This window comes from Arthrobacter sp. BG3, from assembly GCF_056680185.1.
The window spans coordinates 401,603-459,037 of sequence record NZ_CM155270.1; the positions used below are offsets into that span (position 1 = coordinate 401,603).

Below are 57,435 nucleotides of genomic sequence, written 5' to 3' on the forward strand. Positions count from 1 at the left end.
TGAGCTCGTCTGGCCGATGCCGCTTCCCGAAGAGCTGCGCCCCAGCCTCGACTCGCAGGTCGCGGACCTCGCCAACATCGGCGAACGCCACGGCGGCATGATGACGGCGGCCGTCTTCCTGCGCGAATTCGTCGGCAAGGGCAAAGACGGCGAACAGATCCCCTGGGCACACATCGACATCGCCGGCCCGTCCTTCAACAACGGCAGCCCCTACGGCTACAACCACAAACAGGGCACCGGATGCACCGTGCGCACCCTCGTGGCCTACGTCGAGGACATCCTGGCCAAAACCGCCTAGGCCTCGCCGCCCAGACGTCTGCGCGGCCTTGCGGCCGGGGCTGATACCCCGGACACAAGGCCGCGTGACACTGGACACAAGCGCTCCACAAACGCCACGGCAAGGTGGAGCATGTATTAGTGGTTCGCTAAGGTGAACTCCGGTAGTCACAAATGAAAGGGAATAATCCTGCTGGCATGATCACGGCAGGGAAGTTCCAAGACCAGATGATGCGTACTCTCGCGTCATCGTTCACGCGAGGGAGCGTTTTAGTGGCCGATCAGGCAACTGCGCAAGAATTCGACATCCTGGTACTCGGCGGCGGCAGCGGCGGCTACGCAACTGCCCTGCGTGCCGTTCAGCTCGGCCTCACCGTCGGCCTGATCGAAAAGGGCAAGCTGGGCGGCACCTGCCTGCACAACGGCTGTATCCCCACCAAGGCGCTGCTGCACTCGGCAGAACTGGCCGACCACGCCCGCGACTCTGCGAAGTACGGCGTCAACGTCACCCTGGACAGCATCGACATCACCGCCGTCAACGCCTACAAGGACGGCATCATCGCGGGCAAGTTCAAGGGCCTGCAGGGACTTATCAAGGGCAAAAAGGGCATCACCGTCATCGAGGGTGAAGGCAAGCTCCAGGGCACCGACACCGTCGTTGTGAACGGCACCGCGTACAAGGGCAAGAACATTGTCCTCGCGACCGGCTCGTACTCCCGCTCGCTGCCGGGCCTGGAAATCGGCGGCAAGGTCATCACCTCCGACGAAGCCCTCACCATGGATTTCATCCCCAAGAGCGCGATCATCCTGGGCGGCGGCGTCATCGGCGTCGAATTCGCCTCAGTCTGGAAGTCCTTCGGCGTCGACGTCACCATCATCGAGGGCCTGCCGTCGCTGGTCCCGAACGAGGACGCGACGATCGTCAAGGCCTTCGAGCGCGCCTTCAAGAAGCGCGGCATCAAGTTCTCCACCGGCACCTTCTTCCAGGGCGTTGAGCAGAACGCCGACGGCGTCAAGGTCACCCTGGTGGACGGCAAGACCTTCGAAGCCGACCTCATGCTCGTGGCCGTCGGCCGTGGCCCGGTCACGGCAAACCTCGGTTACGAAGAGGCCGGCGTGACCATCGACCGCGGCTTCGTCATCACCAACGAGCGCCTGCACACCGGCGTCGGCAACGTCTACGCCGTGGGCGACATCGTCCCCGGCGTCCAGCTCGCGCACCGCGGCTACCAGCAGGGCATCTTCGTCGCCGAGGAAATCGCCGGCCTGAAGCCCGTCGTCGTCGAGGACGTCAACATCCCCAAGGTCACCTACTCCGAGCCCGAAATCGCCACGGTGGGCTACACGGAAAAGGCCGCCAAGGCCAAGTTCGGTGACGACCAGATCCAGACCCAGGAATACAACCTCGCCGGCAACGGCAAGAGCTCCATCCTGGGCACGTCCGGCCTGGTCAAGCTGGTCCGCCAGAAGGACGGCCCCGTCGTCGGCGTGCACATGATCGGCGCCCGCATGGGCGAGCAGATCGGCGAAGCCCAGCTGATCGTGAACTGGGAAGCCTACCCGGAAGACGTGGCCCAGCTGGTCCACGCGCACCCGACCCAGAACGAGTCCCTGGGCGAGGCCCACCTGGCTCTGGCCGGCAAGGCCCTTCACGGCTAACAGTTCCGCCCGCACCACCGCAAGATCTCCGTGCTTAGTGCACCCGGCCACAAATGCCGGGTGCACTAAGCTCGACCAAGGCAGCAATCATCCGCACTAAAGATCAATAAGGAGAACGGGGACGACATGTCTGAATCCGTTAACTTGCCCGCCCTCGGTGAGAGTGTCACCGAAGGAACCGTCACCCGCTGGCTCAAGCAGGTAGGTGACCGGGTAGAGGTGGACGAGCCGCTGCTCGAGGTTTCCACCGACAAAGTAGACACCGAGATCCCCTCTCCGATCGCCGGCGTGATCGAGGAAATCCTCGTCGCCGAAGACGAGACTGCCGAAGTTGGCGCGCCCCTCGTGCGCATCGGCGACGGCTCCGGTTCCGCTGGCTCAGCCGAAGCCCCCGCCGCCGAGGCACCGGCCGAGGAAGCACCGGCCGCCGAATCGCCGTCGGCCGCCGAAGCACCGGCCCCCGCCGCTGAGGTTCCCGCCGCCGCGGCGCCGGCTGCCGAAGCTGCCGCTCCCGCCGGCGAAGGCCACGAGGTAACGCTCCCGGCCCTGGGCGAGAGCGTCACCGAAGGCACCGTCACCCGCTGGCTCAAGAGCATCGGCGACACCGTCGAGGTCGACGAGCCGCTGCTCGAGGTTTCCACCGACAAGGTCGATACCGAGATCCCGTCCCCGGTCGCCGGCGTCCTGCAGGAAATCCGCGTCGCCGAGGATGAAACGGCCGAGGTCGGCTCTGTCCTCGCCGTGATCGGTTCCGGTGCCGCTGCCCCCGCTGCGGCTCCCGCCGCTGAGGCTCCGAAGGAAGCAGCAGCACCGAAGCAGGAAGCCCCCAAGGAAGCTGCTCCGGTTGAAGCTCCCAGGCAGGAGGCACCCGCTGCCCCCGCCCCGGCCCCGGCCGCTCCCGCCAAGGAAGCTGCCCCGGCCGCTGCCGCAGCTCCGGCCGCCCCCGCCAAGGAAGCTGGCCCGGCCGTTTCGGCTGCAGAGTCCGGCTACGTCACCCCGCTGGTCCGCAAGCTTGCCAACCAGCAGGGCGTGGACATCAGCTCCCTGACCGGCACCGGCGTCGGTGGCCGCATCCGCAAGCAGGACGTGCTGGCAGCAGCGGAAGCCAAGGCAGCCCCGGCTCCCGCGGCAGCCGCACCGTCCGCAGCACCGGCTGCTGCTCCGGCCGCGCGCCCCTCCGCTGACCAGTCCTCGCTGCGCGGCACCGTGCAGAAGGCCCCGCGGATCCGCCAGGTCATTGCCCGCCGCATGCGCGAGTCGCTGGACATCTCCACCCAGCTGACGCAGGTGCACGAGGTCGACATGACCAAGGTCGTGAAGCTGCGAGCCAAGGCCAAGAACTCCTTCCAGGCCCAGAACGGCTCCAAGCTGACCTTCCTGCCCTTCATCGCCAAGGCTGTTGCCGAAGCCCTGAAGCAGCACCCGAAGGTCAACGCCTCCTACGACGAGGACAAGCAGGAGATCACCTACCACAACGCCGAGCACCTGGCGATTGCGGTGGACACGGACAAGGGCCTGCTGGTTCCGGTTATTGCCGACGCCGGCAACCTGAACCTTGCCGGTCTGGCCGGCAAGATCGCCGACGTCGCGGACCGCACCCGCAACGGCAAGATCGGACCGGACGAGCTCTCCGGCGGAACCTTCAGCATCACCAACATCGGTTCCGTGGGCGCGCTGTTCGACACCCCGATCATCAACCAGCCGCAGGTGGCCATCCTCGGCACCGGCGCGATCGTCAAGCGGGCCGTCGTGGTTTCCGACGGGAACGGCGATGACTCGCTGGCCATCCGTTCGATGATGTACCTCTCCCTGACGTACGATCACCGGCTGGTCGACGGCGCCGACGCGGGACGCTTCCTGCAGACGCTGAAGGCACGCCTTGAGGAAGGCGCCTTCGAGGCCGACCTGGGGCTCTAGGAGCTGTACCCCGCCTGACCTCAGGCAACTGCAGGGCACCTTCCCGCAAGGGAGGGTGCCCTGCGGTGTTTACCGACAGTTTGTCGCTAAGCTGAAGCCATGGACATTCTCAAATATCTTCTGGTCTTCCTGCACATCCTCGGCGCAGCCGCGATCGTCGGTGGCTGGTTCGCCACCTTCAAGAAGCCCACGGTCCTGCCGGTGCAGCTGTACGGCGCCATTGCGCAGCTGGTCACCGGGCTGGCACTCGTAGGGATCGCGGGCGCCACCCACGATCCGCTGAACTACGGCAAGATCGCCGTCAAACTGGTGATCGCCATCGTTGTGCTGGTCGCCGCTGTCATCGGGTACCGCAAGGCGACGTCCGGCGCGGGCGTCCCCAAGGGCCTGGCACACGCCGTCGGCGGGATGGGACTTATCAACATCGCAGTCGCCACCCTCTGGCAGTAGTCCACTAGTCCATTAGTCCGCTAGTCCCGTAGTCCGACGACGGCGACGCACCCCGCATGGGGAGCGTCGCCGTCGTCGTCCAAAGGATGGTCACAATCCACTGACAGCGGACACCCGTGCGGCGGCAGCGCTAAATCCCTAGGATGGGAAACGGCATGATCCGGCGGATCGCCGGGTCTGTGGATTTCAACGAACTTGAGGAGTGGACATGGCAGCAACACGCACCGCACACACTGTTTGGAATGGCGACCTGATGACGGGCGCCGGCAACACCACCCTGGACAGCTCCGGGCTGGGCAACTTCGATGTGACCTGGAAGGCGCGCGCTGAGGCTTCCGAGGGCAAGACCAGCCCCGAAGAGCTCATCGCCGCCGCCCATTCGGCCTGCTTCTCGATGGCCTTCAGCCTCGCCGTCGCCCAGGCCGGCCACACGCCCGAGGAAGTGAACACGAAGGCTGATGTCACCTTTGTGCCCGGCACCGGCATCACGGACAGCCACCTGACCGTCAGCGCGCGGATTCCGGGAATCACGGAAGACGAATTCCAGCGTATCGCCGAGGAGGCCAAGGTGGGCTGCCCCGTTTCGGCCGCACTCGCCGGCATCAAGATCACGCTGGACGCCACCCTGGCCTCCTAGCTCCTGACGCGGCTCCTGACGCGCCGAAGGCGAAGGCCCCCGTTCCCTGCAGGGAACGGGGGCCTTTGATTTGGGCGGGGCGCGCCGGCGGGTGCTGGGGCCTAGACGCCGGGCCGGCGGGCCGGCAGCGGGGCGGGCCGCACGAGTCGGTAGCCCTCGCGCAGCGGCGGACGGTCCGTGGGCAGCTCCTGGATCATTTCCTTGAGCGCACCGATGCCGTATTCCAGCTGCGGGTCGGTGCCCGCGGCGTAGGCGTGCGGCGGAAAGGTGACTTCGATGTCCGGTGCGACGCCGAAGTTCTCGACACCCCATCCGACCCCGCCGGAGAACCAGGTGGCGTAGCGCGGCTGGGTAACGCCGGTGCCGTCCGCGAGGGCAAAGCGGTTGTCAATGCCAACCACGCCGCCCCAGGTCCGGGTGCCGATGACCGGGCCGATCCCCCGCAGCTTGGAGACCTGGGTGATGATGTCGCCGTCGGAGCCGGCGAATTCGTCGGTCAGGATGATGACCGGACCGCGCGGCGCATGGTGCGGGTAGGTCCGCGGCCGCTCCCCGCGCGGCATGCTCCAGCCGGTGACCTTGCGGCCGATGAGTTCCGCGACGAGCTGGGAGGTGTGTCCACCGCGGTTGCGGCGGACGTCGACGATCAGTCCGTCGAGGGCCGTTTCGGTGTCGAGGTCGCGGTGCAGCTGGGCCCAGCCGTGCGCCATCATGTCGGGGATATGCAGGTAGCCGAAGTTTCCCTGCGAGGCCTGCCGGACCGTCCGGCGGTTGGCGGCGACCCATTCCTGGTACCGCAGCCGCTCCTCGTCCCGGACCGGGACCACGGCGACGCGGCGCTGCTTGCCGGCCTGGTTTCCGTGCCCGGCGCCGTTGCGGAGGGTGAGCTCGACGGCGCGTCCCGCGGCGCCCACCAGCTGCATGGCCGGGGTGCGCGCTTCGGTGAGTTCGACGCCGTCGATCGCCAGCAACAAGTCTCCCGGTTTGGCGTCAGCGCCCGGGCGGGTCAGCGGCGAGGTGGCGAGCGGGTCGGAGGATTCCCCCGCGAGGATCCGGGTGATCTCCCAGCCCTCGCCGGTGAAGGCGAGATCCACGCCGAGGCGGCCCTGGCCGTTGCTGCCGTTCTCGGTGACAGCAAAAGGACGGACGTAGGCATGTGAGGTGCCGAGTTCGCCGTGGAGCTCCCACAGCAGGTCCACGAGGTCGTCGTGCGAGCCGAGCCGGTCCACGATCGGACGGTAGCGCGCGTGCACCGAGTCCCAGTCCTGCCCGGCCATGTCTTCGGTCCAGAAGAAGTCGCGCTGGAGCCGCCACGCTTCATCGAAGGCCTGCCCCCAGACGCTGAGCGGATCGAGCTGCACGCGGATGCGGCTGAGGTCGACCTTGACGAGCTGGCCGGCCTCCTCGTCAGCCTTGGCGTTGGCGGGCGAGACCCGGATCTGCTTGTCCTGCAGGACCACAACCTTCTCGCCGTCGCCGGAGAGCCGGTAGCTGTCCAGGGCGTCCACGATGGTGGTGGCCTTGCGCCGGGCCAGGTCGAAACGGACCAGGCACGGTGCCGCATTCTTGTCCTCGAGGTTGGCGCGGCCCTCGCCGGTGACGCCGAAGAGTTCGCTGTCGAGCCAGAGCAGGGCTCCGGCGGTCGCGGTCAGGTCGGAGTAGTTGCCCTGCGGCACCGGCACGCTGATGACCCGGTGGGCCAGTCCGACGGCGTCGACCCGGACCGCAGGAACCTGGTCCGCGTCGGCGTTGTCCGCCGGCTTCGCGGCCTCGGGGGATTCCTGCAGGTCCACGCTCGGGCCGAAGGGCGAGGGCGTGTCCGCGGCGAGGGCCACGAGGTAGGGCTTGATCGGGCTCGGGAAGGACAGGTCGAAGGAGTGTCCGTCGTAGACCGGGTCGAAGCTGCGGTTGGAGAGGAACGCGAGGTACTTGCCGTCGGGGGTGAACGACGGCGATTCGTCGCGGAAGCGTCCGTCGGTGACGTCGATGATGGTGCGCGTCCCGTCCGCTGCGGCGCCGGCGTCGTCGTCGACGTTGGTGAGGCGCAGCCGGCTGCGGGAGCCGAAGGAGGTGACCGGCTCGGACCAGCCCAGCCAGGCCGAGTCCGGGGACCAGCTGAAGCCTTCGATGCTGCCTTCGCCGATGCTGCTCACGAGCGACAGGGCGCCCGTGCGGGTGTCGGCCAGGTAGATGTCCCCGAAGGCGGTGCCCACAGCGAGCCAGTGGCCGTCCGGGCTGGCCTCGATGGCGCTGGCCCGGGTCGGCTTCGGGAATTCGATCCGGGTGAGCTGAGGGGACCGTCCCAGCGGCGCCGGGGCGGGTGCTTCCGCCGGGCCGGCGGTGTCGGCGGCGTCCGCGGCGTCCGCAGTTCCCGCAGTCTGGCGGGCCGTTGTGGCGGCCGGTGCCGGGACCGCGGGTGCCGGGACCGCAGTGATGGCGTCCGGCCGGGTGAGCGCCGCCGCCGAGACGGGGCTGGGCAGGGGTGTGCCGGCGTCGGAACCCTCCTGCGGCGTCGCGGCTTTCTGCGCCGCAGGGTCGGCCGCCTGCCCCTCGGACGGGCTTCCGCCCGGCTGGTGCCCGGCTGGGGTGGTTCCGGAGTCCGGGGTTCCGAAGTCCAGGGGTGCGGCGATCGATTTCAGATACAGGGCTTCGACGCCGTCACGGTCGGCCACGTAGGCGATCCGCCCCTCGCCGAAGGGGCGGGGCAGGCGGGCGCGGACACCCGGGGTGGCCTCCAGGACCCGCGAGGGTCCGTCCTTGTGCCGCAGCCAGTGCAGCGTGCCGTGGGCTTCCACCGCGCTGGAACCGCCGGTGCGGTCCGGAACCACGTCGCCCAGGTGCTTGGACGGCTTCAGCGGCGCGGCGCGGCGGGCCTGGGACGCGGACCCCAGCGAAATCTCGAGTTTGACGGCGTCCGAGCCGAGGTTCGGCAGGAGCCACAGCTCACCGGCCGATTCGAAAATGATGCGCTGGCCGTCGGTCGCGGCGTGCCGGACGTAAAAGTCCTCGTGGTCCGTGTGGCGGCGCAGATCCGAGCCGTTGGGCAGCACGGAGTAGAGGTTGCCGAACCCCTCGTGGTCGGAGAGGAAGGCGATCCGGCCGTCGATCCACATCGGGTCGGTCAGGTTGCCGTCCAGCGCGGCGGCGAGGCGTTCGAATTCGCCGTTTCCGTCGGCGTCGATCCAAAGCTTGCCGGCGGCGCCGCCGCGGTAGCGCTTCCACCATGCCGGCTCGCGGGAGAGCACGCTCGCAAGGACCACGGGGCGTTCGTCGCCGACGACCGGCCCAAAGGCGACCGATTCCACCGGGCCCAGCGGGAGTTCGGTGGCCCAGCCGCCCGTGACGGGCAGGCTGTAGGCATGGGTATGGCGGCTGTCAGCCTGGCGGAAGGCGCTCGTGACCAGCACGTCGCCGTCGGGGGTGAAGCCCTTGACCTTGGTGGTGGCGTGGCCGAAGTAGCTCAGCTGGCGGTAGCCGCCGCCGTCGACGTCCGCGGTGACAACTTCCGGGGCCGTTCCTTGGACCACCGTCCACACCAGCCGCTTGCCGTCCGGCGTGAAGCGCGGGTTGCGGGCAGGCAGCTGAAGCGAGGACACGCGCCAGGCGCGGCCCCCGCCCAGGGGCGCGATCCACACGTCGTTCTCGGCCACGAAAGTGACCACATCACCGTGCAGATGCGGGAAACGGAAGTAACTCGAAGAGGTCATCGTTAGATCATAGTCAAGGACGCCGGCCCGCCCGGGAGGTGTCCCCGTCGTGCCGGGCATGGTGAGATGGATCATGCGAATCATTGTTGCCGGGGCCTCAGGGCTGATCGGAACCGCCATTTCCCGCTCCCTGCGCCACTCCGGGCACGACGTCGGCACGCTGGTCAGACGGCCGCCCGCCGCACCGTCCGAGTTCCAGTGGAACCCCGCGGAGGGCAGCATCGACGAGACCGCGCTGAAGGGGGCCGACGCCGTCATCAACCTCTCCGGCGCCGGCATCGGCGACCGGCCCTGGACCCGGTCCCGCATCAACGAACTCCGCAACTCGCGGCTGGGGGCGACCCGGACGCTGACGGCGGCAATGGGGCGACTGGACACTCCGCCGGCGGTCTTCCTGAGCCAGTCGGGCTCCGGCTACTACGGCAACGCCGGCGCGGGGATGCTCCGGGAAAATGCCCCGGCGGGCAGCGGCGTGCTCGCCGGGATCTGCGTCGACTGGGAAGCCGCCGCGCACGAGGCTCCGGCCGGCGTCCGGGTGGTCACTCCGCGCACCGGCGTCGTGCTGAGCCGTTCGGGGGGCGCCCTGGGACGGCTCATGCCGCTGCTGCGCCTGGGCGTGGGCGGACCGCTGGGCAACGGCCGGCAGTACTGGCCGTGGATCACGCTCCCCGACGTAGCCGGCGCCTTTAACTTCCTGCTCAACAACCCACTATCCGGGCCCGTGAACCTCTGCGCCCCGGAAGCCGCGGACGTCAACTCGCTGGTCGCGCAACTGGCCGCGGCCCTGCACCGGCCGGCAGTGCTGCGCGTCCCCGCGCCGGTGCTTCGCCTGGTGATGGGCAAACTCGCCGAGGAGTTGCTGCTCGCCAGCCAGCGGATGGAACCGGCCGTCCTGAGCGGAGCCGGCTTTGAATGGCAGCACCCCTCGCTCGCCGAGGCCGCCGCCTGGGTGGCAGGCCGTGACCCTGAGGACTGAGGAGCTGCGGTCCTGAAGGAGGCACGGTTCCGGGGACTGCGGTCCTGAAAGAGCCGCAACGCCGTCAGCCCCCGGTGGGGCCGTCGGCACCGTTCCCGGCATCGGTGCCGGACCCGTCACCGGCGTCGGCACCGGTACCGGACCCGTCACCGGCGTCGGCGTCGGCCGGTAGGATGTCCCGGATCCGCCAGCGGCCCTCCACCGGCGCCAGCACCAGCCTCAGCTGCTGTGCCGGCACGGCAGCAGCATCGGCCACCACGGTTCCGGTGGCATCGCGCTCCTGGTAGGCGGAGGTAGCCGCCGTGACGGCCACGACTGCCAGCGGCCGGCCGTTCTCCCCGGCAGCCGACACCTCGGTGAGGACGGCAGAGAAGCCGGCCAGCACGCGGCCGGACTCCGTGAGCGCGGCGCTGATCCGTCCGTCCGCCACGGCAGCTGAGGACTCCGGGACGTTCACCTGCTCCAGCAGCCGGAAATCCCCCGAGCTGAACGCCAACGAGCGCAGCCGGGCCAGCCCGAGGACCGCTACCTCCGGGTCCGGCGACGTGAGCTGGGCCTGGACCTCCGGCGGAACGACGGCGGCACCCAGGGCGGGCGTGCCGGGGGCGTGGGCGGAGTTGTGGCCGGCCTCCAGGTTTTCGACGTTTGGGAACGGCATGGGGAGCCGGGCACCGGCCAATGCCCACACGACGACGAGGACACCGCCAAACGCCAGACCCACAGCCGTGGCCCGGTAGCCGCGGGGGCCCGGAGGTTTCGGCCCCACGGGTTTCGGACCGGCCTTGCCGCGGCCTCGAAACACCCCACGGGCAGCGTGGCGCGCTTCGGTTCTCCCGGCAGTCAACCCCGCAGTGAGCCCGGCCAACCCCGCAGTGAGCCCGGCGGGTGGGCCGGTGCGTGGCCCGGAACGTGGAGGCAACTTGGAGGGCACGGGCCCGGCCGAGCGGGTCCTCTGGAAGCGGCGCGGCAGGGACCGGAGCAGTTCGGCCCGCCGCTCGCGTGCCGTGCCGGGCAGGGAGCGGCGGGTCAGCAGCTGGGGAATGACGGTGTGGTGGACCGAGACCGAAAGGTCCACCGGCGCGGCCGCGGCGCTGCGGTGGACGGCGGCCGCCAGCTCGGCGGAGGAGGGTCGGAGCCTCCGGTCCCCATGAAGTCCGGCTTCCAGCGCCGCGGTCAGTGCTGCCGGAACCCCCGGAACCAGAAGGGGCAGCGGAGGCCGCTGCGCACCCGGCTCGGGGGCGTGTCCTGTCAGGCAGAACCAGCCCAGCGCCGCGAGCGAATAGACGTCCCGGTCCGGTTGCAGTCCGGCCCGGACGGGGTCCACCGGCGCCGGGTCACGGAAGCCTTCGGTCCCGGCCCCGGACACCGATCTGGCGTCAGCCACCATGCGGGCCACACCAAGATCGGCCAGCAGCGGTTTTCCGTGCGCCGTGAACAACACATTGCCGGGTGAGACATCTCCGTGGGTGAAGCCCTGGCTGTGCAGATACGCAAGGGCCTGGGCGATGGGCGTCAGAACCGTCACCGTCTCCCCCGGCCCGAGGGTCCCCCTGCCGGCCACGAGCTGGCCCAACGAGCCCCCCGCTGCGTAATCCATGATCAAACCGAGGCGTCCGCCCGAGGAACCGTCGCCGCGTTCGCCACCGCCGTCGTTGTCATTGCCGTCGCCATCACCGCCGTCGCCGCCAGGGATGCCGGGCCGGGGACCGCTGCGCACACGCAGCACTCCCAGGGCTCGCACCAGATGCTCGTGCTCTAATACGGACAGGATCCTCATTTCGCGCCGGATTGATTCCTGCGCGTCCTCTGGATCGGAGCCAGTGCCGGGGCCTGGGCAAAACGACTTCAGCGCGAACTCGCGTCCGGTCGACCGTTCCGTCACCAGCCACACGGACGCGCTGGCGCCGCGGCCCAAGCAGCGGCCGACGTCGTATCCGGGAACCTCGGGTGCCACAACGCCCCCCGCTTCGTAATCTTCCATAGCCAAGGAATAGCGGATCCGTCGGAATCCTGCAGAAGTTATCCACAGGGCGGTGAGAGCTTCGCCACAGAATCAGCCGCTGGGACACCCGGGGTCTAAGCTGGATGGCATGACTCTTGAGTTCTCCCAGCTGGGTCTCGCCCCGGAATTCGTTGAATATACACACGGCTGGGACATCCAGCGCGAACTCCATCAGAGGGTCCTCGCCGGTACTGCCCCCAGTACGGTCCTCCTGCTGGAACACGCCGCCGTTTACACGGCCGGCAAGCGCACCGAAGAGCATGAACGCCCCTTTGACGGCACTCCCGTGGTCCCGGTGGACCGCGGCGGCAAGCTCACCTGGCACGGCCCGGGACAGCTGGTTGGCTACCCCATCATCAAGCTCAGGAACAAAGCCGGCATCCGCGACTACGTGGAGCGGATTGAGGCAGTGATCATCGCGGTCCTCGCCGACTACGGCATCGAGGCCGTCCGAATCAAGGGCCGCGCCGGCGTCTGGATCGACCAGGACGAGAAGGGCCCTGCGCGCAAGATCGCCGCGATCGGCATCCGTGTGCATGAGGGCGTCACGATGCACGGCTTCGCGATCAACTGCAACAACGACCTCGCGCCGTACGGCCAGATCATCGCCTGCGGTATTACCGACGCCGGCGTCACCACCATCTCGCAGGAGACGGGCCGGGACGTCGCGCCCGCCGACCTCGTGTCGCGGATCATCGAAGAACTGCGCAACAATGAAGAAGCGCTAGTTGCAACCCATGAAGGAGCTCTACTGTGACCCTGGCACCAGAAGGCCGGAAAATGCTGCGGATCGAGCAGCGCAATGCGGCCACCCCGGTGGAACGCAAGCCGGAATGGATCAAGGCCAAGGTCCAGATGGGCCCCGAGTACGTCCAGCTCAAAAACCTCGTCAAAAAAGAGGGCCTCCACACCGTCTGTGAAGAGGCCGGCTGCCCCAACATCTTCGAATGCTGGGAAGACAAGGAAGCCACCTTCCTGATCGGCGGCTCCGAATGCACCCGGCGCTGCGACTTCTGCCAGATCGACACCGGCAAACCCTCCCCCGTGGACGTCTTCGAACCGACCAAGGTCGCCCGCTCGGTCCAGGCGATGCAGCTGCGCTACGCCACCGTCACCGGCGTGGCCCGCGACGACCTCGCCGACGAGGGCGTCTGGCTCTACGCCGAAACGGTCCGCAAGATCCACGAACTGAACCCCGGCACGGGCGTCGAGCTCCTGATCCCGGACTTCTCCGGAAAACCCGAACACATCGAAGCGATCTGCGAGTCCAAACCCGAGGTCTTCGCCCACAACGTCGAGACCGTCCCGCGGATCTTCAAGCGCATCCGCCCCGCCTTCCGCTACGACCGCTCCCTGGACGTCATCACCCAGGGCCGCAAACTCGGCATGGTCACCAAATCCAACCTGATCCTGGGCATGGGCGAGACCCGCGGGGAAATCTCCGAAGCCCTCCAGGACCTCCACGACGCCGGCTGCGACCTGATCACCATCACCCAGTACCTGCGCCCCTCCGAACGCCACCTCCCCGTGGACCGCTGGGTCAAACCCCAGGAATTCGTGGACCTGCAGCACGAAGCCGACGAAATCGGCTTCCTCGGCGTCATGTCCGGACCCCTGGTGCGGTCCTCCTACCGCGCCGGCCGGCTCTGGGCCACCGCGATGCGCAAGAAAGGCTGGGACATCCCGGCCCACCTCGCCCACATCGAGTCCTCCGGCACCACCCGCCAGGAAGCCAGCTCACTCCTCGCCGCGCACTCCTGAACCAGTTGTAACGATCGCGGCGAAGGGCCGACACCGGAGGAATCCGGCGTCCGGCCCTTCGCCGTCGATCACGTAGAATTAAGGCACTATGGCGAATTCCCCTGATTCCAGCAAGTCCACTCCGGCTTCTGATGCCCCGAAGCGTGGCCTCTTTTCCCGTAAGCCCAAGGTGGCCAAGGTCAAGAAGCCCAGCCGTCTGAAGCAGATTGGCGAGGTCTTCCAGATGACCCGCCAGCACGATCCGATGGTCACGTGGCTCATGCTGCTGGCGTTCGTTGGCGTCGTCGCTGTCAGCTTCGTCGTCGGATTCCTGCTGGACAACTGGATCACCGGCCTGATCATCGGCATCCCGCTGGGCCTCCTGGCGGCAACCCTGATCCTGTCCCGCCGTGCCGAGCGTGCCGCATTCGCGCGGATTGAAAACCAGCCCGGCGCCTCGGGCGCTGCGCTGGGGACACTCAAGAGCGGCTGGATCGTCGAAGAGCAGCCCGTCGCCGTGAACCCCCGGACCCAGGACGCGGTGTTCCGTGCCATCGGCCGTCCCGGTGTTGTCCTCGTCAGCGAGGGCCCCAGCAGCCGGGTCAAGCCGCTGCTCGACGCCGAACGCAAGCGCCTCGCCCGAATCCTTCCCAACGTCACCATCCACGTGATTGAGAGCGGCCGCGGCGAAGGCCAGGTGCCGATCAGCCAGATCGCCAAAAAGATGACGAAACTGAAGAGCGAACTGACCAAGCTTGAGGTCAGCACGGTCTCCAAACGCATTTCCTCGCTCGGAAGCCGCCTGCCCATTCCCAAGGGCATCGATCCCTACAAGGCCCGCCCGGACCGCAAGGCAGCCCGCGGACGCTAGGCCACACACGCCAGACCACAGGGACGCCCCGGTAACCGCCTTTCGAGGCCGGCAGCCGGGGCGTTTCCTTTGCCCAAAGCATCCCCTACGTCCCGTCGGGACAGAACACGGAGACTCCACCATGAAACTGCCCTCCACGCCTACCGTGATCCGAATCTTCAAGGTGCTGGCTGTCGCCGAAGCTTTCAGCTGGGCCGCCCTGCTGGTGGGTATGTTCCTCAAATGGGTCACCAGGACCACGGAACTCGGGGTGGAGATCGCGGGCCCGATTCACGGCGCGTTCTTCATCGGCTACGGGCTATCAGCATTGGCCTTGTGGGGTCTGCAGCGCTGGCCGTTCCGGGTGGCCTTGTTCGCAGGGCTTTCCGCGGTCTTCCCGTTCGCCACGGTCTGGTTCGAGCGCTGGGCCGGCCGTCACGGCCACCTGACGGTCAAGGCCGGACAGGATTCTTCCCGGTCGGCACAGGAGCCCGCCAACGAAACGGCCGGCGTCTAAGCCCGACCGGTCCATTCGAGGGTCCGGCCGGCGGGACGGCGGACCACGCGAACCGCGGCGGCGGCCAGTTGACGCAAATGGCCGCTACGAGCACCGCGCCCGCGTCCATTTGACGCAAATGGCCGCTATAAGTGGCGGCTTAGCGGCCAGCCCTGGCAAATGGGCGCTACGAGCACCGCGCCCGCCAACGAAACGGCCGGCGTCTAAGCCCGACCGGTCCATTCGAGGGTCCGGCCGGCGGGACGGCGGACCACGCGAACCGCGGCTTAGCGCCCCGCCCTGGCAAATGGGCGCTACGAGCACCGCGTCCCCGTCCATTTGACGCAAACGGCCGCTGTAAGTGGCGGCTTAGCGGCCAGTCCTGGCAAATGGCCGCCACGAGCACCGCGCCCGCCACCCAGTTGACGCAAACGGCCGCTATAAAACGGCCGCTGTAAGTGGCGGCTTAGCGGCCAGTCCTGGCAAATGGGCGAGCCCGGACGGAGCCATCGAGCGGCCGGAGGCGGGATGGGGCCGAGGCTACATCCGGACGAGGACCGTGTTCATGGCCTTGTCGTGCAGTCCGCGGTGGTCGGGATCGAAGATGACGGCTGGAATCACCAGGCACAGCAGGAGGCTGCGGACCAGTGCCGGGACGGGTCCGGCGGGGCCGCCGCCGAGCCGGATGACGTGGATCCCCACGATGCGGTGGCCGATGCTGTAACCAAGCGTGCCGACCAGCAGCGCCTGCTCGACGGCGAACACGGCAAGGGTGGCCCAGGAATCCCCTGCGAACGCGTAGTTGCTGATCAGCAGCGCGATTGCCCAGTCAATGCAGATGGCGGCGATGCGCCGCCCGGCCCGGGCAATGGACCCGGGCCCGGACTCGGGCAGGCCAAGCCTCTCCCCCGGATACTTCGAGATGCCGGATGTGTCCGGCCCGCTGAGCCATGAGCCTATGTCTTTGCGATCAACCACCATCCAAGACTATCGGCAATGGACGCTTTCCCGGACTGTTCAGAGTGTGGACGCCCGGAGGCCACACTCTGGTCACGGATAGGCCACGTTGTGGACAGCGACTACCGTTTACCTGTCAGGGCATTCTGTAACCTGCCGGAAACAAAGCGGACACCATGGGGAAATCCCGTGTCCTTAGGGTGGTAACAGTTGCTAGCGGCATAGGAGCGGGTAGACGTTTGCGTTTTTCCCGCTGCCGGACTGCGCTGGACCACACGGCCTGACGGCCGAATCTTTCACATGCATAAGGAGCATAGATGTTCAAGACTGCGGACGAAGTCCTCAAGTTCATCAAAGACGAAGACGTAAAATTCGTCGATATTCGCTTCACCGACCTCCCTGGCGTTCAGCAGCACTTCAACGTGCCCGCCAAGAGCGTTGACGCGGACTTCTTCGTCAACGGCCAGCTCTTCGACGGATCTTCGATCCGCGGCTTCCAGGGCATCGCCGAGTCGGACATGCAGCTCATCCCGGACGTTACTACCGCGTTCCTCGACACGTTCCGCATTGAGAAGACCCTCGCGTTGAACTTCTCGATCGTGAACCCGCGCACCGGTGACCCCTACCACCGAGACCCCCGCGGCGTAGCAGAGAAGGCAGAGGCCTACCTGGCCTCCACCGGCATCGCCGACACTGCATTCTTTGCACCCGAGGCCGAGTTCTTCGTCTTCGACAACGTGCAGTACCAGTCCTCCCCGCAGGGCAGCTTCTACAAGATCGACTCCGAGGAAGCACACTGGAACACCGGGCGCGAGGAAGAGGGTGGCAACCTCGGCTACAAGACCCCGATCAAGGGCGGCTACTTCCCGGTCTCCCCCACCGACAAGCAGGCCGACCTCCGCGACGCCATGTGCATCGCCCTGGACGAAGCCGGCCTTGAGGTCGAGCGCAGCCACCACGAGGTCGGTTCCGCCGGCCAGGCTGAGATCAACTACAAGTTCACCACCCTGACCCACGCGGCTGATGACCTGCAGAAGTTCAAGTACGTCATCAAGAACACCGCCGACGCCTGGGGCAAGTCGGTCACCTTCATGCCGAAGCCGGTCTTCGGTGACAACGGCTCGGGGATGCACTGCCACCAGTCACTGTGGAACGGCGGCGAGCCGCTGTTCTACGACGAAAAGGGCTATGCAGGCCTCTCGGACATGGCCCGCTGGTACATCGGCGGCCTGCTGAAGCACTCCTCAGCCGTGCTGGCCTTCACCAACCCGACGGTGAACTCCTACCGCCGCCTGGTCAAGGGCTTCGAAGCTCCGGTCAACATGGTCTACTCGCAGGGCAACCGCTCCGCCGGTATCCGTATCCCGATCACGGGCTCCAACCCGAAGGCCAAGCGCATCGAGTTCCGCGCTCCGGACCCCTCCTCCAACCCGTACCTGGCCTTCGCTGCCCAGCTGATGGCCGGCATTGACGGCATCCGCAACCGCATCGAACCGCCGGCTCCGATCGACAAGGACCTCTACGAGCTCCCCGCCGAGGAAGCCAAGGACATCCCCAAGGCTCCCGGCACGCTCGAAGAGGCCCTGGACGCCCTGGCCGAGGACAACGAGTTCCTCCAGGCCGGCGGCGTCTTCACCCAGGACCTGATCGACACCTGGATCGAGTACAAGTACGAGAACGAGATCCGTCCGCTCTCACTGCGCCCGAACCCGTACGAGTTCGAGCTGTACTACGGCGTCTAACTAGCGGCTTTCCGCAAGAGACTGCACGGCGGCGGCCCCCACCACCCGGTGGGGGCCGCTGGCATTTAAACCATCACCGAAACAGTTGCTTCCCCGGCGGAGTCCGCGCCCGCAGCACCGGCGCCGGCCGCATCGGCGGGCCCGTCGCCATCCGCGTCCGGACCGGCTGCCGCCCCGGCAGCGGCGTCCGCCGCCAACCCGTGCAACCCGCTGCCGGTGTTCTTCACGGCCGCGGGCATCCTGACAGCCAGCCTCGTCTGGGCCATCCGTCCGCTGCGCGCCCCGGTGGCACGGGCTGCGGGTCGAAAGGCCCCCTAGGTCCCGCGGGGGCCAGTCACCGGATCAGAACGGCCGGTAGAGCATCCGCTGCGGGCCCGCACCGCCGCCAAGGTACCGGCCCCGGTCCTGGAAGCCGGCCTTGCGGTACGCGGCCCGTCCGGCCGGGTTCTCCTCGTTGACCGAAAGCACGACGCCGGCCTGGCCGCCGCCGAGGGCAGCCGTCAGTTTCGCCGCCTCGCGGACCGCAGCGTCCGCTGCCAGCGTGCCCAGGCCCCTGCCCTGCTGCCGGCGGTCGATCAGGAAGCCACGGAGCAGCCAGACCGAGTCGTCGTCGTCCCAGCCAGCCAGGGTGGCGGCTCCGGACTGCAGCGTCAGGACCCCGGCTGCGGATCCGTTGGAGTCAATCGCGAAGGGGTGCCGGGAATCCTCCTCCAGCGCGATGAGCATCATGCGGAGCGGCTCACCGACAAACCTCCGCTGGTCTTCGGTGACCTCGAGCTCGGCGATCTCGCCAAGCTTGATGGCGCGGGCGTCGTCGTCGAGGTCCTTCAGCGGCATCAGCCACACGTTTTCAGGCATGACAGAAGCGTACCCAAGCCGCCGGGGTGCCACCGCCGCCGGATCCGCCGCTCAGCTCAGAGCGCTGCGTCCTTCGGCGGCCCTGCGGGGTCCATCCAGAAGACTTCCCACAGGTGGCCGTCCGGGTCCTGGAAGCTGTGGGTATACATGAAGCCGTAGTCCTGGGCTTCCTGGGACGGTGCGCCGCCCGAGGTGAGCGCCTTCCGGACGAGTTCGTCGACCGCCTCGCGGCTGTCCAGGGAAAAGGACATGATGGACTCGGCAGCACCTGCGGTATCCGCAACAGCCTTGGATGTGAACGTTTTGAAGTACGCCTCGACGAGCAGCATCACGAACGCGTCGTCATTAACGATCATGCAGGTGGCGTTCTCATCGGTGAAGTCGGGATTAAAAGAGAAACCCAGAGCGGTGAAAAACTCCACCGTCTTGTCGAGGTCCTTGACGGGGAGGTTCACAAAGAGTTGTCTGGCCATGCCGCTAAAATAGCACCGCGCCTGCGGGGTGTCAGCCCCCGGGAGCTCTCACACCCGCCCCCGGCGGCAGCAATGCAAGTCGGTCACTGGCCGTAGAAGACCCGGTCGAACACGCTCCGGGCCCGCCGGCTCAGCCTCAGATAGTCCTCCTCGAGCTCGGCGGCGTTGCCCTGCCCGTAGCCGCACCAGCGCGCCACCGCCTCCAGGTCGCGGCGGGAGGACGGCAGCACGTCGGAGGCACGCCCGGTCCAGATCACGTTGGCCGATCTGATCCGGCTCGCCAGGCGCCAGGCCCGCAGCAGGATCACCGCGTCCCCGGCTTCAAGCAGCCCGACGGCGGCCGCAGCCTCGAGCGCCTCCACCGTGGAGGTGGTCCGCAGCTCGGGGTGCTTTACGGCGTGCTGCAGCTGGAGCAGCTGGGCCAGCCATTCGACATCACTCAGTCCGCCGCGTCCGAGCTTCAGGTGCCGGGCCGGATCCGCGCCGCGGGGCAGCCGTTCCGCCTCGACCCGCGCCTTCACCCGGCGGACTTCCCGCACGTCCTGCTCGGAGAGGGACTCAGGGTAGCGGACGGTGTCGATCAGCGCCACGAAGTCGGCCGCCAGCTCATCGTCACCGGCCATCGGGCGGGCACGCAGCAGCGCCTGCGCCTCCCAGACGAGCGACCACCGGCGGTAATACTCGGCGTAGGAATCCAGCGACCGCACCATGGGCCCGCTCTTGCCCTCGGGACGGAGGTCAGCGTCAACCATCAGGACGCGTTCGGCGAGGATGGCGGGCTTCAGCGGCTGCGTGAGCAGGCTGGAGAGCCGGCTCACGATCTGTAGGGCCTGCTGCTGGGCCTCGTCGTCCGGGACTCCGGGAAGGCCGCGGTGGACGTAAATAACGTCGGCGTCCGAGCCGTAGCCAATCTCCCGGCCGCCCTGCCGTCCCATCGCGACCACCAGCACATGCGTCATGAGCGGCTCCTCGGCCGTGACCATCGTTTCCGCGACGCGCAGGGCCCCCAGGACCGCCGCCCGGTCCGTGTCGGCCAGCGCCGCGCCCACCTGGTCCTGGTCCAGCAGTCCCGCGCTGTCCGCGATGGCAATCCGCAGGATCTCCCGGCGCCGGATCAACCGGATCAGGCGCATCGCGCTTTCCGGCTCGGCATGCCGGGACATCTTGGAGGCGATCTCGAGCCACTGCGCCTCGAAGGTCAACGGCACCAGTTCCTTGTCCGAGCCGAGCCAGGCAACGGATTCGGGCGAGACCTCCAGCAGGTCGGCGATCAGCCGGGAGTTGGACAGCACGTGGCAGAGCCGCTCGGCAGCCGCCGTCGAATCCCGCAGCATGCCGAGATACCAGTGGGTGGTGCCGAGCGCCTCGCTGACCCGTCGGAAGGCCAGCAGGCCGCCGTCGGGGTCCACACCCTCCGCGAGCCAGCCGAGCAGGATCGGCAGGAGCTGGCGCTGGAGCGCGGCGCGCCGGCTGACCCCGCCGGTGAGCGCTTCGATGTGGCGCATTGCGCCGCTGGGATCGAGGTAGCCCAGGGCGGCGAGGCGCCCCTGCGCGGCTTCCGGGCTGAGCTTGGCTTCCTCGCTGCTCAGCGCCGCCGCGGTATTGAGCAGCGGGCGGTAGAAGATGCGTTCGTGCAGCTCGCGGACGGAGCGTTTGGTCTTGCGCCAGGCCGCAACCAGGGCGTCAGGTTTGGGCCGTTCGCTGGAGAAGGGTCCGAGCACGGCTTTGGCGAGGGCCCGCAGCGAGGCTTCCTTGACCGGCATGAGGTGGGTGCGGCGCAGCTGGAAGAGCTGGATCCGGTGCTCGAGGAGCCGGAGGTAGCGGTAGTCACGGTCGAACTCGGCGGCGTCGGAACGGCCGATATAACCGCCGGCGGACAGGGCCGCGATGGCCGAGGTGGTGTCGCGGCAGCGCAGGGTCTCGTCGGACTTGCCATGCACCAGCTGCAGCAGCTGGACGGTGAATTCGACGTCTCGCAGGCCGCCACGGCCCAGCTTGATCTGCCGCTGCTCCTCGTCGGCGGGGATGTGTTCGGTGACGCGGCGGCGCATGGACCGGACGGACTCCACGAAGCCTTCCCGGCCGGCGGAGGACCAGATCAGCGGTGCGACGGCGGCTTCGTAACGGGCGCCGAGCTCGGTGTCCCCGGCGATGGTCCGGGCCTTCAGCAGGGCCTGGAACTCCCAGCTCTCGGCCCAGCGCGCGTAGTAGCTCTGGTGCGAGGCCAGGGTCCTGACCAGCGGCCCGGACTTGCCTTCCGGACGCAGGTTGGCGTCAACTTCCCACAGCCCGGGTTCGCGGCCGACTGACATGATGGCGCGGGAAATACCGGAGGCCAGGGCCGTACCGATCGTGTTGGCGCGCGAGTCGTCGAGCTCACCGGACTCGATCACGTAGATGACGTCGACGTCGGAAATGTAGTTGAGTTCGCGGGCCCCGCATTTGCCCATGCCGATGACGGCCAGCCCGACGTCGGCCACCTCGGTGGCGCTGAAATGTTCGGCAGCTTCGGCCCGGGAAACGGCCAGGGCAGCCTCGATCGCGGCGCCGGCCAGGTCCGCCAGTTCGGCCCCGGCGGCAGGCATAAAGTCCAGCGGGTCCGCGGCGCAGAGATCTTTGACGGCGAGCTCGACGAGGCCGCGCCGGTACTCGGTGCGGAGCGCCACGTAGGCTTCCTGCCCGGTCAGCGCCGCGACCGGGCGGGCGGATTTCGGATCGGCCCGCACGGAATGGAGCAGCCGGGCGCGCAACTGCGCGGCGTCCGCGGCCCGTGGTTCCGGGCTGGCAGTTACCTCAAAGGCATCAAGATGCTCCGGGTGGCGGATCAGGAACTCACCCAGCGCCTCGGAGGCGCCCAGCACCCGGAACATGGGTTCGCTGCGTTCCGGGTCCGCGACCGCCAGCTTCCGCAGGTCCGGGTGCTTTTCGATCAGCCGGACCAGAGACTGCAGTGCCGTGTCCGGGTTGGCGGCCAGCTGCAGCCCGGCGAAGAGGAGGTCCTGGTCCAGGCCCTCCAGCTCCGGGGCGGCAAGCCACCGCTCGCCGTTTTCCAGGTCGCTGAAACCGGCGGCGATGAGGCGTCGTGCCAGGCTCACCCGGGCCGCCTAAAGAATGCCGAGGTTGCGCTGCAGCTCGTAGGGCGTGACCTGCAGTCGGTAGTCCTGCCACTCGGCACGCTTGTTGCGCAGGAAGTGTTCGAACACCTGCTCACCGAGGATCTGCGGCATGAGCTCGGAGTCCTCCATCGAGCGGATGGCGTCGTGCAGGCTGGCCGGCAGCGGGTCGTGGCCCATGGCGCGGCGCTCGGCCGAGCTCAGCGACCAGATGTCGTCCTCGGCAGCAGGGGGGAGCTGGTAACCCTCCTCGATGCCCTTGAGCCCGGCGCCCAGCAGCACGGCGTAGGCGAGGTAGGGGTTGGCCGCCGAGTCGATGCCGCGGTATTCGATCCGCGCGGACTGGCCCTTGCCGGGCTTGTACAGCGGGACGCGGACCAGCGCGGAGCGGTTGTTGTGGCCCCAGCTGAGGTAGCTGGGCGCCTCTCCCCCGCCCCAGAGCCGCTTGTAGGAGTTCACGAACTGGTTGGTCACCGCGGTGAACTCCGGAGCGTGCTTGAGGATGCCGGCGATGAACTGCCGGGCCGTCTCGGAGAGCTGGAACTCCGCGCCCGCCTCGTAGAAAGCATTCGTGTCGCCTTCGAAGAGCGAGAAGTGGGTATGCATGCCGGAACCCGGGTGGGCTGTGAACGGCTTCGGCATGAAGGTCGCATAGGTGCCCTGCTGGAGCGCGACCTCCTTGATCACCGTGCGGAACGTCATGATGTTGTCCGCGGTCTGCAGGGCATCCGCGTAGCGCAGGTCGATCTCGTTCTGGCCCGGGCCGGCCTCGTGGTGGCTGAACTCGACCGAGATGCCGACTGATTCCAGCATGGTCACGGCCGTGCGGCGGAAGTCCTGTGCCACCCCGCCCGGAACATGGTCGAAGTAGCCGCCCTCGTCCACGGGAATGGGGGAACCGTCCGGGCCCGGCTGCTGGGACTTGAGCAGGTAGAACTCGATCTCGGGGTGGGTGTAGCAGGTGAAACCCATGTCCGCGGCCTTGGCCAGGTTGCGCTTGAGGACGTTGCGGGGATCAGCCGCGGAGGGTTCGCCGTCGGGAGTCAGGATGTCGCAGAACATCCGCGATGTCGCCTCCGTCTCACCGCGCCACGGCAGGATCTGGAAAGTGGCGGGGTCCGGCTGGGCCAGCATGTCGGACTCGAAAACGCGGGCGAGGCCCTCAATGGAGGAGCCGTCAAAGCCCAGTCCCTCCTCGAACGCGCCTTCCACCTCGGCCGGGGCCAACGCCACGGACTTCAGCGAACCCACGACGTCGGTGAACCACAGCCGCACGAACCGCACGTCGCGCTCTTCGATCGTCCGCAGGACAAACTCTTGCTGGCGGTCCATACTGGCCTCTTTCCGGTTCTTTCGTCCGTGCCCCAGGCCCGTCGCGCATGGGTCCCGCAGCTGCTCACGATTCACTTTACTAATCATTGCCACCGATTGCTGAAGCGGCTGCCCCGCGTAACACAGCATTAACACGAGGAACCCGTAATTCGCGGCCCAGGGCGGCCGCCGGGACGACCGGCTGGTGCTGGTGTGATGTGATTCACGCGCCCACAGTCTGGAGCCCGGTAGCTTGGACACGCCGTGCCGCACTACGCTCGTGCCATGGCCACAAGCACCAGCCCCGATTCCAGCATGCCCGCAGAGCTAACCGCCCCCTATGGCAACGGCCCGGCGGCATCCGCCGCAGGCCAGCCGACGGCTGCGGCCACAAGCCCTGCCGCCGCGCCGGCGTCGGCCCCTGGCCCGGACGCCGGCACCAGGAAGCCGGTGGCGAAGATCCGCACCCACCACCTGCATCAGGCGAAGCTCAACGGTGAGCGCTTCGCCATGCTGACCGCCTATGACCAGTACACGGCGGAAATCTTCGACCAGGCCGGCATCGAGGTCCTCCTCGTGGGCGACTCCGCCTCCAACAACGTCTTCGGCAACGAAACCAGCCTGCCCGTCACCGTGGACGAACTGCTCCCGCTGTGCCGCGCCGTCACCCGCTCGGCCAAGCGCGCCCTCGTTGTGGCGGACCTGCCATTCGGCAGCTACGAGGTCTCCGCCCAGCAGGCGGTGGCCACCGGCGTCCGCTTCCTGAAGGAAGGGCTCGCCCACGCCGTCAAGATCGAGGGCGGAAAATTCTATGCAGAGACTGTCCGGGCGATGGTCCAGGCCGGCATCCCGGTGATGGCGCACATCGGATTCACCCCGCAAAGCGAGCACGCCCTCGGCGGCTACCGGGTCCAGGGTCGCGGCGATGACGCCCAGCGGCTGGTCGATGATGCCGTCGCGCTGGCCGACGCCGGTGCGTTCTGCGTCCTGATGGAGATGGTTCCGGCGTCGACGGCGGCTGCCGTGGACGCCGCCGTCGAGGTCCCCACCATCGGCATCGGCGCCGGCAACGCGACCACCGGCCAGGTGCTGGTGTGGCAGGACATGGCGGGGCTCCGCGGTGGCAAGATGGCCAAATTCGTCAAGCAGTACGCGGACCTGCGCACCTCACTCAGCGACGCAGCGAAGGCCTACGGCGAGGACGTGCGCTCCGGCCAGTTCCCCGGCCCCGAGCACTCCTTCTAGGACTGCCTCGGCCTGCTATTCCTGGCCACCGCTGCGGCCCGCTCGTCCTGGCACCGCTGCGGCCCGCTCTTCCCGGCGACTTCCGCGGCATTCTCGTCCTGGCCGCTCCCGCGGGTTTTCGGGGCCACCTCATCCTTTACGAACGATGCGATGACCCGCGAGTCCGGGCAGGCTGGCCATTGAGGGCCTGCATCGGGCCCCGGCAGATGTTCCGCCGTCCCAGCCTGATTCGTGCGTGAAGCGATTGGCCGGACACCAGCGGACACTAGTGGAGGAGTAGCCATGAACTCAATTTCGACTGACTTCTGGGACGTCCTGCTGTGGAGTTTCTGGTTCTTCATCTGGATCTCCGCGCTCATGGTGTGGTTCCGCTGCCTGTTTGACATGTTCGGCGACAGCACCCTGAGCGGCTGGGGCAAGGCCGGCTGGGCAATATTGCTGGTCTTCCTGCCCTGGATCGGAGCACTCATCTACCTGATCGCCCGGGGCCGCAGCATGGCCGACCGGCAGATGGCGGAAGTGGCCCGGCAGCAGGCCGCCCAGCAGGAGTACATCCAGCAGGTCGCAGGCAAGTCGGCCAGCCCGGCAAGCCAGATCGCCGATGCCAAGGCCCTGCTCGACTCCGGAGCCATCAGCCAGACCGAGTTTGAGTCCCTCAAGACAAAGGCCATGGCCTGAGCTGAGTAGACGGGCTGTGCCCGCGGAATCCGGCGCCCGTGCTTTCCCGCTGACGATTGACAGCCCGCCCGGGGGCTGTCATGGCAACCCCAAGTGAAGGAGATTGACTTATGTCCACCGAGAGTGAAAACCCGGTTCTTGAGACCATCGGCGCCATCACCAACGCGTCCCTGGGGCGCTCCGACCTGCCGGCCGACGCACTGCTGATGATTCGGATCGCTGCCCTGGCCGCCGTCGATGCCCGGCCCATTTCCTACCTTGCCCATGTGGGACCCTCGATCGAGTCCGGCGTCACGGCCAAAGACGTCCAGAACGTGCTCGTCGCCGTGGCCCCCATCATCGGAACGGCCCGGACGATGTCGGCCGCAATCAACATCACCGAGGCGCTGGGATTCGCGATCGCCGTCATGGAGGACGAGGCGGAATAACACAGGTCCCGGCATGAGAGTCACCTGGCTGGGCCACTCCTCGGTGGTCCTGGATCTCGACGGGGTCCGGATCCTGACGGATCCGCTGCTTCGTCCTCATGCCGGACTGCTGCGGCGCCTCGCACCCCGGCCGGACCCCGCAGCCTGGAGCCGGCCCGACGTCGTCCTCCTCTCCCACCTGCACCACGACCACGCCGAGCTGCGCTCCCTCCGCATGCTGCCCGCAGCTGCCCTGATGAGTGCCCCGGCCAACGTCGCCTGGTTACGCCGCCGCGCACTGCTGAACACGGTCCCGCTCGGGGACGGCTGGACCCCGGCAGGCCGCGGGGTGGAAATACGCCAGGTGCCGGCTGAGCATCGTCACCGCCCCATGCCGCACCGTCCAAACGACGCCCACGGCCAACTGGTCCGCGGCCCTTCGGGCGTCGTCTGGATCGCCGGCGACACGGGGTTGTATCCGGAAATGGCCGCGTTGCCCGCCATGGCGGGCGGGCCCATCGATGTCGCGCTGGTGCCGGTCTGGGGGTGGGGACCGAGGCTCTCGGCGGGACATCTGTCCCCCGAGACCGCAGCCCAGGCCGTCGCACTGAGCGGGGCGCGGTTCGCCCTGCCGGTGCACTGGGGAACGCTGCACCCTCCCTTCGTCAGGCACTTTGCCCGGAGCTGGCTTGAGCTGCCCGGGCGCCGGTTTGCTGACGCCGTGGCGGAGCAGGCTCCCGGCTGCACCGCCGTCGTCCTTTCCCCGGGCCAGTCATGGGTCAGGCCGGATTGAACCAGCACCCCTGACGTGGCCCGCAGACAAGCCGACAGACAAGCCGACTGCAATGTCCAGCCAGTCAACGCCGGAACGCCGTTGACGCGCGCTGGCCACAGGACTCAAGCATGGCCACCAGCACCCGGTGAAGCTCATCGGCACCCTCTATCCGCTCCGGAAGCCCCGCCATAAGGTCGGCCGGCCCGAACAGCACTGCGCGGTCCTGCCAACCGCCAAGCCCCCCGTGCGAACCGACCAGGCCCTCAAATGCCGCGACGTCGTTGGTCACCGGATCGACAGCACTGTTGACATAGAGATCCGGCGCCTCGGGGTCCATCAGCGCACGCCGAAGCACCCGCGCCGCATGGGACCCGAAGGGAGCCAGCGGGTCGGCTCCCTCCACTGCACCGCTGGCGAGGTTGAGGCGCCCGCCGCTCCCGATTGCCCACGCCCGGCCGTCTTCATCGACGCCGGCGACAAATCCGACGCCGGGGTGGCCTGACAGTCCGGGGACCAGGGCCGGCCACTCCCGGGCGAGGGCCTGGAGCGTCCAGCGCCGCTCGCCCCGCACGTAGACCAGACCCAGGTTCCCCGAGCCGAGCACGACGACCGGCTCCTCGGCGCCGCCGGGAACCGGAGTCTGCTGCGCCTTGGTCAGTCCCTTGTCGGCACGGCCGGCGAGTCGTCCGGCCATCCCGCCATTCGCGACGTCTCCGGCCAGGGAGCCCGCGCGCCCGAGCCCCTCGACCAAGGCGTCCACGGCCTGGACCTGTTCGTGCATGAGTTCCGCACAGAGGTCGCCGAGCGTCTGGCCATACCGGTCAGCGAACGGGGCGCCCTGGGACTGGCCGTGGTCCGAGAGCACGACCAGCCGGTAGCGGCGGGGGGCGGACGCGGCGAGCTGGGCCAAAGATCCCAGCGTGCGGTCCAAGCCGTCCAGCGCGGCAAGCGACTCGGGCCGGAACACCCCGGCGTGGTGGGCGATCTCGTCGTAGTCAACGTAGTCGACATAGATGCTCTTCGTCCCACGACGCAGCTCCTCGGCGACCAGGACCGTGTTGAGGTCACGCAGGAGACTGTTGGTCACGGCCCGCAGCAGGGCGAATATCCAGTCCCGGTGCACACGCGGGTCGAGATCACGCTTGACCTGGCGTCGGGCCTGCCACCGTTCCTTGAGGACCTCCCCGACGGTCCGGGTGAGGCTTCGCATGAACCCGTTCGGCGAGCTGAAGAACCAGGCGAACGCCCGGCGGGTTTGTGTGGAGCCGCGCCGGACCTCCACCCGGCTCATGGTCAGCAGCGACCGGGGCGCGTCACCGGTGAACAGGTTCGAAATGGAGACCCCGTCGTCGCAGAGCAGGCCCCGGCCGGTGCGGTGCCTCTCCTCGATCACCCGCGCGTCTGCCGGCCGGTTGGCCACCAGCACCCGGTTCAGCCCACGGTCGTACCACCGGAAGGCGGGGATTCCGGCGACGGTGCCGTGCAGAATGCCCATCTGGCTGGCCGGCGTGGTGCAGGGCAGCTGGGGAGTCCATTCGCGGACCGTGTAGTCCCCCGATGACAGCCAGCGCCGAATATGGGGTACTGCACCGGACTGGACCGCCCACTGCAGTACGGGGAAGGGGACACCGTCGAGCTGCACGAACAGGACGCCGTCGACCTCCGGATCGGTCACCGCTGCCCGCCGGCGCGCCCTGCCGGCCAACGAGGTGATGAGGCCGTCGTCAGTGCCGGCTGTGGTGGCCCACGAGATCAGCGTGCCCACGACCGCACTGACCCAGGCTGCGGCGAGGGCTGTCCACGCCGTTGACTCGATGCCGGGGACCAGGAGAATAGCGGTGTACATAATCAGGCCTTGCCCGAGCAGGGCGGTGAGGAGCACCGCCAGCCAGCCCACCCTGGCCGAGATCTCCACCAGCGCCGGGCGGAGGACCAGGCCGACGACGCCGGCCGCTGCTGCCACGGCGGCGTAGGCCCACCAACTGGTGGCGGAGAACCCCGGCAGCAGCGCGCCGGTGACCATCAGGGCCGCAGTGGAGGCAGCCCAGGCAAACGCCAGCCTGGCCAGGTCTGTGACTCGGACGCCGCGTGTGCGGGCAACGCTCGTCGGCATTTTCCAAGTATGGCCGCCGGTGGCCAGCCGGCGCTCATCCGCTTCGGGTGAGACGGCGCCGCCCCGGGGCCCACACTGCAGGCCGTCCGGGTCCGCCGGCTCCCGGCGTCGGCCGCCGCGCCATCACCATGTGGCACGCGGAACCAGAGGACTGGCCTTAGTCGTTCTCGTCGCCCTTTTCCCAGGATTCGTTGCGGGCCTTGACCTTCTCCAGCGCGTGTTCAGCCTCTTCCCGTGTCTTGTACGGGCCGATCAGCTGGCTCCAGTCGGACATGGCGTCCTCTTCAACCTCGTGCGTGTTGACGTTGTACCAGTACTCGGGCATTGATGCTCCTCAGCTCTCAGGGTGGCGCCCCGGCAGGGGGCGGGACGACGCCGAACGCGGCCGTGACTTCCACGGGATCTTTCCGCTTCTGTTTCCTGGCGTTCGACCGGGCCTTATATGATCAATGTATGCCTTCTCTAGCCTCGACTGCACCCATCGGCACCCTGGTCCCGGGAGCAGTCAGTCCACAGCTTCCCGTTCCGGCGTCGATCCCGCGCCCCGAATATGTAGGAAAGCCCGGACCGGCCAAGTTCACCGGCTCGGAGGTCAAGTCGGCGGAGACCATCGAGAAGATCCGCATCGCCTCGCGGATTGCCGCCCGGGCCATTGTGGAGGTCGGCAAGCATATCCAGCCCGGCGTCACCACGGACCAGCTGGACCGGGTGGGCCACGAATTCCTGCTCGACCACAACGCGTATCCGTCCACCCTCGGCTACCGCGGCTTTCCCAAGTCCCTGTGTTCTTCATTGAACGAAGTGATCTGCCACGGCATACCGGACAGCACCGTCGTCCAGGACGGGGACATCCTCAACATCGACATCACGGCCTACATCGGCGGCGTACACGGCGACACCAATTACACTTTTCTGGCCGGTGACGTTGACGAGGAGTCCCGGCTGCTCGTCGAGCGCACGCAGGAGTCCCTGAACCGCGCCATCCGAGCCGTGGCCCCCGGCCGCGAAATCAACGTGATCGGCCGCACCATCGAGTCCTACGCCAAGCGGTTCGGCTACGGCGTCGTCCGCGACTTCACCGGCCACGGCGTGGGCGAAGCTTTCCACACCGGCCTGATCATCCCGCACTACGATGCAGCCCCGGCATACAACACGGTCATGGAGGCCGGCATGGTCTTCACGATCGAGCCCATGCTGACGCTCGGTACGGTCGAGTGGGACATGTGGCCTGACGAGTGGACGGTCGTGACCCGTGACCACAAACGCACGGCACAGTTCGAACACACCCTGCTCGTAACGGAGTCCGGCGCGGAAGTCCTGACTCTCCCCTGATTCCTGCTCCGCCTGAAGATCCCGGTCTTCACCCGTCGGCCCTGGGCCGCACCCCTCCTATGCTCCGCCCCCTGCCACGAACGGAACCACATTGGCCAAGAAGGACGAGAAGTTGAAGAAGAACGCCCCGCTGATCGGTATCGACATCGGCGGCACCGGGATCAAGGGCGGGATCGTGGACCTGAAAAAGGGCAAGCTGGTCGGTGACCGCGTGCGCATGCCCACCCCGCAGCCCTCCACCCCCGAATCCGTGGCCGAGGTCGTGGCCCAGGTTGTGGCCGAGCTTTCCGCCCGGCCCGATGCTCCGGCCCCGGACTCCCCGGTCGGCGTCACCTTTCCCGGCATCATCCAGCACGGCGTGGTCCACTCTGCCGCCAACGTGGATAAGTCCTGGCTCGAAATGGACATCGACGCAATGCTGACCGCCCGCCTGGGCCGGCCCGTTGAGGTCATCAACGACGCCGACGCCGCCGGCCTCGCGGAGGCCCGCTTCGGCGCCGGCGAATTCGTGGAAGGCACCGTGCTGGTTATCACGCTCGGCACCGGCATTGGTTCCGCGTTCATCTTCGACGGCAAGCTTGTTCCCAACGCCGAACTCGGACACCTGGAAATTGACGGCTTCGACGCTGAAAGCAAGGCCTCGGCCGTGGCCCGCGAACGGGACGGCCTGAGCTGGGAGGAGTACAGCGTGCTGCTGCAGCGCTATCTCTCGCACGTGGAGTTCCTCTTTTCCCCCGAACTGTTCATCATCGGCGGCGGCATCTCCAAGCGCGCGGACGAATACCTCCCGCGGCTGCAGCTGCGCACCCCGATTGTCCCGGCGGAACTGAAGAACGACGCCGGCATCGTCGGCGCCGCCCTTGAGATCGCGCTGAAGCACAAACTGGCCAAGTAGCACCATGACGGAGCCCCGGCCCGAGGTCCTCATCGTCACCGGCGCGAGCCGGGGCATCGGCGCCGCGGTGGCGTTCCGCGCCGCCCGGGCCGGGTACGCCGTCGTCGTGAACTATTCCGCCGACGCCGGCGGGGCCAGGTCCGTAGTGGACGGCATCACCGACGACGGCGGGGCTGCGGTGGCCGTCCAGGCGGACGTCAGCGACCCGGCCGCCGTCGCCCGGCTCTTTGACTCCGCCGCAGCGCTTGGTGACCTGACCGGCGTAGTGAACAACGCCGGCATCACCGGAAACCTGATCGGCCCGCTCCTGGATGTCCCTGCCGAGACCATCCGGCGGGTGCTGGACGTCAATGTCGCCGGGGTGCTCTACGTCTGCCAGGAGGCCGTCAGGAGGCTCGGCACGGACCGGGGCGGCCGCGGCGGCTCCATCATCAACATCTCCTCAACCGCCACGAAGGCAGGCTCCCCCGGCACCTGGGTGCACTACGCGGCGTCCAAGGGTGCCGTGGACGTGCTGACGGTGGGGCTCGCCGCCGAGGTCGCGGCGCAGGGCATCCGGGTGAATTGTGTGGCTCCCGGCAGCACCAACACCGGGCTGCACGCGGCGGCAGGCATGCCGGACCGGGTGGAGAGGCTCAGCCCCTCGATTCCGTTGGGCCGCGGCGCTGAGCCGGACGAAGTAGCCGCGGCGGTGCTCTGGCTGCTCTCCGGCGAGGCCGGGTACATCACCGGCGCCGTGCTGCCGGTCTCCGGCGGCCGCTGAAGGGAAGGACTACGCGGCCCGCGAGGGCCCTTCCGGTGCGGGGCCGGAAAACGTGGTGCCGGTGGTGGCCGCGGCTTCCCCTCCGCTGCCACCACCGGAGTCTGTGAGCCGGCGCTCCTGGCCAGGGCCTAGAGCGGGCTTGCCTGCTGGCTTGTGCCTTCGCGTCCCTTGGTCTCGGCCTCATGGCGGAGCAGGGAAATGGCAGCTTCGAAATCCTCGAGGGATTCGAAGGCCTGGTAGACGCTCGCAAAGCGCAGGTAAGCGACCTCATCGAGCCGCTGGAGCGGGTTGAGGATGGCCAGGCCGACTTCGTGCGCCTCGATCTCGGCGGCGCCGGAGGCCCGGATTGTCTCTTCGACTTCCTGGGCGAGCATGGCGAGGTCGTCCTCAGTCACGGGACGTCCCTGGCAGGCCTTGCGGACCCCGTTGATGACCTTGCTGCGGCTGAATGGCTCGCCGACTCCGGAGCGCTTGATCACGGTGAGGCTGGTGGTCTCGACGGTGGTAAAGCGGCGGCCGCACTCGGGGCACTGCCGGCGGCGTCGGATGGCTGAACCGTCGTCAGCGATCCGGCTGTCCACCACACGCGAATCAGGGTTGCGGCAAAACGGGCAATACATGTCGTTTCCTCCCCTGCCGCAAGCTGGTGGCCCACCGCGGGAGTACACCCGTGATTTGCCGGAGCGGTTGGCTCCGAAATCAGTTTACGACTAGATGTAGCCGAATAACAAGACTGTAATTACTACATGTTGTGGTCCGGAGTCTGGTCACAGGTTCCCGGCGAAGCGGGCGGTGACTGCCTCGCCGTGCGCCGGCAGATCTTCGGCTCCGGACAGGCTCACGATGTGCCCGCTGACCTCTTTCAGGGCGGCGCGCGTGTAGTTGATGACCTGGATGGCGCGCAGGAACGTCGTCACATTCAGTCCCGACGAGAACGCCGCGGTGCCGCTGGTCGGCAGCACGTGGTTGGAGCCGGCGCAGTAGTCGCCCAGGCTGACGGGGCTGTAATCCCCCACGAAGATCGCGCCGGCGCTGCGGATCCGCGCCGCCACCCCGGGCGCGTCCGCCGTCATGATCTCCAGGTGTTCTGCTGCGTAGGCGTTGCACGCCGCGATGCCCTGTTCCAGGTTGTCCACCAGAACGACGCCGGACTGCGGCCCGGAGAGCGCCTCACGGACGCGCGCACCGTGCTTGGTCGCTGCCGCCTGGCGGTCCAGTTCCACCCGGACGGCGGCGGTGAGGTCCTCGGAGTCCGTGATCAGCACGGACGCGGCCTTGGGGTCGTGCTCGGCCTGGCTGATCAGGTCAGCCGCGACCAGGCCGGGTTGGGCAGTGGCGTCGGCCAGGATCGCAATCTCGGTGGTGCCGGCCTCGGAATCGATGCCGACGACGCCCTTGACGAGGCGCTTCGCCGTGGCGACGAAGACGTTGCCGGGGCCGGTGACGACGTCCACCGGGTCGATTCCGGCCTTTCCCGGCGCGGCGGGGATGCCGTAGGCGAAGGCTGCGATGGCCTGGGCGCCGCCGATCGCGTAGACCTCTTCGATCCCGAGCAGGCACGCGGCGGCAAGGATCGTGGGGTGCGGCAGTCCGCCGAAGCCCTTCTGCGGCGGGGATGCCAGCGCGATGGATTCGACGCCGGCCGCCAGGGCCGGGACGACGTTCATGATCACGGACGACGGGTAGACGGCCAGGCCGCCGGGAACGTAAAGGCCCACTCGCGCCACGGGGACCCAGTTCTGGCTGACGACCGCGCCCTCGCCGAACTCGACGTCGGTGTCCGCCGGGCGCTGGGCGTCGGCAAAGCGCCGCGCGCGCCTGATGGACTCTTCCAGTGCCGCCCGCACAGCCGGATCGAGCGCGGCCAAGGCGCCCGTCAGCGCTTCGGCGGGGACCCGCGGGTGTGACTGCTCCACGCCGTCGAAGGTCCGGGCCAGCTCGCTCAGTGCCTCGAAGCCCCGGGTGCGGACGCCATCGATGATGTCCAGAACCTTCTGCTCGGCATCGGCCATGGCGCCGGCCTGCGCCCGGGGCACCGCGGCGCGGAGACCGGCCAGGGTAAGACGCTGGCCGCGCAGGTCAACGGTGCGGAAGTGTGGGGCGGCGGGAACCGGGGGCGCAGTTACGGCGGGCACGGAGCTGTCAGCTGAAAGGGTCACGCCTTCATTTTACGTGCCCCGCCGGGGACGCCCGCGCCTGTTACATCGGGGCCGTTACTTCTTGCTTAGGGGCCGTTATTTCGACGGCCGCCCGACGGCGCCGGGGTGGGATCCGGACCCGGCTTCCGGCTGCGGTGTAGTGAAGACGGTGTTGAGGAAAATGGTCAGTGCGGTGCAGCCCGGCCAGATGGCCAGCACTGCCAGGGACCGCAGCGAAAAGGCACTGCTGGCGCCGGCGGAAGCGACCTCCGGCGTTCCCCACCACAGGCCGCACATGACGCCGGTCCCCCAGGCCGCGAGTGCGCCCAGCGCTCCGGCACCCACCGCGAGGAGGACGTCCCGGCCGGACGGCCCGTCGTGTTTGCTGCCGGAGGCCAGCGCCCCAGCAATGCAGCCGGCGAGCAGGAACAGGCCCGCCAGCACCAGATCCCGCGGCAGCCAGCCTTCCGTGTTGCCGCCGCTCCGCAGCTCCGGATTTGCCGAGAGCAGATTCAGCCCGGAGGGCGCCAGAAGCCACCAGAGCAACCCCACCGGGACGCCGGCGGCGGCGATGCCCGCGGCCTTCCGCCAGGACACGGCGCGGTTGCCGGCCTCCCGTGCCGGACGCCCGGACGCGGGCTCCGGCCCGGAACCCCGGGCCGTCCGCCGGGGGGTGTCCCTGCGGGTATTCTCCGGAGCGTCCTGGTGGGTGTCCCGCGGGACGTCCTGCGGGGGCTGGCCGTGCACTGCGGGCTCTGTCATGCAACAAACCTTAACAAGCTTTCCGCCGGACGGACTCATGCCGCCGCGCGTCCCCGGATGACGATTCGCATGACGCCGCCGGGTAAACAAGTACCGCGGCCGATCGCAGGCGCAATACGCTGGCAGGGTAGGAACATCACACACGTGCAGCAGGGAGTTGGATCGCAGTGGCCACAGAGAACCAAGCCTTCGAAGGAACCTTCAGGGAAATGTTCCGCCGGCACGCGGCCGGCGTGGCCATCATCACCGCCAACTTCAACGGCGTCCCCTACGGCTTCACAGCGACCTCCGTGGCATCGCTTTCGGCCAAGCCGCCCCGGTTCACGTTCAATATGGCCCGCACTTCCCGCTCCTGGCCGGCCGTAGCCAACACCCCCTACATCGGCGTCCACATGCTGGGGCTGGACAACCAGGCGCTGGCCGACCGTTTTGCCCGGACCGCCAACCGCTTCGAGGGCGATCACTGGGAGCTCGGACCCCATGAGGTGCCGATCCTCAAGGACGTGGCCGGCTGGCTGATCGGCAAGGTCCAGATGCGGCTCTCCTTCGAGAACAACGCCGTGGTGGTGGTCGAGGTCGTCGATGGCGAAGTGGGCTCCGACGGCGCCCCGCTGCTCTACCATTCCGGCTCCTATGGCCAGCCCGTCCCGCTGGACTACGAGATCTGACCGGCTCCCAAGGCGCCGGCCGCCAGGAGGAACCGGCGTGCCGCGCGCCTTTGCCCCACGAGGTGACACTTAGCGCCCATGTCTTTGAGCGGCATGGGCATTAACTGTCACCCCGGCGGGCGTCGGGCCTAACCCGGACCAGGAACCCCTGTATGTCCGCTGTCCAGGCAGGTCGGGCATGTCAGCTGTCCAGGCAGGTCGGGCATGTCAGCTGTCCAGGCAGGTCGGGCCGAGGAGCACCTTCAGGTCCCCGAACAGCGAGGGGCTGGGGTTGACCCGCAGATGGACGGGCAGGCCCATGATCTCCACCCTGGAGTCCCCCTGCAGGTGCAGCCGGACCTCGGACTTGCCCCGGTGGGTCCGCAGCACGTCACCGAGCTCGGTCACGACGGCTTCGGTCGCCTTATGGGTCTGCATGGTGATCACCAGCGGGCCGTTGAGGCCCTCGCTGAGGTCGGGAACGGACAGTTCCATGCAGTTCAGCGCGACAGCCCCGTCATCACGGCGCTGCAGCCGCCCCTTGACCACCACGATCAGGTCTTCCGCCAGCACCGAGGCGATGGGACCGTAGACCTGGCCGAAGAACATGACCTCGACGGAACCGCCCAGGTCCTCGATCTCCGCGCGGGCATAGGCGTTGCCGCTGGCCTTCGCGATCCGCCGGCTCAGCGAGGTGATCATGCCGGCGATGGTGACGATGGCGCCGTCGTGCGGGCCGTCCTCGGCAATGAGCGAGGTGATGGACTGGTCGGCGTGCTGACTCAGGAGCCCTTCGAGCCCCTGCAGCGGGTGGTCCGAGACGTACAGGCCAAGCATGTCGCGTTCGAAGGAGAGTTTGTCCTTTTTCTCCCATTCGGGCAGGTCCGGGATTTCGATGCTCAGCGACGCCTCCGATTCGGCCTCATCGAAGCCGGCGAAGAGGTCGAACTGGCCGATCGCCTCATTGCGCTTGAGCGTGATGACGGAGTCGATGGCTTCTTCATGGATCATCGCCAGGGCGCGGCGGTGGTGGTTCAGGGAGTCGAAGGCACCGGCCTTGATCAGGGACTCGATGGTGCGCTTGTTGCACACCACGGCCGGGACCTTGACCAGGTAGTCCTTGAAGGACGTGTAGGCGCCCTCTTTTTCGCGCGCGGCCACCATGGCGTCGACGGCGTTGACTCCGACGTTGCGGATGGCTCCCATGCCGAAGCGGATGTCGGTTCCGACCGGGGTGAAGTTCAGCGTTGACTCGTTGACGTCCGGCGGCAGCACCGTGATTCCCATGCGCCGGCATTCGTTGAGGTAGATCGCCGATTTGTCCTTGTCGTCGCCGACCGAGGTCAGCAGGGCGGCCATGTACTCCGGCGCATAGTGGGCCTTGAGGTAGGCGGTCCAGTACGAGATCACGCCGTAGGCCGCCGAGTGCGCCTTGTTGAAGGCGTAGTCGGAGAACGGCAGCAGGATGTCCCACAGGGTCTTGACCGCGGCCATGGAGTAGCCGTTGTCCTGCATGCCCTGGGAGAATCCGGCGAACTGCTTGTCCAGCTCGGATTTCTTCTTTTTGCCCATGGCGCGGCGCAGGATGTCGGCCTGGCCCAGGGTGTAGCCGGCGAGCTTCTGAGCCACGGCCATCACCTGCTCCTGGTACACGATCAGGCCGTAGGTGCCGCCAAGGATCTCGGAGAGCGGTTCCTCAAGCTCCGGGTGGATCGGGATGACCTCCTGGATGCCGTTCTTGCGCAGGGCGTAGTCGGTGTGCGCGTTGGCACCCATCGGACCGGGCCGGTAGAGGGCCAGCACCGCGGAGATATCTTCGAAGTTGTCAGGCTTCATGAGCTTGAGCAGGGACCGCATCGGGCCGCCGTCGAGCTGGAAGACGCCCAGGGTGTCGCCGCGGGCGAGCAGTTCGTAGGACGCGACGTCGTCCAGTTCCAGGGACTCCAGGTCGAGGTCGATCCCGCGGTTCATCTTGATGTTTTCCAGGGCGTCGGAAATGATCGTGAGGTTCCGCAGGCCCAGGAAGTCCATCTTGATCAGGCCGAGGCCTTCGGACGTCGGGTAGTCGAACTGGGTGATGACCTGGCCGTCCTGGAAGCGGCGCATCACCGGAATCACGTCAATGATGGGGTCCGAGGACATGATGACGCCGGCCGCGTGGACGCCCCACTGGCGTTTCAGGCCCTCGATGCCGAGGGCCGTTTCGAACACCTTGGCGGCTTCCGGGTCCGTCGCGATCAGCTGCCGGAAGTCCGCGGCCTCGCTGTAACGCTTCGAGTCCTTGTTCTGGATATCCGCCAGCGGGATGTCCTTGGCCATCACGGCCGGCGGCAGCGCCTTGGTCAGCTGCTCGCCCATGCTGAACGGGTAGCCCAGAACGCGCGAGGAGTCCTTGAGGGCCTGCTTGGTTTTGATGGTGCCGTAGGTGACGATCATCGCGACACGTTCGTCGCCGTATTTGCGCGTGACGTAGTCAATGACCTCGGAACGGCGCCGGTCATCGAAGTCGACGTCGAAGTCAGGCATGGAGACGCGGTCCGGGTTGAGGAAGCGCTCGAAGATCAGGCCGTGGTGCAGCGGGTCGAGGTCGGTGATGCGCATGGCATAGGCCACCATGGACCCCGCGCCCGAACCTCGCCCGGGACCCACCCGGATGCCGTTGTTCTTGGCCCAGTTGATGAAGTCGGCCACCACCAGGAAGTAGCCCGGGAAACCCATCGACGTGATGACGCCGAGTTCGTAGTCGGCCTGGGTGCGCACCTTGTCCGGGATGCCCTGGGGATAGCGGTACTGGAGTCCCTTGTCGACTTCCTTGACCAGCCAGGACGTTTCGTCCTCCCCCTCGGGGCAGGGGAAGCGCGGCATGTAGTTGGCGCCGGTGTTGAACGAGACTTCGCAGCGCTCGGCGATCAGTAGCGTGTTGTCGCACGCCTCCGGGTGGTCGCGGAACAGCTCACGCATTTCCTGCGGTGACTTCAGGTAGTACCCGCTGCCGGAGAAGGCGAAGCGCGAGCCGCCGTTGTCGTATGTGGGCTCCAGGAGCGTGGAACCGGACTGGATGGCCAACAGGGCCTCGTGGGCCTTGGCGTCGTGCTCGTGGGTGTAGTGAAGGTCGTTCGTGGCCACCAGCGGCAGGTTCAGTTCCTTGGCCAGGCGCAGCAGGTCGCCCGTGACGCGCCGCTCGATGTCCAGGCCATGGTCCATGAGCTCGCAGAAGTAATTCTCGGCGCCGAAGATGTCGCGGAATTCGGCCGCCGCCTCGACGGCTTCGCGGTACTGGCCGAGCCGGAGCCGGGTCTGGACCTCACCGGAGGGGCAACCCGTGGTGGCGATCAGGCCTTCGGAGTAGGTGTTCAGCAGCTGGCGGTCCAGCCGGGGCCATTTGCCGAAGACCGAATCCAGGGAGGCGATCGATGAGGCCCGGAACAGGTTCCGCATGCCCACGTTGTTGTAGCTGAGCAGCGTCATGTGAGTGTAGGCGCCGCCGCCGGAAATGTCGTCCTTGCGCTGGTTTTCCTCGCCCCAGCGGACGCGGGTCTTGTCCGTGCGCGCGGTGCCGGGCGTGACGTAGGCTTCGACGCCGATGATCGGTTTGATGCCCTGGTCGGTGGCCCTCTTCCAGAAGTCGAAGGCTCCGAAGAGATAGCCGTGGTCCGTGGTGGCCAGGGCGGGCATGCCCAGCCGCTCGGTTTCATCGAACAGCTCCCCGAGCCGGGCGGCACCGTCCAACATGGAGTATTCGGTGTGGTTGTGGAGGTGCACGAACGAGTTGTTGCTGGAAGTCACCGAATCATTCTAGTGCCGTGCGCCGACCTTTCAGCGCGGCACCCCGTGCGCCAACGGATTGGACGGCTCCAATCCGGTGGCGGGCCGGACCAATCAGGCCTGTCCGGACTCCAGGACTTCCAGCGCGTAGCGCAGGTCCTGCGGGTATTCGCTGGTGACCGTGACCCTTTCGCCGGTCCGAGGATGGTCGAAGGACAGCTGCCGGGCGTGCAGCCACTGCCGGGTGAGGCCCAGGGTGGCGGCGAGCCGCGGGTCCGCCCCGTACGTGAGGTCGCCGGCGCAGGGGTGGCGCAGTGCAGCGAAGTGGACCCGGATCTGGTGCGTGCGGCCGGTCTCGAGGTGGACCTCCACTAGTGAGGCCTTCCCGAACGCCTCGAGGACCTCATAGTGCGTAATGGAGTCCCTGCCGTCCTCGATGACGGCGAAGCGCCAGTCGTGGCCCGGGTGGCGGCCGATCGGCGCGTCGATGGTCCCGGCCAGCGGATCCGGCAGGCCCTGGACGACGGCATGGTACACCTTGTCCACAGTGCGTTCCTTGAAGGCCCGCTTGAGCGCGGTGTAGGCGTTCTCCGTCTTGGCAACCACCATCACACCGGAGGTCCCGACGTCGAGCCGGTGGACGATGCCCGCGCGCTCCGGCCCGCCGGAGGTCGAGATCCGGTAGCCGAGGCCGGCGAGACCGCCGACGACAGTGGGCCCGACCCAGCCGGGCGAGGGGTGCGCGGCCACACCGACCGGTTTGTCGATGACGACGAACTCGTCGTCGTCCAGCAGGATGTTCAGGCCTTCCACTACTTCCTCCACAATTTCCAGGGGGTCCCGGCGTTCCGGGACGACGACGTCGAGCACGGCGCCGGGGGCAAGCTTGAGCGACTTTCCGACCGCTTTGTCCTTGCTGGTGACATTGCCCTCGGCAATCAGGGTGGCGGCCTGCGACCGGGAAATGTCCATGAGTTTCGCGAGTCCGGCGTCCACCCTGGTCCCCGCAAGTTCGTCCGGGACCACAAAGCGGAACGATGACGCAGGGGCGGCCGGTGTCGCTTCCCCGGCGTCCGCATCGTCGATGTCGTCAGAAAGGATGTCTTCCGGCAGGATGTCTTCCGGCAGCCTGCCGGAAGGCGTCAGGTCTTGCGGGGCCAGGTCCTCCGGCATCGTGTGGTCAGCAACCGTATGGTCGGGAACCGTGTGGTCAGGCACCGCGTCCTTAGGAGTCATGTTTCACTGTGTCCTTTGTCAGGTGCGAGCCGTCCAGGGAGATCCCGCGCAGGGTGAGCAAGCAGATGATGACCACGGAGGATACGACGGCCGAGTCGGCGATGTTGAAGATTGCGAAGTTGGGGAGCTGGATGAAGTCCACCACATGGCCCATGGCGAAGGAGGGCTCCCGGAACAGCCGGTCGGTGAGATTGCCGAGCGCGCCGCCGAGCAGCAGCCCGAGCGCCAGGGCCCACCAGACCGACCCCAGTTTCCGCAGCTGCAGCAGAATGGCAACGGCGACAGCGGTCATGATGATGGTGAATACCCAGGTGACGTTTTCGCCGATCGAGAATGCAGCGCCGGAGTTGCGGATGTAGTACCAGTGCAGCAGCGGGGGGAGCACCGGGATCCTCTCCCCCTCGGTCATGTTGGCCGTCACCCACAGTTTGGTCAGCTGGTCAAAGACGTAAGCGAACACCGCCAGGCCGAAGAAGACGGAGAGCAGCAGGACCCGCCGCGGCCGCGGCTTCGTGGGCTCTGCCTCGGCAGGCTGAGCAGGCTGCGTGGCGTCGGGTGAGGGTGCGTCAGTCATAAGGCTTTCGTTCACGGGCCAGTGCGGGCACTGGGAGCTGGGTTCTTGGTCACGGCCGCCGGCGTGGCTGCGGTTAATGACAAAAGCCGGCGGCCGAGGAATCCTCAGCCACCGGCTTTCAGAATACTTGCTTAATGCCTAGCTGGTGGCTTCGACCTCAGGGGCCGCCACGGAGCCGCGGGCATCAAGATCGCGCAGCTGGCCTTCGATGTAGGCCTTCAGGCGTGAACGGTAGTCGCGCTCGAAGCCGCGGAGCTGCTCGACCTTGCGTTCCAGCACGGAGCGCTGCTGCTCGAGGGCGCCGAGGATCTTGCGGGACTTCTCCTGGGCGTCGTTGACGAGGCTGCTGGCCTCGATCTGCGCTTCGGCGATGATCTTGTCGCGCTGCTGCTCGCCGTCTGCGACGTGCTTGTCGTGCATCTGCTGCGCCATGGCGAGCAGGCCTGCAGCCGACTCGGATGCCGGGGTCACGGCGGTGCGTGCCGGGGCAGCTGCCTGCTCGGCTTCCTTCTTCTTGGCAGCGTCAGCAGCCTTGGCAGCTTCAGCGGCCTTGGCCTCGGCCTGGGCTGCGGCTTCTACCTTGGCGCGGTCTTCCTTCTCGACCTTGACGGGTACCGGAACCTTTTCCACCACGGGAGCCGCGGCGGCGGAGCTGGCAGGCGTGCCGGCGCCCAGTTCGGCGAGCTTCTTGCGCAGCTCGTCGTTCTCCTGGTTCAGGCGTCGCAGTTCAACGACGATCTCGTCCAGGAAGTCATCAACTTCATCCTGGTCGTAGCCTTCGCGGAACTTGGTCGGCTGAAAGCGCTTGTTGACAACGTCTTCTGGCGTCAAAGCCATCTGGTCACCTCGTTGGTCTAGTTAGTCAGAGGCCTTCCGGCCGTCAAAACTACGGTACCTAAATATGGTCTGGTTCCTCTAATTCAACACCGCAGTGTCAAACCGGAGTTTCTAACTGTTTCGTGCCGCGGACCGGGCCGCCGTCCAACTACGCTGCGATCGGCTGGGAAAGAACCAGGAACTTGGCAACTCCCATGGCGATGGTGACCGCCACGAACAGCAGCAGGAAGCCTAGGTCCAGTGACACTCCGCCGAGCCGCAGGGGCGGAATGAGCCGCCGGAGCAGTTTAAGCGGCTTGTCTGTGACCGAATACACAGCATGCGCCGTGACGAGGGCCGCGCCGCGCGGCCGCCAGCCGCGGGCGAACATCTGCACCCAGTCAAAGATCAGCCGGATGATGAGGGCAACAAAGAACAACAGCAAAGCGATATAGATGAGTCCGAAAACAATTCCCATGAGCTAACTCATATCTCCATGTTCATTCCGGATACCGCAGTGTCCTCTTGATAGTTACGCCTCTATTTCAACACGGATAATTCAGCAAGGATGCCAGACAGGGTCTCCCCTGCCTGGCATCCTCCGCAAAATCGTGGGCTAGCTCTGGTTGAAGAAGCTCGCCTGGGTCTCGCTGACCTTCTTGTCATCGCCGATGACTTCAACGTACGACGGCGACAGCAGGAACACCTTGTTTGTGACCCGCTCGATGCTGCCGCGAAGCCCGAAGACCAGGCCGGCCGAGAAGTCGACGAGCCGCTTCGCGTCCGCCTCACCCATGTCCGTGACGTTCATGATGACGGGAATGCCGTCACGGAAGCTTTCGCCAATGAGCTTGGCGTCGTTGTAGGACCGCGGGTGGATCGTGGTGATCTGGCGGAGTCCGGTGTGCTCTTCGCGGCTCGATGCCGCTCGCTTGATGGGTGTCACAGGTGCGCGATATTCCTCTTCAGCGGCGTAGGGCTCTTCCCTGGCGGCCTCGCGGACGGGCGCCGGTGCACGGCGTTCCTCGCGGTCATGCTCCATGGAATCGTCCTCATCCTTGTGCGATGTTTGGTGCTCAGACTCGTAGTGTTCGTCGCCATCGGCGAGCCCAAGATAGATCATTGTCTTGCGCAGAGCGCCGGCCATGGTCGACTCCTAATCGTGTCCGTCAGCGGGCCGATCAGTGACTTAGCAGCCTTGGAATCCCCGCCATTACCTTCCAATACGTTGAACCTACCGCAACGCCGGACGCGGACCGAGAATATCGGAGCCAATGCGAAGGTGTGTCGCCCCGAACCGGATGGCCTGTTCCAGGTCCTGGCTCATGCCCGCGGAAATGGCTGTGGCGCCGGGATGGTCGGCAGTCAGGCGTGCGGACAGCTCCGCGAGCTTCTCGAACGCCGGGGCCGGATCGGCCCCGAAGGGCGCGACCGCCATCACCCCGGCCAGACGGAGCTCCGCGTGCCCGGCCAATTCCTCGGCCAGCGCCGGGACGTCGGCCGGAAGGGCACCGCCGCGGCGGCCGCCGGCGTCGTCGTCGAGGCTGACCTGGATGAAGCAGTCCAGAGGCGCCCTGCCGGTGTGTTGCTGTTCGGCCGCCATGGCCTTGGCCAGGGCCCGGGCCAGCTGCAGTCGGTCCACGGAGTGCACGGCATGGGCGTACTTGACGACGGATTTTGCCTTGTTGCTCTGGAGCTGGCCGATAAAGTGCCAACGGAGCTCCAGCCCGGCCAGCTCGGCAGCCTTTTCCGCGGCTTCCTGGTCCCGGTTCTCCCCGACGTCCGTGATGCCGAGGAGGGCGAGCCTCCGGACATCCCCGGCGGGATGAAATTTGGTGACCACGATGAGCCGGGGCGGCCGTTCCTGCCGTCCGGCGGCTGCGACGGCGCCGTCGATGCGCCCCCGGACGGCGGCGAGCCGCTCCCGGAGCTCTTCCAGCCGGGGATCGGATTCCGTGTTCGCCGGCTCCTGCGCCTTCATCGGCTCATTCGTCTGTCGATTCACCGCGTCGTTCACCGCGTCGTTCACCTGGTCGTTCACCGGGTCGTCCCTCTGGGGGCCGTCCCGGCATCCGTCCACACCAGACCGGCGAACCGGCCGGTGTGCCGGTCACGGCGGTAGGAGAACAGGCTTTCATCCTCCAGGGTGCAGTCGCCGGAGTATTCGACCCGGACACCTGCGTCCTGCAGCTGGCTGCGGACGGCGGCCGGCAGGTCCAGGCCCGGGGTGCCCCGGGAGGTGGTGCACCGGGCTGCGGGCACCCGGGCAGCCACCTCGTCACGCATGGCCTCGGGCACCTCATAGCACCCTCCGCAGACGGACGGGCCAATCCAGGCGCTGAGCCCGGTCGCGCCGAGTTCGCGCATGCGGGCCGCGGCCGCCGGTACGACGCCGGACGCGACGCCCGGGCGCCCGGCGTGAACGACGGCCAGCACGGGGCTTTCGCCGCCGGCCCTCTCCCCCACCAGGACGACCGGCACACAATCGGCGACCATCACGGCCAGGGGTTCCCCCAGGGACACCATGGCGTCAGCAGTCGGGGCAACAGGGGCCGGGGCAGCGGCGGCAGAGGAGTCAGCAGCCGGGGCACCAGGGGCGGGGCCGTCAGGACCGAAGCCGGCGGTCGCGGCGCCAATGCTGGCCACCTCGTTGCCGTGGACCTGGTTCATGTACTGGAAGTTCCGGCCGCCGAGTCCGAGGGCCGCCTCCAGCCCGCGACGCCGGCGCAGGACCTCCACCGGATCGTCGCCGACATGGAGCGCCAGGTTGCCGGCGGCAGCGTCGGTAAAAGCCACCCAGACGCCGGGCCGGACTTCCGCCCGCCACGAGAACACTCAAAACTCCAAATCGTTGCCAAACTTGTTTGCAGAGCTTCGATCCTACGAGAAAGCACCATGGCACTGCCAACCGGCAATGCCATGGTGCTTCAGGACCTACTTGAGGAAGTCAGGGACATCCAGGTCGTCGGAGTGGCGGCCGGACAGGTCCGGCTCCACAACGGACGGCAGGTCCACGTCGAAGCCGGAATCGGCCGGAACTGCGGACGGGCGCTGCTGGCCCCAGCCGCCGTACCCGGAAGCGCCGACCGTGGCGTGCAGCGGCTGGACCTGCGCCGAGGACGGAGCCTGCGCCGGGGCGGGGGCCGGCGCTGCCGGACGCTGCGGTGCCGACTGCGGAAGCGACTGGTCCATGGAGGGCGAGGTGGCCTTGACGTCGTCGAAGCCGGCCGCGATGACCGTCACGCGGGCCTCGTCGCCGAGGGCATCGTCGATGACGGCACCGAAGATGATGTTGGCCTCGGGGTGGGCGACTTCCTGGACCAGGCGGGCCGCCTCATTGATTTCGAAGAGTCCCAGGTCCGAGCCGCCCTGGATGGACAGCAGGACGCCGTGGGCGCCGTCGATCGATGCTTCCAGCAGCGGAGAGGCAATGGCGAGCTCGGCGGCCTTGACGGCGCGGTCTTCGCCGCGTGCCGAGCCGATGCCCATCAGCGCGGAGCCTGCGCCCTGCATGACTGACTTGACGTCGGCAAAGTCGAGGTTGATCAGCCCCGGGGTGGTGATCAGGTCGGTGATGCCCTGGACACCGGACAGGAGCACCTGGTCGGCGGAGCGGAACGCGTCCAGGACGGAGACGTTGCGGTCGCTGATGGACAGCAGACGGTCATTGGGGATGACGATCAGCGTGTCGACTTCGTCGCGGAGTGCGTCGATGCCGGCCTCCGCAGAGCCTGCACGGCGGCGGCCCTCGAAGGTGAAAGGCCGGGTGACGACGCCGATGGTCAGCGCCCCGAGCGAACGGGCGATCCGGGCCACGACGGGCGCGCCGCCGGTGCCGGTGCCGCCGCCTTCGCCGGCGGTGACGAAGACCATGTCAGCGCCGCGCATGACCTCTTCGATCTCCTCGGCGTGGTCCTCGGCGGCCTGCCTGCCGACGTCAGGGTTCGCACCGGCTCCCAGGCCGCGCGTCAGCTCACGCCCGATGTCGAGCTTGACGTCTGCATCGGACATCAACAATGCCTGCGCATCGGTGTTGACTGCGATGAATTCGACGCCGCGAAGACCGACCTCGATCATGCGGTTGACTGCGTTCACGCCACCGCCGCCGATGCCGACGACCTTGATGACGGCCAAGTAATTCTGCGGAGCTGCCACGTTACGTGTCCCTTGTTCGTGTTCTATTGCGAAAACTGATGGAGTCGGACTTGAAGCTTTGAACCTTAACCTTCGAGTTGAAGGTTATAGTTATGTCAAGTAACTCATGCTGTGACGCTATTTCCTATGTAGATGACATTCAATAACCGGCCCCGCGTGTCGCGGTAATACCGGCGAAATAGCCTCTTTTGGTGCCGGGTTCAGGCCGTGTTGGTAGTGGCTGGGTGCTGGGTCACTGTTGTGTCTGGTGCCGCGCGGCCCGCTGCGGCCGGCGCCCGGGGCAGACCGGGGTCCGCGCCACCCCCGGCCTCCCGGACAACTGATTGGCGGCTATCGGGTGACCGGGTGCCGGGGCACACTCACGTCATAGATCCGGACCGGGTTCTTCGGGTCTGCGGGGGCATTGAGCAGGGCCTGCAGGACCTTTGCCTTGAGCTCCCTCTCCCCCGCATTGCCCCAGACGATCGTCTGGCCGTCCACGAGCTTGAGTTCAACGGCGTCGACCGATTTGGCCGAGGCGTTGGAGAGCCGGGCGAGCACATCGGCCGGCAGCGCCCCCAGGACGCCGGTGATGGCGTGGAACAGATCCTTGGGCAGGGTGCCGCTTCCGCCGTCGATGACCGGGAGCGCAATGGAGGCCGGGTCGGCAGTGTCGCTGAGCTTCACGCCGTCGACGTCGACCAGCTGGTAGGCCTCACCCTGCTTGACCAGGGCCACCGGGACGCGTTCGGTCACCTTGACCAGGAGCGTCGAGGGCGGCAGCGCCTGGGCGGTGACGCCCTTGACCTGCACCAGCGGCTGCAGCAGGGCGGTGACGTCGCCGTCGCTGATCTGCGGCAGCGGCTTGCCGTGCAGCGGCTCAAGGGCCGCCTGGACTTGGTCCGCGCTCAGCAGTTTGGTGCCCTGGACGGTGACGGTCTGCAGCGCCAGGACTGGCGAGTACACCGCCGCGGCGATGATCGCCGCGACCAGCACGGCCAGGGAACCAATGATGCCCTGGCGGATGCGCCTGCGCCGCTTGGCCCTGGGCTCGGGAAAGGACAGCACATTGTCCCGGGCCGGCGGCGCCTCCTGTTTGGTTCCGGCGGCGGGGGCCGCGGCGGGGGCCGCGGTGGCGGCCGGGCCGCCGTCCTTGGACGCCGAGATGACATCGGACGACGCCGGGTCCCCGGGCGCCGACGCCGGCCGGCGAGCACCCGTCCGGTAGCTGGGGCGTCGGGTGCTAGGCACCGGAGGGTCCGTTGTTCAGGGCCGCGACGATCAGTGGCCCGTAGGCCGTGACGTCGCCGGCTCCGACCGTGAGCACGATGTCCCCGGGCGCGGCGGCGGCCACCACGGACTGCACGGCCTCCTCGCCCGGGCCGACGAGCCGGCCGCCGGCTCCCAGGTGGGCGGCGATCAGCTCGCTGGTGACGCCCGGTATCGGGTCCTCGCGGGCTGGATAGATGTCCAGGACCAAGGCGGTGTCGGCGGCGTTGAGCGCCGCGGCGAACTCTTCGGCGAATTCCCGGGTCCGCGAAAACAGGTGCGGCTGGAAGAGGACATGCAGCTTGTGCCCGCCGGCCACCGACCGCGCCGCGGACAGGGCTGCGCGCACCTCCGTGGGGTGGTGCGCGTAGTCGTCGTAGACCCGGACGCCGCGGCCCTCGCCCTTGAATTCGAAGCGCCGGGACGCCCCGGTGAAGTGGGCCAGGGCGCCGGCGGCAACGGCGGGGTCGACGCCCAGTTCCACGGCCACAGCGAAGGCCGCGGTGGCGTTGAGGGCATTGTGCCGCCCGGGAACATGCAGATCGAGCCTGAAGCGTCCCGCGGGGGTGGAGATGGACACGTCCCCCGGCCCGCCGTCGTGCAGCTGGAGCTGGACGTCGCCGCCGGTGCCGTAGAGCACGACGCGCGTGTTGCCGCGCTCGAGGGTCCGACGGGCCAGGGCGCTGGCTCCGGCGTCGTCCGCGCAGGCCACGAGCACGCCGTCGGCCGGGAGCAGCGCCGTGAACCGGTCGAAGGAGGCGTAGACGGCCTCGGCGGTGCCGTAGTAGTCGAGGTGGTCCGGTTCGACATTCGTCACAACGGCGATCTGGGGCCTGTAGTTCAGGAAGGACCCGTCGGATTCGTCGGCTTCCGCCACGAAGATGGGGGTGCTGCCGCTGGCGGCGTTGACGCCCAGCGCCGGGACGTTGGCGCCGATGGCGAAGGAAGGGTCCAGGCCCGCGCCCTGGAGCAGGACGGTGATCATCGACGTTGTGGTGGACTTGCCGTGCGTGCCGGCGACCGTCACGGCGGTGTCCTGGGCCATGGCGGCCGCCAGTGCCTCCGAGCGGTGGAAAACGGGCAGTCCGGCACCCCGGGCGGCCGCCAGTTCGGGATTGTCCGGGCGGATGGCGGAGCCGGCAACCACACTCTGGGCGTCGCCCAGGTTGGCGGCGTCGTAGCCGACACAGATCCGCGCCCCGGCGGCCGCCAGATCGGCCATGACCGGGAGGTCCTTGGCGTCGGAGCCGCTGACCGGCAGGCCGCGGGCCACCATGATGCGGGCCACGGCGGACATTCCCACGCCGCCGATGCCGACGAAATGCACCCGGCCGAGGGATTCCGCGGTGCGGGCGGCCAGGGAGGTGTTCTGGTGTTCGGGCTGGGTCATTCCGCTACCGCTTCCTGCTGGGCTTGGTCGGCTGTGCCTTGGCAGACGCAACCGTTTCAAGGACGAGACTGGACATGCGCCGGTCGGCGTCCCGGATGCCGAGCCGTTCGGCGCTTGCCGCCATCCGGGCGAGCCGGTCCGGATCCTGCAGCAGCGGGATGATGTGTCCGCGGACCCACTCCGGTGAGAATGTGCTGTCGTCCACCATCAGGGCGCCTCCGGCCCCGACGAGCCCGGCGGCGTTGAGCGCCTGTTCGCCATTGCCGATGGGCAGCGGAACGAAGACGGCGGGAAGGCCGACGGCGGCGACCTCGCAGACCGTGGCGGCCCCGGAGCGGGCCAGGAGCAGATCGGCCGCCGCGTAAACCGTTTCCATTCCGTCAACGTACTCGCGCTGCTGGTAGCCGGGGGCCGTGAGGGGCTTGCCGTCGGCGTCGTGGACTGCCTTGCCGCGTCCGGTGAGGTGCAGGGTCTGGATGCCGGCCTCTGCGAGGAGGCCGGCCGACGCCGCGATGGTGCGGTTGATGCTTTGGGCACCCGAGGAGCCGCCGGTGACGATGAGGGCCGGGCGCTGCGGATCCAGGCCGAGGGCTGCCCGGGCTTCGGTCCTGGCCGCGCTCCGGTCCAGGCCGGAAATCTCCGGGCGCATGGGCATGCCTACGTGCCGGGAGGCACCCAGCCGGGTTGCGGCGAAGGCCACGGCAACGTGTCCGCCGAGCCGGGCCCCCACCCGGTTCGCCAGACCCGGGCGGGTGTTCGCCTCATGGATGACAATCGGGATCTTCCGGCGCCAGGCGGCGAGGTACATCGGGGTGCAGACGTAGCCACCGACGCCGACCAGGACGTCGGCTTTGGCCTCGTCGAGGATTTCGCCGGCCTGTTTCACGGCGTGGACGAGCCGTCCGGGCAGCCGCAGCAGGTCCAGCGACGGCCGGCGCGGGAACGGAACCCTGCTGATCGTGACGAGGTCCAGGCCTGCGGCCGGAACCAGCCGGGCTTCCATCCCGGCGGGCGTGCCGACGGCCAGGAGACGCACGCCGGGGCGGGCCTCCCGGAGTGCGTTCGCGATGGCCAGGAGCGGGCTGATATGCCCGGCTGTTCCGCCGCCGGCGAGGACGACGGACAATGACTGCTCGGTGTTCATGGAGGCCTATTTACGCTTTCGTGCAGGTGTTCTGGGGGCAGGGGTTCCGGAGGCAGGGGTTCCGGAGGCGGGGGTTCGTGTCCCGGCGGCCGGTGTTCGGAGGGCTTTGGCCCCGGCCGGGTTCTTCGCCTCGTTCCGGGCTGCGCCGCGTGCGGCACTCTGCTTCCGCAGGGTGGCTGCGAGCCCGGCCGGGCCGAACCGGAACAGCCGCTTGGGCTGCAGGCCGGGCGCCATCTGGGCCCGGGCCAGGGACAAGACTACGCCGATCGCGCACAGCGACATGAGCAGCGCCGAGCCGCCGTAGGAGATGAATGGGAGCGGGATGCCAATCACGGGGGCCAGGCCGGTGACCACGGCCATGTTGACGGTCGCCTGGCCGAGCAGCCAGACCATGATGGTGCCGGCCAGGACGCGGTGGAACATGTCCTTCTGCGCGACGACAACCCGGTAGATGGCGGTGCCGAGGATGGCGAAGAGAATCAGGACCACGAAGGTTCCGACCAGACCGAGTTCCTCGCCGATGATGGCGAAGATGAAGTCGTTGTGGGCTTCCGGGATCCAGCTGTACTTCTGCCGGCTCTGGCCGAGTCCCACGCCGAACCATCCGCCGGAAGCGAGGCCATACAGGCCGTTGGTGGACTGGTAGTTCACGTCGGAGCCGTCGGCGCAGGTCTGTCCCGTCCAGGACAGGATGCGGCAGACCCGGTTGGGGCTGGTGATGGCCAGGACGATCGTGCCCGCGGCGAGGATGGCCCCGGCGATGCCGAACAGATACAGCCGCACTCCGGCGAAGAACAGGGCGGCCGCTGTGATCATCATGACGATCATGGCGGTGCCGAGGTCGTTGCCCATAAGGATGAGACCGATCACTCCGGCGGCGCCGGGGACCACCACCGGGATCAGGGCGTGCTTGGCCTGGGACAGCAGCTTGGCCTTGCGGTCCAGCACCGTGGCCATCCACAGGGCAAGCGCCAGTTTGGCCGCTTCGGAGGGCTGGAAGGTGAAGGGGCCGACATCGATCCAGTTCTGGTTACCGAGGGCGCTGCGTCCGACGAGGAGGACCAGCACCAACAGCACGAAGGCCGCGATGATGGCGATCCAGGCTCCGCGCTTGAGCCACACCACGTTGACGCGTGAGAGCAGGAACATGCCGAAGAGGCCGATTCCGGCGAACATCCCCTGTTTGAGGGCGGCAGTGTAGGGCGATTCCCCGGCGGCGATGGCCTCGACGCTGGAGGCGGATAGCACCATAAGGATGCCAATTGCCGTCAGTGCGATCGTGGAGCCCAGGATCAGGTAGTACGTGGAGCCGTTGCGGGACTTGCCCGAGCCTTCCAGCGCGGACCAGAATCCCCGGTTCCAGTCCCGGATCCTGAGGCCGGCCCGTTGCAGGCCGTTTTGGGCCGTGGCCCCTGATGCTTTTGCTGCCGGCGGCTTCGCAGTGTGCGGCTTTGTCGCGGCCGGTGTGGCCGCGGGGTTACGTGTGGGCGTGCTGACCATTGTTACTCCTCGCTGGTCTGAGCCTGCCCTTCCACGAGCTCGCGAACAGCTTCAATGAAGGCGTCGCCACGGTGAGCGTAGGAAGAGAACTGATCCATGGACGCAGCCGCCGGGGCCAGGAGCACAGTGTCCCCGGAGGCGGCCAGCTGCGCTGCCGACGCAACGGCCTGGACCATCACAGTTTCGCTGAAAATCGGCGAGGGGCCTGCTACGGCGTCGGCCGTCCCGGCAGTCTGCACCTCTTCAGTTTCGCCCTTCCCCTCCCCGATCACTGGGACATCGGGCGCGTGTCGCTGCAGCGCGGAGAGTAGATCGCTGGAGTCTGCCCCGATCAGGACGACGGCTTTGAGCCGGCGGGCGTGCTTGTGGACAAGCGCGTCATAGCTCACGCCCTTGGACAGTCCGCCGGCGATCCAGACAACGTTCTCGAAGGCGGAAAGGGAAGCCGAGGCGGCATGCGGGTTGGTGGCTTTGGAGTCATCGACCCAGAGGACGCCGTTGTGGCGGGCCACGAGCTGGATGCGGTGGTCCCCCGGAATATAGTTCAGCAGGCCTTTGCGGACCGCAGCCGGCTCCACGCCGTAGGCGCGGACCAGGGCTGCCGCGGCGAGGGCGTTGGCCACCATGTGGCGCGGGGCCACGGTCCCGAGGTCCGAAACGGAGGCCAGTTCGGCGGCGCTGTCCTTGCGTTCGGCGATGAAGGCGCGGTCCACGAGGAGTCCCTCGACGACGCCGAGCATGCTGACGGCAGGCGTGACGGTGGTGAAGGCCACGGCCCGGCAGCCCTCGACGACGTCGGCGTCCTCCACCATGCGTTCGGTTTCGATCTGCTCCGCGTTGTAGATGCACGCCTTTTGGGTGTGCTCGTAAACCTTGGCCTTGTCCGCCAGGTAGGAGGCGTAGGAGCCGTGCCAGTCGACGTGGTCCTCGGCGACGTTCAGGCAGACGCTTGCCACCGGCGAAACGGAGTGGGACCAGTGCAGCTGGAAGCTGGAGAGCTCGACGGCGAAGACGTCGTAGTCCACCGGATCGCGCAGGGCATCAAGGATGGGTGTGCCGACGTTGCCGACGGCGATGGCCTTCAGTCCTGCCGCCTGCAGCATCGATTCGGTCAGTCCGACCGTGGTGGTCTTACCGTTGGTGCCGGTAATGGTGAGCCAATCTGCGGTCTTGCGTCCTTTGCGTTCGCGGACCCGCCACGCGAGTTCGACATCGCCCCAGACCGGGATGTGCGCCCTCGCCGCGGCGGCGAGCAGGGCCTGGTCCGGCCGCCAGCCCGGGGAGGTGACAATCAGGTCCGGCTTGGCGCCGTCGATTTTGGGAACGGTTTCCACGGCGTCCCCGCCGAGGAGGACCCCGGCGGCCCCGACGATCCGCAGCGTATCCGCCTGGGCCTGGGCCGTGGGGCCGGTGGCGGCGTCCACCACGACCACGCGGGCTCCGAGTTCGATCAGCGTGTCCGCAGCGGCGAACCCGGAAACCCCGATGCCGGTGACGACGACCCGCAGGCCGGCCCAGCCGGAGTCCCAGCTGACAAGGTTTTCCAGCCGCGGTGACGTGGTGAGGGGTGCGGGAATTGGACCGGTCACAGCAATACCACCCATTCGGCGTAGAAGATGCCCAGTCCGGCGGCAACGAAGAGTCCGCACAGGATCCAGAACCGGACGACGACGGTGACCTCGGCCCAGCCTTTGAGTTCAAAGTGGTGCTGGAGCGGTGCCATTTTGAAGAATCGTTTGCCCTTGGTGATCTTGAAGTAGCCGACCTGAATGATCACCGAGAGGGTGATCAGGACGAAGAGGCCGCCGATGAAGGCGAGCAGCAGCTCGGTCCGGGACAGAATGGCGAAGCCGGCGACAGCGCCGCCGATCGCCAGGGAGCCGGTGTCGCCCATGAAGATCTTGGCGGGTGAGGTGTTCCACCACAGGAAGCCGACCAGCGCCGCACTGAGGATGGCGGCGAGCAGGGCCAGGTCCAGCGGGTCGCGGACGGTGTAGCAGCCGGCGCCGGCCTGCCGCGGCGAACCGCAGGACTGGTTGCTCTGCCAGATCCCCATCAGGGTGTAGGCACCGAAGACCATGATCGAGGCACCGGCGGCCAGGCCGTCGAGGCCGTCGGTGAGGTTCACTCCGTTGGTGGCGGCGGTGATGATCAGGTTCGACCAGAGCACGAAGAGGATGGCACCGATGACGGTGCCGGCGAAGGCGAGGTTTAACCACGGGATGTCGCGGACCAGGGAGATCTGGTAGGAAGCGGGCGTCACGCCGTTTTCGTCCGGGAAGTAGAGGGCGAGGACCGCGAAGATGATGCCCACGGCGGCCTGCAGGGTCAGCTTGGCTTTGGCGTTCAGGCCCAGGCTGCGCTGCTTGGAAATCTTGATGAAGTCATCCAGGAAGCCGACGAGCCCCATCCCGACCATCAGGAACAGCAGCAGCAGGGCCGAGGCGGACGGGCCCGGTGACTCCGGGTTCATCAGCCACATCACGAGGTGGGTGATGGCGTAGCTGGCGAGCACCGCCAGGACCACGACCGTGCCGCCCATCGTGGGGGTGCCGCGCTTGGTGTGGTGCGACGTGGGTCCGTCATCCCGGATGAATTGGCCGTAGCTCTTGCGGACCAGGAAACGGATGAAGAGCGGGGTGCCCAGGAAGGAAAACAGCAGGGCCAGTCCGGCGCCCATCAGCAGTGCAATCACAGCAGCGCACTCCCTTCGGTGGCGGTTCCTTCAGTGGCGGTTCCTGCGGCGTGCCCGGCGGTGCTCCCGGCAGCCCTTCCCTCGGCGGGGCCGGCAGCGGTCCCGGGGGCCTGTGGGGGTAATGCTATCCGATCGCCCAGATGGCGCAGCCCGATGCTGTTGGAAGACTTGAACAGCACGAGGTCGCCGGGTTCAAGCTCGGCGTGCAGCAGTTCGTAGGCTTCCTCCGCTGTTTCGGCGAAGACGCACTCGTTGCCCCAGGACCCCTCGTTGACCGCGGAGACGTAGAGCGACCGGGCCTCGCGGCCCACCACGACAAGCCGGGAGATGTTGAGCCGGACCACTTGGGTGCCGACAGCCATGTGCTCGCGGATGGAGTCCGGGCCAAGTTCGAGCATGGCCCCGAGCACGGCCCAGGTCCGGCGGCCCCTTCCGAGGTCTGCGAGGGTCCGCAGGGCGGCGCGCATGGATTCCGGGTTGGCGTTGTAGGCATCGTTGATGACCGTGACGCCGTCGGGCCGTTCGGTGCGTTCCATCCGCCAGCGGCTGGCGGCCGTCTGGGTGCTGAGGGAGACTGCGATCCGGTCGGCGGAGACGCCGGCGGCGTGCGCCGCCGCCGCCGCTGCCAGCAGGTTGGCGATGTGGTGGGCGCCGATCAGCTTGGCTGCGACGTGGTGCCCGGCGCTCCCGCCCGGCAGGAAAAGTTCGAATTCGGGGTGGCCGTCGGCGTTGAGCTCGACGCCCTCGGCCCGGACCAGCTCTGCACCGGTCCGCACGGCACCGTCGGGCAGGCCGCCGCGGGCGGGCAGGGCGGAATAGCCCAGCACCGTGGCCCGGGTCCGCGCGGCCATCGCCGCGACGCGGGCGTCGTCCAGGTTGAGTACGGCGGTGCCGGCGGCGGGCAGGGCTTCGACGAGCTCGCCCTTGGCCCGGGCAATGTTCTCCACGCCGCCAAATTCGCCGGCGTGGGCCGTGCCGACGCCAAGAACAACGCCGATGTCGGGGCGCACCATCTCCGCGAGGTAGCTGATGTGGCCCACGCCCGTGGCACCCATCTCAATCACGAGGTAACGGGTGTCGGCGTCGGCCTTGAAGACGGTGAGCGGGACCCCGACTTCGCCGTTGTAGGAACCCTGCGGGGCAACGGTCCGGCCTTCACCGGCCAGGATCCCGGCCAGCAGGTCCTTGGTGGTGGTCTTGCCGGCGGAGCCGGTAATTCCGATCACGGTCAGGGTCTCGCCGGCGGCTGCGCGGCTGGCGCGGATCCGGCGGACGGCTTCGGCGGCCAGTGCGCCCATCGCGAGGACCGAGTCCTGGACGACGACGGCGGGGTAGGTTCGCCCGGCACCGTCCGCGACGTCGTGCTCGACCAGTGCCAGCACTGCTCCGCGTTCGAAGGCCGCGCCCACGAAGTCGTGGCCGTCGGCCGTCTCCCCCGGCTTGGCCACATAGAGGGAACCCGGTGTGGCTTCCCGGGAGTCGGTGACCACGGAGCCGGGGATAATCCCCGGCCCGGCAGCCAGCCGGCCGTTGGTTAGATCGGCGATTTCCGCCGCGGTAAATGCAATCATCTCGGTTTAGGACTCTATCCGCTGGTCTTCGAGAACGGTGAATCCCCGAGCTGTCAAGGCAGAGCGGAGCTCCACCCTGTCGTCAAGGGCGAGGTTGACGCCCTTGACTTCCTGCCAAATTTCGTGGCCCCGCCCTGCGACGAGGATGGTGTCGGCCGGGCCCGCGAGTTCCACGGCTTCCCGGATGGCGGCATCGCGGGGGAAGACCTCGATGATGCGGCAGCCCAGGTCCTCGTGTTCCTTGGCCTCCACCGCGCCTGCCAGGACGTCGGCGCGGATCCCCGCGGCGTCCTCGTCGTGCGGGTCGTCGTCGGTGACTATGACGGTGTCGGCGAGGCGCGCGGCGATGGCACCCATGGCGGGCCGCTTGCCCTGGTCGCGCTGGCCGGTGGCGCCGAAGACGATGATCACCCGGGATCCGGGCTCCGGGGAGCGTACGGCTTCGAGGGCACGGGCCAGGGCGTCCGGGTTGTGGGCAAAGTCGACCACCGCCGCGGGGGCGGTCGAAACGAGCTGCATCCGGCCGGGCACCGCAACAGTGAAGGGGTCGCCGGCGTCGAGGGCGGTCTGGACAGCGGCGGCCTCGTGGCCGCCGGCGAGCACCATGACGGTGGCCAGCGCGGCGTTCGCCACGTTGAAGCTGCCGGGCAGGCCGGTGTGGACACGCAGTTCCGTGCCGTCGCGGTGGCGGAGCACGAAATCCGTGCCGAGTCCGCGCGGGACGGGGTGGACAACCGTCCAGTCCGCTGCGGAGGCCGCGCCGCTTCCCGCGGCGGCCGGCTGGGCAGTGGCGAGGGTCGTCACGGGAATCTCCGCTGCCGCGGCAAGCTTTACACCCCAGTCGTCGTCCACCGTAACGACGGCGCTGCGGGCCCGCCCGGGGGTGAAGAGCCTCGCCTTGGTCCGGAAGTACTCCTCCATGGAACCGTGCAGGTCGAGGTGGTCTTGGGTCAGGTTGGTGAAGCCGGCGACGTCGAACACGATCCCGTCCACCCGGTGGAATGAGACGGCGTGCGAGGAGACCTCCATGGAGGCCGCGTCGAGGCCGCGTTCTCGCATCAGGGCCAGCAGGGCGTGGACATCGGTGGATTCCGGGGTCGTGAGAAGGCTGGGAATCGGTTCACCGCCGGCCAGGATCTCGATGGTTCCGATCAGCCCGGTCCGCTTCCCGAGGGCCTGCAGGAGGGCGTTGATGAAGTACGTGGTCGTGGTCTTGCCGTTGGTGCCCGTAACGCCGTACAGGGCCGGAGCAGGCGCGTCGTCCGGCCGGCTCCGGTAGATCAGGGCAGCCAGTCCGCCCACGAGGGTGCGGGGTTCCCGGGCCAGCAGCACGGGGACCGGAATGTCGTGGGAGAACGCCAGCAGGCGCGCGCCGGCGTCGTCCGTCAGCACAGCGGCCGCGCCCGCCTCCACTGCCTGGGAGACGAAGTCGGCCCCGTGGCGGGTGGCGCCGGGCAAGGCCACGTACAGGTCCCCCGGCTGGACCGTCCGGGAATTCAGGGAGATCCCCGTTACGGCAACGGAGCCGGACGCCCCTGGAACGAGGACGCCGATCGACTCACCGATGGTTGCCAGCGGCACTGCGGCAACCGCAGTGGGCCGGAAGCCCTGGGTGGAGTCCTGGCCGGACGGCGCGGAAGCGCCGGGGGCGTTGTGCTCTGACAAGTGGGTCTCCGTTGTGGTGCTAGTGGATCTTGCGCTGCGCACGGAGGCGTGCTCCGGCCCGCAGGCACTGTGGTTTGGCACTGGTTCGTGACGCCGGGTGCTGGGTGGAACGGGTGCTACTTGACGTACTGCGGCAGCCGGACGGGCTCGCCGGTGGAAGGCTCGACGTTGAACGTGCGCAGCGTCTGGCTCATCACCGAACGGAACACCGGACCGTTGGTGATTCCGTAGATGCTGCCCTTGGGCCGTTGCAGGACCACTTCAACAATAAACCGCGGATCGTCCATCGGCGCCATTCCCACCATGGAAGCGGTGTAGCCGCAGAAGCCGGGCTTGCCGTCGTCGCAGGGCGATTCCGAGGTTCCGGTCTTCGCCCCCACCCGGTAGCCGTCAATCGCGGCGTCCTTGATTTCGCCCTCGGTCACGGCGCTTTCCAGGATGTCGCGGACCTGCTGGGCGGTGTCCTTGCTGACAATCTGCCGGGGCGCCTGGACCGGAACCTTCTCCTGGGTGCCGTCCGGATTGATGTAGCTGTCAATCAGCCTCGGCTGGAGCATGACGCCGCCGTTGGCGATGCTCTGGTAGGCACGGACAGTCTGGAGGGTCGACTGGGCCACGCCCTGGCCGAAGAGGACGGTGTACTGCTGCCGGCCGTCCCATTGATCGGCCGGTGTCAGGATGCCGGGGGATTCTGCGGGCAGCCCGATGTCCGGTGCTTCGCCGATGCCGAACTTCTGCAGCCAGTCGTGGCGCTTCT

General features: G+C 67.9%; 50 protein-coding genes (2 of these 50 only partly in view). 19 read left to right on the forward strand and 31 right to left on the reverse strand.

What is annotated here, in order from left to right; translation table 11 throughout:
* From AC1MFL_RS01835 to AC1MFL_RS01855, 5 genes are all read left to right on the forward strand, one after another.
* Positions 1-298, forward strand: the end of a protein-coding gene (locus AC1MFL_RS01835; protein WP_479812997.1) for a leucyl aminopeptidase. It extends 1,229 nt beyond the left edge of the window; 298 of the gene's 1,527 nt are visible here — the last part of the coding sequence; its start codon lies beyond the left edge, outside the window; the stop codon is at positions 296-298.
* A gap of 251 nt (positions 299-549) precedes the next feature.
* The gene (gene lpdA, locus AC1MFL_RS01840) at positions 550-1,935 is read left to right on the forward strand and encodes a dihydrolipoyl dehydrogenase (RefSeq protein ID WP_479812999.1); all 1,386 of its coding nucleotides are present in this window, start codon (positions 550-552) and stop codon (positions 1,933-1,935) included.
* 126 nt (positions 1,936-2,061) lie between these two features.
* The gene (gene sucB / locus AC1MFL_RS01845; protein WP_479813001.1) at positions 2,062-3,852 is read left to right on the forward strand and encodes a 2-oxoglutarate dehydrogenase, E2 component, dihydrolipoamide succinyltransferase; all 1,791 of its coding nucleotides are present in this window, start codon (positions 2,062-2,064) and stop codon (positions 3,850-3,852) included.
* A gap of 99 nt (positions 3,853-3,951) precedes the next feature.
* Positions 3,952-4,302, forward strand: coding sequence for a hypothetical protein (locus AC1MFL_RS01850; RefSeq protein ID WP_160666429.1), 351 nt, complete (start codon positions 3,952-3,954; stop codon positions 4,300-4,302).
* Between the two features lie 208 nt (positions 4,303-4,510).
* The gene (locus AC1MFL_RS01855; protein ID WP_463875738.1) at positions 4,511-4,939 is read left to right on the forward strand and encodes an OsmC family protein; all 429 of its coding nucleotides are present in this window, start codon (positions 4,511-4,513) and stop codon (positions 4,937-4,939) included.
* A 101-nt stretch (positions 4,940-5,040) separates the two neighbouring features.
* Here the strand turns inward: AC1MFL_RS01855 and AC1MFL_RS01860 are convergent, their stop codons facing one another.
* On the reverse strand, positions 5,041-8,646 hold the full coding sequence (locus tag AC1MFL_RS01860; RefSeq protein WP_479813003.1) for a S41 family peptidase: 3,606 nt from the start codon (positions 8,644-8,646) through the stop codon (positions 5,041-5,043).
* Between the two features lie 73 nt (positions 8,647-8,719).
* Between AC1MFL_RS01860 and AC1MFL_RS01865 the strand changes: the two genes are divergently transcribed.
* A complete protein-coding gene (locus AC1MFL_RS01865; RefSeq protein WP_479813005.1) occupies positions 8,720-9,622 on the forward strand; it encodes a TIGR01777 family oxidoreductase in 903 nt (300 codons plus the stop codon).
* Between the two features lie 64 nt (positions 9,623-9,686).
* Here AC1MFL_RS01865 and AC1MFL_RS01870 read toward each other — a convergent pair whose 3' ends face one another.
* Complete coding sequence (locus AC1MFL_RS01870; RefSeq protein ID WP_479813007.1) at positions 9,687-11,603, reverse strand: serine/threonine-protein kinase; 1,917 nt, start codon at positions 11,601-11,603, stop codon at positions 9,687-9,689.
* Between the two features lie 109 nt (positions 11,604-11,712).
* Here AC1MFL_RS01870 and lipB point away from each other — a divergent pair, with 109 nt between their 5' ends.
* The 4 genes from lipB to AC1MFL_RS01890 all read left to right on the forward strand — a co-directional run bounded on the left by lipB (position 11,713) and on the right by AC1MFL_RS01890 (position 14,731).
* On the forward strand, positions 11,713-12,381 hold the full coding sequence (gene lipB, locus AC1MFL_RS01875) for a lipoyl(octanoyl) transferase LipB (RefSeq protein WP_479813009.1): 669 nt from the start codon (positions 11,713-11,715) through the stop codon (positions 12,379-12,381).
* Positions 12,378-13,385: a lipoyl synthase gene (lipA, locus tag AC1MFL_RS01880; RefSeq protein ID WP_479813011.1), complete on the forward strand. Its 1,008-nt coding sequence runs from the start codon at positions 12,378-12,380 to the stop codon at positions 13,383-13,385. Before lipB ends, lipA begins: the two co-directional genes overlap by 4 nt.
* Positions 13,386-13,473: 88 nt before the next feature.
* Positions 13,474-14,235 (forward strand): DUF4191 domain-containing protein, encoded by a 762-nt coding sequence (locus tag AC1MFL_RS01885; RefSeq protein ID WP_479813013.1) that lies wholly within the window; start codon positions 13,474-13,476, stop codon positions 14,233-14,235.
* A 121-nt stretch (positions 14,236-14,356) separates the two neighbouring features.
* On the forward strand, positions 14,357-14,731 hold the full coding sequence (locus AC1MFL_RS01890) for a DUF3817 domain-containing protein (protein WP_479813015.1): 375 nt from the start codon (positions 14,357-14,359) through the stop codon (positions 14,729-14,731).
* Positions 14,732-15,250: 519 nt separating this feature from the next.
* On the opposite strand, the gene AC1MFL_RS01895 is transcribed toward AC1MFL_RS01890, so the two are convergent.
* A complete protein-coding gene (locus tag AC1MFL_RS01895) occupies positions 15,251-15,688 on the reverse strand; it encodes an RDD family protein (protein WP_479813017.1) in 438 nt (145 codons plus the stop codon).
* 296 nt (positions 15,689-15,984) lie between these two features.
* Between AC1MFL_RS01895 and glnA (AC1MFL_RS01900) the strand changes: the two genes are divergently transcribed.
* Complete coding sequence (glnA, locus tag AC1MFL_RS01900) at positions 15,985-17,409, forward strand: type I glutamate--ammonia ligase (RefSeq protein WP_226759752.1); 1,425 nt, start codon at positions 15,985-15,987, stop codon at positions 17,407-17,409.
* A 65-nt stretch (positions 17,410-17,474) separates the two neighbouring features.
* Here the strand turns inward: glnA (AC1MFL_RS01900) and AC1MFL_RS01905 are convergent, their stop codons facing one another.
* The 5 genes from AC1MFL_RS01905 to glnA (AC1MFL_RS01925) form a co-directional block, all read right to left on the reverse strand.
* Positions 17,475-17,636 (reverse strand): hypothetical protein, encoded by a 162-nt coding sequence (locus AC1MFL_RS01905; protein ID WP_479813019.1) that lies wholly within the window; start codon positions 17,634-17,636, stop codon positions 17,475-17,477.
* Between the two features lie 115 nt (positions 17,637-17,751).
* Positions 17,752-18,267, reverse strand: a complete 516-nt coding sequence (locus tag AC1MFL_RS01910) for a GNAT family N-acetyltransferase (RefSeq protein WP_479813021.1) — start codon at positions 18,265-18,267, stop codon at positions 17,752-17,754.
* A gap of 56 nt (positions 18,268-18,323) precedes the next feature.
* The gene (locus AC1MFL_RS01915; protein ID WP_479813023.1) at positions 18,324-18,740 is read right to left on the reverse strand and encodes a VOC family protein; all 417 of its coding nucleotides are present in this window, start codon (positions 18,738-18,740) and stop codon (positions 18,324-18,326) included.
* Positions 18,741-18,823: 83 nt separating this feature from the next.
* The gene (locus AC1MFL_RS01920; protein ID WP_479813025.1) at positions 18,824-21,835 is read right to left on the reverse strand and encodes a bifunctional [glutamine synthetase] adenylyltransferase/[glutamine synthetase]-adenylyl-L-tyrosine phosphorylase; all 3,012 of its coding nucleotides are present in this window, start codon (positions 21,833-21,835) and stop codon (positions 18,824-18,826) included.
* A 9-nt stretch (positions 21,836-21,844) separates the two neighbouring features.
* A complete protein-coding gene (glnA, locus tag AC1MFL_RS01925) occupies positions 21,845-23,185 on the reverse strand; it encodes a type I glutamate--ammonia ligase (RefSeq protein ID WP_479813027.1) in 1,341 nt (446 codons plus the stop codon).
* A gap of 264 nt (positions 23,186-23,449) precedes the next feature.
* On the opposite strand from glnA (AC1MFL_RS01925), the gene panB reads away from it, so the two are divergent.
* The 4 genes from panB to AC1MFL_RS01945 all read left to right on the forward strand — a co-directional run bounded on the left by panB (position 23,450) and on the right by AC1MFL_RS01945 (position 26,287).
* Complete coding sequence (gene panB / locus AC1MFL_RS01930; RefSeq protein WP_479813029.1) at positions 23,450-24,409, forward strand: 3-methyl-2-oxobutanoate hydroxymethyltransferase; 960 nt, start codon at positions 23,450-23,452, stop codon at positions 24,407-24,409.
* 282 nt (positions 24,410-24,691) lie between these two features.
* On the forward strand, positions 24,692-25,087 hold the full coding sequence (locus AC1MFL_RS01935; protein WP_301227843.1) for an SHOCT domain-containing protein: 396 nt from the start codon (positions 24,692-24,694) through the stop codon (positions 25,085-25,087).
* Positions 25,088-25,197: 110 nt separating this feature from the next.
* Positions 25,198-25,515, forward strand: coding sequence for a carboxymuconolactone decarboxylase (locus AC1MFL_RS01940; protein WP_479813031.1), 318 nt, complete (start codon positions 25,198-25,200; stop codon positions 25,513-25,515).
* Between the two features lie 13 nt (positions 25,516-25,528).
* A complete protein-coding gene (locus AC1MFL_RS01945; RefSeq protein ID WP_479813033.1) occupies positions 25,529-26,287 on the forward strand; it encodes an MBL fold metallo-hydrolase in 759 nt (252 codons plus the stop codon).
* Between the two features lie 64 nt (positions 26,288-26,351).
* Here AC1MFL_RS01945 and AC1MFL_RS01950 read toward each other — a convergent pair whose 3' ends face one another.
* Together AC1MFL_RS01950 and AC1MFL_RS01955 are read right to left on the reverse strand one after the other, a co-directional pair.
* Positions 26,352-28,382: an alkaline phosphatase family protein gene (locus AC1MFL_RS01950; protein ID WP_479813035.1), complete on the reverse strand. Its 2,031-nt coding sequence runs from the start codon at positions 28,380-28,382 to the stop codon at positions 26,352-26,354.
* Between the two features lie 157 nt (positions 28,383-28,539).
* Positions 28,540-28,707: an SPOR domain-containing protein gene (locus AC1MFL_RS01955; RefSeq protein ID WP_301227834.1), complete on the reverse strand. Its 168-nt coding sequence runs from the start codon at positions 28,705-28,707 to the stop codon at positions 28,540-28,542.
* Positions 28,708-28,835: 128 nt separating this feature from the next.
* Here AC1MFL_RS01955 and map point away from each other — a divergent pair, with 128 nt between their 5' ends.
* The 3 genes from map to AC1MFL_RS01970 all read left to right on the forward strand — a co-directional run bounded on the left by map (position 28,836) and on the right by AC1MFL_RS01970 (position 31,372).
* Entirely contained in the window at positions 28,836-29,714 is an 879-nt protein-coding gene (map, locus tag AC1MFL_RS01960) for a type I methionyl aminopeptidase (protein WP_479813037.1), read from the forward strand.
* Between the two features lie 91 nt (positions 29,715-29,805).
* Positions 29,806-30,609 carry a polyphosphate--glucose phosphotransferase gene (gene ppgK / locus AC1MFL_RS01965; protein WP_226761039.1) on the forward strand — a complete coding sequence of 268 codons (804 nt, stop codon included), beginning with the start codon at positions 29,806-29,808 and terminating at the stop codon, positions 30,607-30,609.
* A 4-nt stretch (positions 30,610-30,613) separates the two neighbouring features.
* Entirely contained in the window at positions 30,614-31,372 is a 759-nt protein-coding gene (locus AC1MFL_RS01970; RefSeq protein ID WP_479813039.1) for an SDR family oxidoreductase, read from the forward strand.
* A gap of 128 nt (positions 31,373-31,500) precedes the next feature.
* On the opposite strand, the gene nrdR is transcribed toward AC1MFL_RS01970, so the two are convergent.
* The 3 genes from nrdR to AC1MFL_RS01985 form a co-directional block, all read right to left on the reverse strand.
* A complete protein-coding gene (nrdR, locus tag AC1MFL_RS01975) occupies positions 31,501-31,992 on the reverse strand; it encodes a transcriptional regulator NrdR (protein WP_479813040.1) in 492 nt (163 codons plus the stop codon).
* Positions 31,993-32,139: 147 nt separating this feature from the next.
* Entirely contained in the window at positions 32,140-33,531 is a 1,392-nt protein-coding gene (gene hisD, locus AC1MFL_RS01980) for a histidinol dehydrogenase (RefSeq protein ID WP_479813042.1), read from the reverse strand.
* Positions 33,532-33,606: 75 nt separating this feature from the next.
* Positions 33,607-34,272: a hypothetical protein gene (locus AC1MFL_RS01985; RefSeq protein ID WP_479813044.1), complete on the reverse strand. Its 666-nt coding sequence runs from the start codon at positions 34,270-34,272 to the stop codon at positions 33,607-33,609.
* A gap of 209 nt (positions 34,273-34,481) precedes the next feature.
* On the opposite strand from AC1MFL_RS01985, the gene AC1MFL_RS01990 reads away from it, so the two are divergent.
* The gene (locus AC1MFL_RS01990; protein ID WP_479815261.1) at positions 34,482-34,940 is read left to right on the forward strand and encodes a flavin reductase family protein; all 459 of its coding nucleotides are present in this window, start codon (positions 34,482-34,484) and stop codon (positions 34,938-34,940) included.
* 207 nt (positions 34,941-35,147) lie between these two features.
* On the opposite strand, the gene dnaE is transcribed toward AC1MFL_RS01990, so the two are convergent.
* The 18 genes from dnaE to AC1MFL_RS02080 all read right to left on the reverse strand — a co-directional run.
* On the reverse strand, positions 35,148-38,705 hold the full coding sequence (gene dnaE / locus AC1MFL_RS01995; RefSeq protein WP_479813046.1) for a DNA polymerase III subunit alpha: 3,558 nt from the start codon (positions 38,703-38,705) through the stop codon (positions 35,148-35,150).
* 93 nt (positions 38,706-38,798) lie between these two features.
* Entirely contained in the window at positions 38,799-39,656 is an 858-nt protein-coding gene (locus AC1MFL_RS02000; protein WP_479815263.1) for an RluA family pseudouridine synthase, read from the reverse strand.
* A 253-nt stretch (positions 39,657-39,909) separates the two neighbouring features.
* The gene (lspA, locus tag AC1MFL_RS02005; RefSeq protein WP_479813048.1) at positions 39,910-40,494 is read right to left on the reverse strand and encodes a signal peptidase II; all 585 of its coding nucleotides are present in this window, start codon (positions 40,492-40,494) and stop codon (positions 39,910-39,912) included.
* Positions 40,495-40,632: 138 nt separating this feature from the next.
* Positions 40,633-41,331, reverse strand: a complete 699-nt coding sequence (locus AC1MFL_RS02010; protein ID WP_479813050.1) for a DivIVA domain-containing protein — start codon at positions 41,329-41,331, stop codon at positions 40,633-40,635.
* A 148-nt stretch (positions 41,332-41,479) separates the two neighbouring features.
* A complete protein-coding gene (locus AC1MFL_RS02015) occupies positions 41,480-41,788 on the reverse strand; it encodes a YggT family protein (RefSeq protein ID WP_479813052.1) in 309 nt (102 codons plus the stop codon).
* Positions 41,789-41,926: 138 nt separating this feature from the next.
* Positions 41,927-42,457, reverse strand: a complete 531-nt coding sequence (locus tag AC1MFL_RS02020; protein ID WP_479813054.1) for a cell division protein SepF — start codon at positions 42,455-42,457, stop codon at positions 41,927-41,929.
* A gap of 87 nt (positions 42,458-42,544) precedes the next feature.
* Positions 42,545-43,291 carry a YggS family pyridoxal phosphate-dependent enzyme gene (locus AC1MFL_RS02025; RefSeq protein ID WP_479815265.1) on the reverse strand — a complete coding sequence of 249 codons (747 nt, stop codon included), beginning with the start codon at positions 43,289-43,291 and terminating at the stop codon, positions 42,545-42,547.
* 56 nt (positions 43,292-43,347) lie between these two features.
* On the reverse strand, positions 43,348-44,145 hold the full coding sequence (locus AC1MFL_RS02030; protein ID WP_479813056.1) for a purine nucleoside phosphorylase YfiH/LACC1 family protein: 798 nt from the start codon (positions 44,143-44,145) through the stop codon (positions 43,348-43,350).
* Positions 44,146-44,244: 99 nt separating this feature from the next.
* Positions 44,245-45,465, reverse strand: a complete 1,221-nt coding sequence (gene ftsZ / locus AC1MFL_RS02035) for a cell division protein FtsZ (protein ID WP_479813058.1) — start codon at positions 45,463-45,465, stop codon at positions 44,245-44,247.
* Between the two features lie 330 nt (positions 45,466-45,795).
* Positions 45,796-46,695: a cell division protein FtsQ/DivIB gene (locus AC1MFL_RS02040; protein ID WP_479813060.1), complete on the reverse strand. Its 900-nt coding sequence runs from the start codon at positions 46,693-46,695 to the stop codon at positions 45,796-45,798.
* Positions 46,688-48,103, reverse strand: coding sequence for a UDP-N-acetylmuramate--L-alanine ligase (murC, locus tag AC1MFL_RS02045; protein ID WP_479813061.1), 1,416 nt, complete (start codon positions 48,101-48,103; stop codon positions 46,688-46,690). Before murC ends, AC1MFL_RS02040 begins: the two co-directional genes overlap by 8 nt.
* Positions 48,104-48,107: 4 nt before the next feature.
* Positions 48,108-49,247 carry an undecaprenyldiphospho-muramoylpentapeptide beta-N-acetylglucosaminyltransferase gene (gene murG / locus AC1MFL_RS02050; RefSeq protein WP_479813063.1) on the reverse strand — a complete coding sequence of 380 codons (1,140 nt, stop codon included), beginning with the start codon at positions 49,245-49,247 and terminating at the stop codon, positions 48,108-48,110.
* A 6-nt stretch (positions 49,248-49,253) separates the two neighbouring features.
* Complete coding sequence (gene ftsW / locus AC1MFL_RS02055; protein ID WP_479813065.1) at positions 49,254-50,747, reverse strand: putative lipid II flippase FtsW; 1,494 nt, start codon at positions 50,745-50,747, stop codon at positions 49,254-49,256.
* Between the two features lie 2 nt (positions 50,748-50,749).
* On the reverse strand, positions 50,750-52,351 hold the full coding sequence (murD, locus tag AC1MFL_RS02060) for a UDP-N-acetylmuramoyl-L-alanine--D-glutamate ligase (RefSeq protein ID WP_479813067.1): 1,602 nt from the start codon (positions 52,349-52,351) through the stop codon (positions 50,750-50,752).
* Positions 52,333-53,442, reverse strand: coding sequence for a phospho-N-acetylmuramoyl-pentapeptide-transferase (gene mraY / locus AC1MFL_RS02065; RefSeq protein ID WP_479813069.1), 1,110 nt, complete (start codon positions 53,440-53,442; stop codon positions 52,333-52,335). The genes murD and mraY overlap by 19 nt, the downstream gene beginning before the upstream one ends.
* The gene (locus AC1MFL_RS02070) at positions 53,439-55,013 is read right to left on the reverse strand and encodes a UDP-N-acetylmuramoyl-tripeptide--D-alanyl-D-alanine ligase (protein ID WP_479813071.1); all 1,575 of its coding nucleotides are present in this window, start codon (positions 55,011-55,013) and stop codon (positions 53,439-53,441) included. Before AC1MFL_RS02070 ends, mraY begins: the two co-directional genes overlap by 4 nt.
* A gap of 6 nt (positions 55,014-55,019) precedes the next feature.
* A complete protein-coding gene (locus tag AC1MFL_RS02075) occupies positions 55,020-56,678 on the reverse strand; it encodes a UDP-N-acetylmuramoyl-L-alanyl-D-glutamate--2,6-diaminopimelate ligase (RefSeq protein WP_479813073.1) in 1,659 nt (552 codons plus the stop codon).
* Positions 56,679-56,794: 116 nt separating this feature from the next.
* Positions 56,795-57,435, reverse strand: partial view of a peptidoglycan D,D-transpeptidase FtsI family protein gene (locus AC1MFL_RS02080; RefSeq protein WP_479813075.1) — the end only. It continues 1,156 nt past the right edge of the window; only the last 641 of its 1,797 coding nucleotides appear in the window; its start codon lies beyond the right edge, outside the window; it ends in the stop codon at positions 56,795-56,797.

Excerpts from the sequence above, each read along its gene's own strand:
- AC1MFL_RS01850 (WP_160666429.1), top strand. The coding sequence starts at position 3,952 with ATGGACATTCTCAAATATCTTCTGGTCTTCCTGCACATCCTCGGCGCA.
- AC1MFL_RS02010 (WP_479813050.1), bottom strand. The coding sequence starts at position 41,331 with ATGGCTTTGACGCCAGAAGACGTTGTCAACAAGCGCTTTCAGCCGACC.
- AC1MFL_RS01865 (WP_479813005.1), top strand. The coding sequence starts at position 8,720 with ATGCGAATCATTGTTGCCGGGGCCTCAGGGCTGATCGGAACCGCCATT.
- glnA (WP_226759752.1), top strand. The coding sequence starts at position 15,985 with ATGTTCAAGACTGCGGACGAAGTCCTCAAGTTCATCAAAGACGAAGAC.
- map (WP_479813037.1), top strand. The coding sequence starts at position 28,836 with ATGCCTTCTCTAGCCTCGACTGCACCCATCGGCACCCTGGTCCCGGGA.
- sucB (WP_479813001.1), top strand. The coding sequence starts at position 2,062 with ATGTCTGAATCCGTTAACTTGCCCGCCCTCGGTGAGAGTGTCACCGAA.
- AC1MFL_RS02020 (WP_479813054.1), bottom strand. The coding sequence starts at position 42,457 with ATGGCCGGCGCTCTGCGCAAGACAATGATCTATCTTGGGCTCGCCGAT.
- murC (WP_479813061.1), bottom strand. The coding sequence starts at position 48,103 with ATGACCCAGCCCGAACACCAGAACACCTCCCTGGCCGCCCGCACCGCG.
- AC1MFL_RS02000 (WP_479815263.1), bottom strand. The coding sequence starts at position 39,656 with ATGGACATTTCCCGGTCGCAGGCCGCCACCCTGATTGCCGAGGGCAAT.
- murG (WP_479813063.1), bottom strand. The coding sequence starts at position 49,247 with ATGAACACCGAGCAGTCATTGTCCGTCGTCCTCGCCGGCGGCGGAACA.
- AC1MFL_RS01990 (WP_479815261.1), top strand. The coding sequence starts at position 34,482 with ATGTTCCGCCGGCACGCGGCCGGCGTGGCCATCATCACCGCCAACTTC.
- AC1MFL_RS01950 (WP_479813035.1), bottom strand. The coding sequence starts at position 28,382 with ATGCCGACGAGCGTTGCCCGCACACGCGGCGTCCGAGTCACAGACCTG.
- nrdR (WP_479813040.1), bottom strand. The coding sequence starts at position 31,992 with ATGTATTGCCCGTTTTGCCGCAACCCTGATTCGCGTGTGGTGGACAGC.
- lspA (WP_479813048.1), bottom strand. The coding sequence starts at position 40,494 with ATGACTGACGCACCCTCACCCGACGCCACGCAGCCTGCTCAGCCTGCC.
- AC1MFL_RS01855 (WP_463875738.1), top strand. The coding sequence starts at position 4,511 with ATGGCAGCAACACGCACCGCACACACTGTTTGGAATGGCGACCTGATG.
- AC1MFL_RS01910 (WP_479813021.1), bottom strand. The coding sequence starts at position 18,267 with ATGCCTGAAAACGTGTGGCTGATGCCGCTGAAGGACCTCGACGACGAC.
- lipB (WP_479813009.1), top strand. The coding sequence starts at position 11,713 with ATGACTCTTGAGTTCTCCCAGCTGGGTCTCGCCCCGGAATTCGTTGAA.
- ftsW (WP_479813065.1), bottom strand. The coding sequence starts at position 50,747 with ATGGTCAGCACGCCCACACGTAACCCCGCGGCCACACCGGCCGCGACA.
- glnA (WP_479813027.1), bottom strand. The coding sequence starts at position 23,185 with ATGGACCGCCAGCAAGAGTTTGTCCTGCGGACGATCGAAGAGCGCGAC.
- AC1MFL_RS01890 (WP_479813015.1), top strand. The coding sequence starts at position 14,357 with ATGAAACTGCCCTCCACGCCTACCGTGATCCGAATCTTCAAGGTGCTG.
- AC1MFL_RS01955 (WP_301227834.1), bottom strand. The coding sequence starts at position 28,707 with ATGCCCGAGTACTGGTACAACGTCAACACGCACGAGGTTGAAGAGGAC.
- AC1MFL_RS02015 (WP_479813052.1), bottom strand. The coding sequence starts at position 41,788 with ATGGGAATTGTTTTCGGACTCATCTATATCGCTTTGCTGTTGTTCTTT.
- AC1MFL_RS01860 (WP_479813003.1), bottom strand. The coding sequence starts at position 8,646 with ATGACCTCTTCGAGTTACTTCCGTTTCCCGCATCTGCACGGTGATGTG.
- AC1MFL_RS02070 (WP_479813071.1), bottom strand. The coding sequence starts at position 55,013 with ATGATTGCATTTACCGCGGCGGAAATCGCCGATCTAACCAACGGCCGG.
- panB (WP_479813029.1), top strand. The coding sequence starts at position 23,450 with ATGGCCACAAGCACCAGCCCCGATTCCAGCATGCCCGCAGAGCTAACC.
- murD (WP_479813067.1), bottom strand. The coding sequence starts at position 52,351 with ATGGGTGGTATTGCTGTGACCGGTCCAATTCCCGCACCCCTCACCACG.
- AC1MFL_RS01915 (WP_479813023.1), bottom strand. The coding sequence starts at position 18,740 with ATGGCCAGACAACTCTTTGTGAACCTCCCCGTCAAGGACCTCGACAAG.
- AC1MFL_RS01870 (WP_479813007.1), bottom strand. The coding sequence starts at position 11,603 with ATGGAAGATTACGAAGCGGGGGGCGTTGTGGCACCCGAGGTTCCCGGA.
- AC1MFL_RS01935 (WP_301227843.1), top strand. The coding sequence starts at position 24,692 with ATGAACTCAATTTCGACTGACTTCTGGGACGTCCTGCTGTGGAGTTTC.
- AC1MFL_RS01985 (WP_479813044.1), bottom strand. The coding sequence starts at position 34,272 with ATGACAGAGCCCGCAGTGCACGGCCAGCCCCCGCAGGACGTCCCGCGG.
- AC1MFL_RS01945 (WP_479813033.1), top strand. The coding sequence starts at position 25,529 with ATGAGAGTCACCTGGCTGGGCCACTCCTCGGTGGTCCTGGATCTCGAC.
- AC1MFL_RS01970 (WP_479813039.1), top strand. The coding sequence starts at position 30,614 with ATGACGGAGCCCCGGCCCGAGGTCCTCATCGTCACCGGCGCGAGCCGG.
- AC1MFL_RS02025 (WP_479815265.1), bottom strand. The coding sequence starts at position 43,291 with ATGAAGGCGCAGGAGCCGGCGAACACGGAATCCGATCCCCGGCTGGAA.
- AC1MFL_RS01885 (WP_479813013.1), top strand. The coding sequence starts at position 13,474 with ATGGCGAATTCCCCTGATTCCAGCAAGTCCACTCCGGCTTCTGATGCC.
- AC1MFL_RS01940 (WP_479813031.1), top strand. The coding sequence starts at position 25,198 with ATGTCCACCGAGAGTGAAAACCCGGTTCTTGAGACCATCGGCGCCATC.